General features: G+C 44.5%; 54 protein-coding genes (1 of these 54 only partly in view). 44 read left to right on the top strand and 10 right to left on the bottom strand.

Going from position 1 to position 57,671, the window contains the following annotated elements; all coding sequences use genetic code 11:
* The 9 genes from AS888_RS23035 to AS888_RS22995 form a co-directional block, all read left to right on the top strand.
* Positions 1–325 carry the 3' portion of a polyprenyl synthetase family protein gene (locus tag AS888_RS23035; protein ID WP_061144403.1) on the top strand. It extends 569 nt beyond the left edge of the window, so only the last 325 of its 894 coding nucleotides appear in the window; its start codon lies beyond the left edge, outside the window; it ends in the stop codon at positions 323–325.
* Positions 326–571: 246 nt separating this feature from the next.
* A complete protein-coding gene (gene dxs / locus AS888_RS23030; RefSeq protein ID WP_061144442.1) occupies positions 572–2,464 on the top strand; it encodes a 1-deoxy-D-xylulose-5-phosphate synthase in 1,893 nt (630 codons plus the stop codon).
* Between the two features lie 5 nt (positions 2,465–2,469).
* A complete protein-coding gene (locus AS888_RS23025; protein ID WP_061144402.1) occupies positions 2,470–3,297 on the top strand; it encodes a TlyA family RNA methyltransferase in 828 nt (275 codons plus the stop codon).
* Positions 3,298–3,604: 307 nt separating this feature from the next.
* On the top strand, positions 3,605–4,054 hold the full coding sequence (gene ahrC / locus AS888_RS23020) for a transcriptional regulator AhrC/ArgR (protein WP_061144401.1): 450 nt from the start codon (positions 3,605–3,607) through the stop codon (positions 4,052–4,054).
* 21 nt (positions 4,055–4,075) lie between these two features.
* On the top strand, positions 4,076–5,791 hold the full coding sequence (gene recN / locus AS888_RS23015) for a DNA repair protein RecN (protein WP_061144400.1): 1,716 nt from the start codon (positions 4,076–4,078) through the stop codon (positions 5,789–5,791).
* Positions 5,792–5,961: 170 nt separating this feature from the next.
* On the top strand, positions 5,962–7,254 hold the full coding sequence (spoIVB, locus tag AS888_RS23010; protein WP_061144399.1) for a SpoIVB peptidase: 1,293 nt from the start codon (positions 5,962–5,964) through the stop codon (positions 7,252–7,254).
* A 340-nt stretch (positions 7,255–7,594) separates the two neighbouring features.
* The gene (gene spo0A, locus AS888_RS23005; RefSeq protein ID WP_061144398.1) at positions 7,595–8,386 is read left to right on the top strand and encodes a sporulation transcription factor Spo0A; all 792 of its coding nucleotides are present in this window, start codon (positions 7,595–7,597) and stop codon (positions 8,384–8,386) included.
* A gap of 342 nt (positions 8,387–8,728) precedes the next feature.
* Positions 8,729–10,306, top strand: a complete 1,578-nt coding sequence (locus AS888_RS23000; RefSeq protein WP_260320341.1) for a DUF342 domain-containing protein — start codon at positions 8,729–8,731, stop codon at positions 10,304–10,306.
* 92 nt (positions 10,307–10,398) lie between these two features.
* Complete coding sequence (locus AS888_RS22995) at positions 10,399–11,130, top strand: glycerophosphodiester phosphodiesterase (protein WP_061144396.1); 732 nt, start codon at positions 10,399–10,401, stop codon at positions 11,128–11,130.
* 245 nt (positions 11,131–11,375) lie between these two features.
* Here AS888_RS22995 and AS888_RS22990 read toward each other — a convergent pair whose 3' ends face one another.
* Positions 11,376–11,612 carry a DUF2627 domain-containing protein gene (locus AS888_RS22990; RefSeq protein ID WP_061144395.1) on the bottom strand — a complete coding sequence of 79 codons (237 nt, stop codon included), beginning with the start codon at positions 11,610–11,612 and terminating at the stop codon, positions 11,376–11,378.
* A 210-nt stretch (positions 11,613–11,822) separates the two neighbouring features.
* Between AS888_RS22990 and AS888_RS22985 the strand changes: the two genes are divergently transcribed.
* From AS888_RS22985 to AS888_RS22915, 15 genes are all read left to right on the top strand, one after another.
* Complete coding sequence (locus tag AS888_RS22985) at positions 11,823–13,883, top strand: sigma-54 interaction domain-containing protein (protein ID WP_061144394.1); 2,061 nt, start codon at positions 11,823–11,825, stop codon at positions 13,881–13,883.
* Between the two features lie 402 nt (positions 13,884–14,285).
* On the top strand, positions 14,286–15,383 hold the full coding sequence (gene bcd / locus AS888_RS22980) for a branched-chain amino acid dehydrogenase (protein WP_061144393.1): 1,098 nt from the start codon (positions 14,286–14,288) through the stop codon (positions 15,381–15,383).
* Between the two features lie 129 nt (positions 15,384–15,512).
* A complete protein-coding gene (gene lpdA / locus AS888_RS22975; RefSeq protein ID WP_061144392.1) occupies positions 15,513–16,934 on the top strand; it encodes a dihydrolipoyl dehydrogenase in 1,422 nt (473 codons plus the stop codon).
* 24 nt (positions 16,935–16,958) lie between these two features.
* Positions 16,959–17,954: a thiamine pyrophosphate-dependent dehydrogenase E1 component subunit alpha gene (locus AS888_RS22970; RefSeq protein ID WP_061144391.1), complete on the top strand. Its 996-nt coding sequence runs from the start codon at positions 16,959–16,961 to the stop codon at positions 17,952–17,954.
* Between the two features lie 12 nt (positions 17,955–17,966).
* Positions 17,967–18,950: an alpha-ketoacid dehydrogenase subunit beta gene (locus AS888_RS22965; protein ID WP_061144390.1), complete on the top strand. Its 984-nt coding sequence runs from the start codon at positions 17,967–17,969 to the stop codon at positions 18,948–18,950.
* Between the two features lie 26 nt (positions 18,951–18,976).
* On the top strand, positions 18,977–20,272 hold the full coding sequence (locus tag AS888_RS22960) for a dihydrolipoamide acetyltransferase family protein (protein WP_061144389.1): 1,296 nt from the start codon (positions 18,977–18,979) through the stop codon (positions 20,270–20,272).
* 327 nt (positions 20,273–20,599) lie between these two features.
* Complete coding sequence (locus AS888_RS22955; RefSeq protein ID WP_061144388.1) at positions 20,600–22,471, top strand: methylmalonyl-CoA mutase family protein; 1,872 nt, start codon at positions 20,600–20,602, stop codon at positions 22,469–22,471.
* 1 nt (position 22,472) lies between these two features.
* Positions 22,473–24,665 (top strand): methylmalonyl-CoA mutase, encoded by a 2,193-nt coding sequence (gene scpA, locus AS888_RS22950; RefSeq protein ID WP_061144387.1) that lies wholly within the window; start codon positions 22,473–22,475, stop codon positions 24,663–24,665.
* The gene (gene meaB / locus AS888_RS22945; RefSeq protein WP_061144386.1) at positions 24,665–25,786 is read left to right on the top strand and encodes a methylmalonyl Co-A mutase-associated GTPase MeaB; all 1,122 of its coding nucleotides are present in this window, start codon (positions 24,665–24,667) and stop codon (positions 25,784–25,786) included. The genes scpA and meaB overlap by 1 nt, the downstream gene beginning before the upstream one ends.
* Before the next feature lie 210 nt (positions 25,787–25,996).
* On the top strand, positions 25,997–26,434 hold the full coding sequence (locus AS888_RS22940) for a BrxA/BrxB family bacilliredoxin (RefSeq protein ID WP_061144385.1): 438 nt from the start codon (positions 25,997–25,999) through the stop codon (positions 26,432–26,434).
* Positions 26,435–27,113: 679 nt separating this feature from the next.
* The gene (locus tag AS888_RS22935) at positions 27,114–27,917 is read left to right on the top strand and encodes a transporter substrate-binding domain-containing protein (protein ID WP_185113156.1); all 804 of its coding nucleotides are present in this window, start codon (positions 27,114–27,116) and stop codon (positions 27,915–27,917) included.
* 127 nt (positions 27,918–28,044) lie between these two features.
* Positions 28,045–28,704 (top strand): amino acid ABC transporter permease, encoded by a 660-nt coding sequence (locus AS888_RS22930; protein WP_061144441.1) that lies wholly within the window; start codon positions 28,045–28,047, stop codon positions 28,702–28,704.
* Positions 28,697–29,419, top strand: a complete 723-nt coding sequence (locus tag AS888_RS22925) for an amino acid ABC transporter ATP-binding protein (protein WP_061144383.1) — start codon at positions 28,697–28,699, stop codon at positions 29,417–29,419. The genes AS888_RS22930 and AS888_RS22925 overlap by 8 nt, the downstream gene beginning before the upstream one ends.
* Positions 29,420–29,610: 191 nt before the next feature.
* Positions 29,611–30,600 (top strand): aromatic acid exporter family protein, encoded by a 990-nt coding sequence (locus tag AS888_RS22920; RefSeq protein WP_061144382.1) that lies wholly within the window; start codon positions 29,611–29,613, stop codon positions 30,598–30,600.
* A gap of 31 nt (positions 30,601–30,631) precedes the next feature.
* Positions 30,632–31,147 (top strand): L,D-transpeptidase, encoded by a 516-nt coding sequence (locus AS888_RS22915; protein ID WP_061144381.1) that lies wholly within the window; start codon positions 30,632–30,634, stop codon positions 31,145–31,147.
* Between the two features lie 40 nt (positions 31,148–31,187).
* On the opposite strand, the gene prli42 is transcribed toward AS888_RS22915, so the two are convergent.
* The gene (gene prli42, locus AS888_RS26040; RefSeq protein WP_155645590.1) at positions 31,188–31,283 is read right to left on the bottom strand and encodes a stressosome-associated protein Prli42; all 96 of its coding nucleotides are present in this window, start codon (positions 31,281–31,283) and stop codon (positions 31,188–31,190) included.
* Between the two features lie 157 nt (positions 31,284–31,440).
* Between prli42 and mce the strand changes: the two genes are divergently transcribed.
* The 5 genes from mce (at position 31,441) to gndA (ending at position 37,943) form a co-directional block, all read left to right on the top strand.
* Positions 31,441–31,866 carry a methylmalonyl-CoA epimerase gene (gene mce, locus AS888_RS22910; protein ID WP_155645589.1) on the top strand — a complete coding sequence of 142 codons (426 nt, stop codon included), beginning with the start codon at positions 31,441–31,443 and terminating at the stop codon, positions 31,864–31,866.
* A complete protein-coding gene (locus AS888_RS22905; RefSeq protein ID WP_061144379.1) occupies positions 31,863–33,416 on the top strand; it encodes an acyl-CoA carboxylase subunit beta in 1,554 nt (517 codons plus the stop codon). The genes mce and AS888_RS22905 overlap by 4 nt, the downstream gene beginning before the upstream one ends.
* A gap of 197 nt (positions 33,417–33,613) precedes the next feature.
* The gene (locus AS888_RS22900; protein ID WP_061144378.1) at positions 33,614–34,732 is read left to right on the top strand and encodes a tripeptidase T; all 1,119 of its coding nucleotides are present in this window, start codon (positions 33,614–33,616) and stop codon (positions 34,730–34,732) included.
* Positions 34,733–35,214: 482 nt separating this feature from the next.
* Positions 35,215–36,489 (top strand): DNA polymerase IV, encoded by a 1,275-nt coding sequence (locus AS888_RS22890; protein WP_061144440.1) that lies wholly within the window; start codon positions 35,215–35,217, stop codon positions 36,487–36,489.
* A 41-nt stretch (positions 36,490–36,530) separates the two neighbouring features.
* Positions 36,531–37,943 (top strand): NADP-dependent phosphogluconate dehydrogenase, encoded by a 1,413-nt coding sequence (gene gndA, locus AS888_RS22885; protein WP_061144439.1) that lies wholly within the window; start codon positions 36,531–36,533, stop codon positions 37,941–37,943.
* A 67-nt stretch (positions 37,944–38,010) separates the two neighbouring features.
* Here the strand turns inward: gndA and AS888_RS22880 are convergent, their stop codons facing one another.
* Positions 38,011–38,184 (bottom strand): hypothetical protein, encoded by a 174-nt coding sequence (locus AS888_RS22880; RefSeq protein ID WP_034308217.1) that lies wholly within the window; start codon positions 38,182–38,184, stop codon positions 38,011–38,013.
* A gap of 572 nt (positions 38,185–38,756) precedes the next feature.
* On the opposite strand from AS888_RS22880, the gene AS888_RS22875 reads away from it, so the two are divergent.
* Complete coding sequence (locus AS888_RS22875; protein ID WP_061144376.1) at positions 38,757–38,981, top strand: hypothetical protein; 225 nt, start codon at positions 38,757–38,759, stop codon at positions 38,979–38,981.
* 45 nt (positions 38,982–39,026) lie between these two features.
* On the opposite strand, the gene zwf is transcribed toward AS888_RS22875, so the two are convergent.
* Entirely contained in the window at positions 39,027–40,526 is a 1,500-nt protein-coding gene (gene zwf, locus AS888_RS22870; RefSeq protein ID WP_061144375.1) for a glucose-6-phosphate dehydrogenase, read from the bottom strand.
* Between the two features lie 229 nt (positions 40,527–40,755).
* Here zwf and rnz point away from each other — a divergent pair, with 229 nt between their 5' ends.
* From rnz to AS888_RS22845, 5 genes are all read left to right on the top strand, one after another.
* Positions 40,756–41,697, top strand: coding sequence for a ribonuclease Z (rnz, locus tag AS888_RS22865; RefSeq protein WP_061144374.1), 942 nt, complete (start codon positions 40,756–40,758; stop codon positions 41,695–41,697).
* A gap of 64 nt (positions 41,698–41,761) precedes the next feature.
* Positions 41,762–42,580 carry a squalene/phytoene synthase family protein gene (locus AS888_RS22860; RefSeq protein WP_061144373.1) on the top strand — a complete coding sequence of 273 codons (819 nt, stop codon included), beginning with the start codon at positions 41,762–41,764 and terminating at the stop codon, positions 42,578–42,580.
* Positions 42,581–42,792: 212 nt separating this feature from the next.
* The gene (locus tag AS888_RS22855) at positions 42,793–43,788 is read left to right on the top strand and encodes an ABC transporter substrate-binding protein (protein WP_061144372.1); all 996 of its coding nucleotides are present in this window, start codon (positions 42,793–42,795) and stop codon (positions 43,786–43,788) included.
* A gap of 32 nt (positions 43,789–43,820) precedes the next feature.
* Entirely contained in the window at positions 43,821–44,852 is a 1,032-nt protein-coding gene (locus AS888_RS22850; protein WP_061144371.1) for an ABC transporter permease, read from the top strand.
* Complete coding sequence (locus AS888_RS22845) at positions 44,827–45,621, top strand: ABC transporter ATP-binding protein (protein ID WP_061144370.1); 795 nt, start codon at positions 44,827–44,829, stop codon at positions 45,619–45,621. The genes AS888_RS22850 and AS888_RS22845 overlap by 26 nt, the downstream gene beginning before the upstream one ends.
* 98 nt (positions 45,622–45,719) lie before the next feature.
* On the opposite strand, the gene AS888_RS22840 is transcribed toward AS888_RS22845, so the two are convergent.
* Positions 45,720–46,274, bottom strand: coding sequence for a MerR family transcriptional regulator (locus AS888_RS22840; protein ID WP_061144369.1), 555 nt, complete (start codon positions 46,272–46,274; stop codon positions 45,720–45,722).
* Between the two features lie 232 nt (positions 46,275–46,506).
* Between AS888_RS22840 and AS888_RS22835 the strand changes: the two genes are divergently transcribed.
* The gene (locus AS888_RS22835; RefSeq protein ID WP_061144368.1) at positions 46,507–46,938 is read left to right on the top strand and encodes a VOC family protein; all 432 of its coding nucleotides are present in this window, start codon (positions 46,507–46,509) and stop codon (positions 46,936–46,938) included.
* Between the two features lie 108 nt (positions 46,939–47,046).
* Here AS888_RS22835 and proC read toward each other — a convergent pair whose 3' ends face one another.
* Positions 47,047–47,892 carry a pyrroline-5-carboxylate reductase gene (gene proC, locus AS888_RS22830; RefSeq protein ID WP_061144438.1) on the bottom strand — a complete coding sequence of 282 codons (846 nt, stop codon included), beginning with the start codon at positions 47,890–47,892 and terminating at the stop codon, positions 47,047–47,049.
* 498 nt (positions 47,893–48,390) lie between these two features.
* Between proC and AS888_RS22825 the strand changes: the two genes are divergently transcribed.
* Positions 48,391–49,359: an MBL fold metallo-hydrolase gene (locus AS888_RS22825; RefSeq protein WP_061144367.1), complete on the top strand. Its 969-nt coding sequence runs from the start codon at positions 48,391–48,393 to the stop codon at positions 49,357–49,359.
* Between the two features lie 23 nt (positions 49,360–49,382).
* Complete coding sequence (locus AS888_RS22820) at positions 49,383–50,174, top strand: SDR family NAD(P)-dependent oxidoreductase (protein WP_061144366.1); 792 nt, start codon at positions 49,383–49,385, stop codon at positions 50,172–50,174.
* Positions 50,175–50,491: 317 nt separating this feature from the next.
* Here AS888_RS22820 and AS888_RS22815 read toward each other — a convergent pair whose 3' ends face one another.
* On the bottom strand, positions 50,492–50,890 hold the full coding sequence (locus AS888_RS22815; protein WP_061144365.1) for a GyrI-like domain-containing protein: 399 nt from the start codon (positions 50,888–50,890) through the stop codon (positions 50,492–50,494).
* 210 nt (positions 50,891–51,100) lie between these two features.
* Between AS888_RS22815 and AS888_RS22810 the strand changes: the two genes are divergently transcribed.
* Positions 51,101–51,628 (top strand): hypothetical protein, encoded by a 528-nt coding sequence (locus AS888_RS22810; protein WP_061144364.1) that lies wholly within the window; start codon positions 51,101–51,103, stop codon positions 51,626–51,628.
* A gap of 213 nt (positions 51,629–51,841) precedes the next feature.
* Here the strand turns inward: AS888_RS22810 and AS888_RS22805 are convergent, their stop codons facing one another.
* Positions 51,842–52,501, bottom strand: coding sequence for a C40 family peptidase (locus AS888_RS22805; protein ID WP_061144363.1), 660 nt, complete (start codon positions 52,499–52,501; stop codon positions 51,842–51,844).
* Between the two features lie 423 nt (positions 52,502–52,924).
* Here AS888_RS22805 and AS888_RS22800 point away from each other — a divergent pair, with 423 nt between their 5' ends.
* The 3 genes from AS888_RS22800 to AS888_RS22790 all read left to right on the top strand — a co-directional run bounded on the left by AS888_RS22800 (position 52,925) and on the right by AS888_RS22790 (position 55,029).
* The gene (locus AS888_RS22800; protein ID WP_061144362.1) at positions 52,925–54,187 is read left to right on the top strand and encodes a Y-family DNA polymerase; all 1,263 of its coding nucleotides are present in this window, start codon (positions 52,925–52,927) and stop codon (positions 54,185–54,187) included.
* Positions 54,188–54,216: 29 nt separating this feature from the next.
* A complete protein-coding gene (locus AS888_RS22795) occupies positions 54,217–54,552 on the top strand; it encodes a YolD-like family protein (protein ID WP_061144361.1) in 336 nt (111 codons plus the stop codon).
* A gap of 153 nt (positions 54,553–54,705) precedes the next feature.
* Entirely contained in the window at positions 54,706–55,029 is a 324-nt protein-coding gene (locus AS888_RS22790) for an iron-sulfur cluster biosynthesis family protein (protein WP_061144360.1), read from the top strand.
* Between the two features lie 19 nt (positions 55,030–55,048).
* Here AS888_RS22790 and AS888_RS22785 read toward each other — a convergent pair whose 3' ends face one another.
* A complete protein-coding gene (locus AS888_RS22785) occupies positions 55,049–55,978 on the bottom strand; it encodes an alpha/beta hydrolase (RefSeq protein WP_061144359.1) in 930 nt (309 codons plus the stop codon).
* 132 nt (positions 55,979–56,110) lie between these two features.
* On the opposite strand from AS888_RS22785, the gene AS888_RS22780 reads away from it, so the two are divergent.
* Positions 56,111–56,368, top strand: coding sequence for a YqkE family protein (locus AS888_RS22780; protein WP_061144358.1), 258 nt, complete (start codon positions 56,111–56,113; stop codon positions 56,366–56,368).
* A 164-nt stretch (positions 56,369–56,532) separates the two neighbouring features.
* Positions 56,533–56,973 carry a MarR family winged helix-turn-helix transcriptional regulator gene (locus AS888_RS22775; RefSeq protein WP_397252421.1) on the top strand — a complete coding sequence of 147 codons (441 nt, stop codon included), beginning with the start codon at positions 56,533–56,535 and terminating at the stop codon, positions 56,971–56,973.
* 59 nt (positions 56,974–57,032) lie between these two features.
* Here the strand turns inward: AS888_RS22775 and AS888_RS22770 are convergent, their stop codons facing one another.
* Entirely contained in the window at positions 57,033–57,458 is a 426-nt protein-coding gene (locus AS888_RS22770) for an Ohr family peroxiredoxin (RefSeq protein WP_061144356.1), read from the bottom strand.
* Positions 57,459–57,671: the final 213 nt, after the last annotated feature.

Below are 57,671 nucleotides of genomic sequence, written 5' to 3'. Positions count from 1 at the left end.
AAGTGTTCTCTCCGGAGCCATATTATCAGGAGCGAATGGAGAGCAGCTTCAGCATTTACGTAACTTTGGCTATCACCTAGGGCTTGCTTTTCAGATACGGGATGATATTCTGGATATTGAAGGATCTGTTGAGTTGATTGGCAAGCCGGTTGGCAGTGATGAAGGAAACCATAAAAGCACATATCCTTCACTGCTTTCGCTCCAAGGGGCGAAGGAGAAGCTTGAACAGCATATTGGCCTTGCCCATGCCTCTTTAGCAAAAACGGCCCTGGAAACCGATTTGCTGAATGAGCTGACGGATTTAATAGCCACCCGAAATCATTGATTGTGGCTAAATTTGTTATCAATTAAGGTTTTATGGTATACTCATTGTGCAAAAATATGTGAAAAACAAGATCGCTTTTTAATGGAGTTACGTGATTAAATAGGTAATGAAGCCGCCGAAATCACCTGGGTGTTGGCGGCTATTTTTAACTTAAAACCAATTTTTCGGTCAAGTCTTCAATATATCCCTCTTGATGAGGATTTGTTTTGCTTCCAACCGAAAATGACAGAAAGTGAGTGGTCCTATTTGGATCTTCTATCTATAAAAGACCCTTCTTTTTTGAAGAAGATGAATAATGAAGAACTAGTCGAGTTAAGTGTGGATATTCGTAAATTCCTTGTAGAAAAACTATCGGTCACCGGCGGGCACATCGGCCCCAATTTAGGAGTCGTGGAATTGACCATTGCTTTGCATAAAGAGTTTGACAGTCCCAATGATAAAATCCTGTGGGATGTCGGACATCAATCATATGTCCACAAAATCCTGACAGGCAGGGCTGGGGAGTTCGATTCCTTAAAGAAATACAAAGGGCTGTGCGGCTTTCCGAAAATGATTGAAAGCCCCCATGATGTATGGGAAACCGGCCACAGTTCAACTTCCCTTTCGGCTGCCATGGGAATGGCTGCTGCCCGTGATATCAAGGGTGAAAAAAGTTTCATTTTACCTGTAATCGGTGATGGAGCCCTTACAGGCGGCATGGCACTTGAAGCCTTGAATCATATCGGGGACGAAAAAAAGGACATGATCGTCATTCTTAATGATAATGAAATGTCGATCGCCCCTAACGTTGGAGCATTGCACACCATATTGGGAAGATTGCGTACGGCAGGTAAATATAACTGGGCAAAAGATGAATTGGAGCTGCTATTGAAAAAAATTCCTGCCGTCGGAGGAAAGCTTGCAGCTACTGCCGAACGCTTGAAAGATAGCATGAAGTATTTATTGGTTTCAGGAATTTTCTTCGAAGAACTCGGTTTCACATACCTTGGCCCTGTAGATGGCCATAATTATGAAGAACTGCTGGAGAATTTAAGATATGCGAAGAAAACGAAGGGACCGGTCCTGCTGCATGTCATCACGAAAAAAGGCAAGGGCTATTCCCCAGCCGAGTTGGACACTACAGGAAATTGGCATGGGACAGGCCCATACAAGATCGAAACAGGCGATTTCGTCAAATCCCCTACAAAAGGGCCTGCGTGGAGTGCGCTTGTGAGCGATACGGTCAGCAGGCTTGCTCGTGAAGACGAACGGATAGTCGCCATAACGCCTGCCATGCCGGTCGGTTCGAAATTGGTGGGGTTTGCTCAAGAATTCCCTGAGCGTTTCTATGATGTAGGGATTGCCGAGCAGCATGCTGCCACTTTTGCAGCTGGCTTGGCTACGCAAAACATGAAACCATTCCTGGCCATTTATTCGACCTTTCTCCAAAGGGCCTATGACCAAGTGGTCCATGATATATGCCGCCAGAATTTGAACGTATTCATAGGCATCGATCGTGCCGGGTTGGTTGGCTCCGATGGGGAAACGCACCAAGGCGTTTTCGATATTGCTTTCTTACGGCACGTTCCGAATATGGTATTGATGATGCCTAAGGACGAAAACGAAGGTCAGCATATGGTCAATACGGCCATAAGCTATAATGATGGCCCCATCGCTATGCGTTTCCCGCGCGGAAATGGCTGGGGCGTTGCGATGGATAGCGAATTGAAGCAGATACCAATCGGATCATGGGAAGTTCTGAAAGAAGGAACGGATGCTGCCATCTTGACGTTCGGCACAACGATTCCGATGGCCCTTGAGGCTGCAGAACGGCTGGAGAAAGAGGATTATTCCGTTAAGGTGATCAATGCCAGGTTCATAAAACCTTTGGATGAGAAGATGCTAAGCAGCCTACTCGGTGAAAAAATGCCGATCCTGACGATAGAAGAAGCTGTGCTGCAGGGCGGTTTTGGAAGTTCTGTACTGGAATATGCACATGATCAGGGCTTTTATGGAGCCATCATCGATCGAATGGGCATTCCGGATTATTTCATTGAACATGGAAGTGTCGATGAATTGCTGGAAGAAATTGGCTTAACGACCGAAATTGCCATTAAAAAGATAAAAATGATAACACCCAAAAAAGAAAAAAGGGCCTGACAATTATGAAAGTAATGAAAGAAAGAGTAGATGTATTGCTTGTAGAACAGGGCTTGGCCGATACACGTGAAAAAGCTAAGCGGATGGTTATGGCCGGTCTTGTCTACGCGAATGAAGAGAGGTACGAAAAGCCGGGGGAAAAGGTGCCAGTCGATCTCGAATTTACGATCAAAGGTAAAGTCATGCCTTATGTGTCAAGAGGCGGGCTGAAACTGGAGAAAGCCTTAAACGAATTCGACTTGCAAATGGACGGAAAGATCCTCCTGGATATCGGATCATCAACTGGCGGGTTCACCGATTGCGCTTTGCAAAATGGTGCGACGATGTCTTATGCACTGGATGTCGGCTATAATCAACTTGCCTGGAAGCTTAGGCAGGATGAACGGGTAAAAGTGATGGAACGGACCAACTTCCGTTATGTTACACCGGCAGATCTGGATGGGGAGATGCCGAACTTTGCAAGCATCGATGTTTCTTTCATCTCGCTCACCTTAATTTTACCTGTGTTAAAGACCCTGCTCGTTCCTAACAGTGACGTCGTTGCCTTAGTGAAACCGCAATTCGAAGCTGGAAAGGATCAAGTGGGAAAAAAGGGAATTGTTCGTGATCCTAAAATTCACAAGCTAGTGCTGGATAAAATCATTTCTTTTGCAAAAAAAGAAGGCTACGATATTTTGGATGCCTCCTTCTCGCCGATTACAGGCGGCGATGGAAATATTGAATTCCTGCTTCATTTACATTGGCAAGGATCCAAAGAAGATGGAGAATTCAAGCTATCCAAAACGGTTGATGAGATCGTTTCGGAAGCACATGCCCAGTTTAAAAAAGAATAGCTTGAACTTTAGAGGGCTCCTTTGGCTGAATGGTTGGCTAAAAGGAGCTTTTTACCTTCTGGGGAATCTTTTGAAGGAGCCTTGGCAGCATAGAAACAATTAATGAAAGCGCAACGCATGCCATTTAGAGAAAAAATTGTACAATTGCATAAAAATCCGCTACCATTAATATTAACCACCGTAAGGGCGGCTATTTGCACACAGTGAAGATTGCGAAGCCTTACTAAACCGGAAGCTTTATCCATGATATGAAAGTGATGCGCATGACCAATAGATGAACAACAGTTGAGAAGAGGTGCTTCTGCTTATGAATAAAGGGCAACGACATATAAAAATTAGGGACATTATCACCAATAACGATATCGAGACGCAAGATGAGTTGGTTGAAGAACTGAAATTGGCTGGATACAACGTGACTCAGGCCACGGTATCGCGGGATATCAAAGAGCTCCATCTTGTAAAGGTCCCGTTAACGGATGGCAGGTATAAATACAGCCTGCCTGCCGATCAACGTTTCAACCCGCTTCAAAAATTAAAGAGAATCCTTGTTGATGCTTTTGTACGAATCGATGCAGCGAACAATTTACTCGTCATGAAAATGCTTCCGGGTAATGCCCAGGCAATCTGTGCATTGATTGATAATTTGAATTGGCAAGAAATACTCGGAACGATCGGCGGCGATGATACGTGCTTGATCATTTGCCGCTCTGAGGAAGATGCAAAGATCATTTCCGGCAAATTCTTGGACATGCTCTAATAATTTTGTGAGGTGACCCGTTTGTTAACAGAACTATCGATTAGGAATTTTGCGATCATAGACAGCCTGTCCGTTTCGTTCGAGAAAGGCTTGACTGTCTTGACCGGTGAAACAGGGGCAGGTAAATCAATTATTATAGATGCCGTCCATCTTTTGGTTGGGGGGCGTGGTTCCTCCGAGTTTATTCGTCATGGAGAGTCAAAGGCGGAAATAGAAGGGCTGTTTCAAATAGATGATGAAAAACATCCGGTCTTTGCCAAGGCGGAAGAATTCGGCTTGGACATGAATGATGGGATGGCCATTCTTCGAAGAGACATCTCGCTTAGCGGAAAAAGCGTATGCCGGGTAAATGGAAAACTTGTGACGATTGCCATTTTACGTGAGATAGGGCGGACTCTGATTGATATCCATGGCCAGCATGAACATCAGGAATTAATGGATGAACGACTCCATTTGCCGTTGCTGGATCAATTTGGCGGTGAAAACATCGCGTCTGCACTTACCGAATACCAAAAGCTATATAAACAATATGAATCCGCTTCGAAGCAATTGAATGATTTAAGTCAGAATGAGCAGCAAATGGTGCACCGTCTTGACTTGATCCAATTTCAATTCGATGAAATCCAAAAGGCCGACTTGAAACTTCAGGAAGATGAAGAATTGATGGAAGAGCGGAAAAAAATTAATAATTTCGAGAAAATCCATGAAGCGCTGCAAACGAGCTATAATGCATTAAACGGTGAGCAGCATGCAATTGATTGGCTGTCGGTAGCCATGAATAACATGGAAGAGGCGGCAGGGCTGGATGAGGGGCTACAAGCCAGCTCAGAAATCGTCTCCAATAGTTACTTCCTGCTCGAGGAAGCCGTATCGAACATCCGAGATCAATTGGATTCCTTGGATTATGATACGGAACGTGTTGAATTCATCGAGGGACGCCTAAATGAAATAAATCAATTGAAACGGAAATACGGACGGTCCATCGAGGAAATCCTCGAATATGGCGCAGGCATTGAAGAGGAAGTCGAAAAGCTGCTTAATAGGGAAACGCATATCGCTAAGCTTGAAAAGGAAATGAAATCGATTAAGGCCGATTTAATTGTTGAAGCAAAGAACCTGTCTGAATTACGCCAGGGGTTCGCTCAACAGCTTACAAAAAAAATTCATCAGGAATTAAAAGATTTATACATGGAAAAAACAATTTTCGAACCTCATTTCCATCAAACGGCTTATACGTTCGATGAGTTGTCAGATAAGGGAATCAATCAGTCCGGGCTGGACTCCATGGAATTTTATATTTCCACGAATCCCGGCGAACCATTAAAACCCCTTTCCAAAATTGCCTCGGGGGGAGAGCTGTCGCGGATCATGCTCGCGCTGAAAAGCATTTTTTCCAAGCATCAAGGCATTACTTCGATTATATTCGATGAAGTGGACACTGGTGTCAGCGGGCGGGTTGCACAATCCATTGCCGAGAAGATTTATAAAGTGGCCACGGGGTCTCAGGTTTTGTGCATATCTCATTTGCCACAGGTCGCAGCCATGGCGGATACCCATTTATTCATTGCGAAAAATGTCAGGGCAGGACGGACGAATACCTCCGTGAAGCCTTTGATTGAAACGGAAAAAATAAAAGAAATCGGCAGGATGATTTCGGGGGTCGAGATTACCGACTTGACGAAGCAGCATGCCAATGAGTTAATACAGCTGGCCAAAAGGCTGAAGATCACTTCTTGATGGGCGCGTAAGAAGATTATGAACATTTATTAACTTCCTCATAAGCATTCATTGTAAAGCTATCCAAAAACGGATAGCTTTTATTTTTTGCTCCTGTTATAAATGATTGTCATGAGGGCTAAATTAAAGGTGTAGCCATAAAGTTTCAGAGAGCGAGGAGAGTGAATGGATTGAAATTTGTATGGATAAACAGGATCATCGGTGGAATTCTCCTTGTTTCGCTATTAACATTAGGGTTATACCAGCCATCTCGTGAATATTTTTTAATTCCAAATCATCTTGTACTATTTGAAGGAAGTCAATATAGTATTTCCAAATCATTGCCTGTTTCTGCAAAAGCTTCGGGATCCAGTGACGGGATTTCGCTTCATGATGAGCAAGCTTCAATTACGCTTGGTGCCGAGAAACCAGGAACGAACGAAGTGTTACTTGATGTGGCGGGATTGCCTGCCAAAAAGGTCGACATTCGGGTGTTGAAGGACTTTAAAGTCATGCCCGGGGGCCAATCCATCGGGGTGAAACTTAATACTCTTGGGGTGCTCGTTGTAGGTCATCATCTCATTGATACTGCGCAGGGGAAAAAATCACCAGGAGAAAAAGCGAAGATTGAAATCGGCGATATTATTACAGAAATCAATGGTCAGACGATAAAGAAGATGGGGGATGTAACCCCTTTTGTTCAGCAGGCAGGTGAGAAGGGGGAAGCGTTGAAACTTGTCATCAATCGTGATAACGAAGTGCTTCATAGTACCCTTTTACCTTTGAAAGATAAGAATGAAGGAACATACAAATTGGGTTTATATATCCGTGATTCAGCAGCTGGCATAGGAACGATGACCTTTTATCACCCGGATTCGAAAAAATATGGGGCATTGGGACATGTTATTTCTGATATGGACACGAAAAAACCGATTGTTGTAAAGGATGGACAAATTGTTCAATCGACGGTCACTTCCATTGAAAAGGGAAGTAATGGTGACCCGGGAGAAAAATTGGCACGCTTTTCATCCAATAAAGAAAAAATAGGCAATATCAATCGAAATAGTCCCTTTGGAATCTTTGGAAAATTAAATCAGGATTTCAAAAACGGAATCAGTGACAAAGCACTTCCCATCACCCTTTCCCATGAGGTAAAGGAAGGACCAGCAAAAATCCTGACTGTGGTGGATGGCTCCAAAGTAGAAGAATTCGATGTGGAAATCGTCAGTTCCATCCCTCAAAAATTTCCTGCCATCAAAGGAATGGTCTTGAAAGTGACGGATAAAGAATTGCTTCAAAAAACGGGCGGGATCGTTCAAGGTATGAGCGGCAGTCCTATCATACAAAATGGGAAATTAATCGGTGCAGTCACCCATGTATTTGTCAATGATCCTACAAGTGGGTATGGAGTCCATATTGAATGGATGTTAAACGAAGCCGGTATCAATATATACGACAAAGATAATTATGAAAAGGCAAGTTGAAGACCGGGTATCCTTTAGGATGCCCTTTTTTTGATTGAGCCACGGAGAGAATAGCGGCAAATAAGGAGAAGCGAAGGATTTACAGCTGTTTTATTTAAAAAGTAGGAGGTTTTTTTGAAACGATGTGATAAAATGATAACGATGTGAAGATTTTTCGACAATCGATTTATTCGAATAGCAAACGAAGTCGAAAACTAGAGATATCGGGAGAATAATATTGAATTCCTTATATTTTTTCAAAAATAAAAGGAATTTAGTTTCCATTGTCGAAAAGTTCAATTACAATAGAATTTAGTCATATAGAAAAAAAGACCAATTGTAGTTGAGGAGGAAATCAAGCGTGAAAAAAATTAAGGTGTGCGTTGTAGATGATAATAGAGAACTTGTTGGCCTTCTGGAAGAATACATTTCTGCACAGGAAGATATGGAGGTAATCGGGGTAGCCCATAACGGTCAAGATTGCCTGGGGATGCTGGAAAACGTTGATCCCGATATATTGATCCTCGATATTATCATGCCTCATTTAGATGGGTTAGGTGTATTGGAGAAGCTTCGTGAAGTAAAACGGGGTGCCATGCCTAACGTAATTATGCTTACTGCCTTTGGTCAAGAAGATGTCACGAAAAAAGCCGTTGATTTGGGCGCGTCCTACTTCATCCTGAAGCCTTTTGATATGGAGAATTTGGCCAATCATATTCGTCAGGTGAGCAATAAAGGGCAGGCAGTATTGAAAAATCATAGCCAATTCAGTTATCGTCCCCAAAATGAATCCAAGCCCAAGAACCTGGATGCCAGCATTACAAGCATTATCCATGAGATTGGTGTGCCTGCACATATTAAGGGTTATTTGTATTTAAGGGAAGCCATATCCATGGTGTACAACGATATTGAACTGTTGGGGTCGATCACCAAAGTGTTGTATCCGGATATTGCCAAAAAATACAATACAACCGCCAGCCGTGTTGAGCGTGCCATCCGCCATGCGATTGAAGTGGCCTGGAGCCGCGGTAACATCGAATCCATTTCATCCCTATTCGGTTATACCGTCAGCATGACTAAGGCAAAGCCTACGAATTCCGAATTCATCGCGATGGTCGCCGACAAGCTCCGTCTTGAACATAAAGCTTCTTGACAGGGATACGGGGAACCTGTTGATAAGATTCGTATGTAATCCATTGATCAGATAAAGGCTAGAGCCGCTAAAGATAAATAAGAATCCCCTTGCTGGTGGCACTAGACAGGAAGAAGATGCTTGTGGTTTTGCAACTTCGACTTTTTACATGCCGGCTAAAAATTAAACGCCTTTTATTTATTGGATTTTGCAGGAAGAATCCAATAAATAAAAGGCGTTTTTGTTTGTTGTATTATCAGAATATTCAGTTTTCTTACAAAGGTGGTTCCTTTTGTGGCTTTTATCTTAATTTTTAGATTATAATCATAGGTATATATAATCGTACGATGAGGGGGGATGTACTTGATCTTTGAAGAAAATGAGCATTTTGTATTAGAATCGGCGTCAGGATTGGTATATATAACCGTTTTTCTGAAGGGCTTTTCCATTTTGGGTTTTAACCCAGTCCTGCTCAAGTTCCCACAAATCATGCTGGAGCATGTAAAAGACTTAAAACAAGCCCTGACGGAGGCTACCGGGGAGAGAATTCCGGTGGGCCGGCTGAAACCCATAATCGAGTTGGACATGGCTGAGGATAAAATGTCTGCACGTGTAAAACTCAATTGTTCAGAAGCTCACCTTAAAGAAAATCATTCAGCCATCGTGGGAAATATTCTCGAGAGCCTTCAAAAGGAACATATTACAGACGGCATATTGATGAATGTTTTGCAAAACGAACTGACCATCAACGATCGTAAGGTCATTGCGATTGGGAAAGAACCAGTCCATGGCAAGGATGCCGTCGTTACCTATTTTAAACGATCGGAACGAAAACCTGCGGTCAGGGAAGATGGTAAAGCTGATTATTATGATATGAGTTTTCTTGATGAGGTGAAGAAGGGCGATTGGCTCGGTGAAAGGATACCGCCTTCCTCAGGAGAAATGGGGCAGTTGATTACAGGGGAGCTTGCGTTGCCTAGAAAAGGAAAAGACAAACACCTTGTTTATGACAAAAAAACGGTTGAGCCATATGAGGAAGACGGTAAGATCGTACTCAGGGCGTTGATTGACGGGGTAGTGGACTTCAGGGATGGGAAGATCACGGTAGGCCCCCACTTATCGATTGATGGAGATGTAGGGATTGAAACCGGGCATATCGAATTTGATGGAAGCGTTACGGTTAAAGGGACAGTCGTGGACCATTTTTCCGTGACGGCTACAAAGGATATTTCCATACTAAGTGAGCTCGGTATAAGCAATGTGAAAGAAATCAAATCAAAAGAGGGAGACGTTTTCATTAAAGGCGGCATATTCGGTAAAGGCCTATCAAAGGTTTCTGCAGAAAGGAACATTTTTGTGAAACACGCCAATGAATGCCACTTGACGGCAGGGGAAAATATACATATCGGATCATATTCACTAGGCAGCTTCCTTAAAGCAAAGAATATTTTCACTGATGAAAAAAAGGGGAAATTGATTGGCGGCGTTATCGAAGCTCAAGCAAAGGTGAGGGCGGCAGTGATCGGTAACCGTATGCAACGGAAAACGGTCATTAATGTTAAGGGGTTTAACCGTAATCTTATCAAGGATGAATTGAACCAGATCTTGCTTTTATATAAATCAAAGCTTGAACAATTGGAATTGATCAAGGAAAAGCTTGAAGTGTATGAGATGTTTCTTGGTGAATGGACTGAAGTGCAGCATTTCCAATATGAACAAACCAGAAAGCGGTTGGAAAGTATGCTCGCCCAAATTTTTCAAATTGATGAGGAACGGAAATCGATCATGGATATGCTTGAATCTAAAGGGGAAGGGGAAATCATGATTGGACAAATGGCGTTTCCCGATACACGGTTGCAAATCAAAAGTCTGGAAAGGAAATTGAATGTTATGACGAAAGGAACCTTTTATGCCGAAAATAATCACCTGCATTTTGATTGAATTCCGCTGAAGGCTTGATATTGATGTAAATATTTTTGCTTTGCTTTTCATAAATTGGGATATGACGGTTTATGAGAGGTGGGGGCGTTAACATGACCTTAATCTTTGCTCATCGAGGCTCGGCAGGAACACATCCGGAAAATACGATGTCCGCATTCAATGAAGCGGTACGCGTCGGAGCGGATGGAATTGAAACGGACGTCCAGCTCTCGAAAGACGGGGAAGTGGTCATCATCCATGACGAGAAGCTCGACCGAACGACAAATGCATCGGGATATGTGAAGGATCGGACACTGCGGGAGTTGAAAACCCTCAATGCATCCTTCGGTACAAAGGGGAAATGGGGAAGAGAAAAAATACCGACCCTCGTGGAATTATTGATTTGGCTAAGCCATAATCAGTTGTTGTGCAATATTGAATTGAAAAACACGCTTTTTCTGTATCCAGGCTTGGAAGCGAAGGTCATACAACTCGTCCGTGCCTACAAAATGGAGGATAGGATCATTCTTTCTTCCTTCAATCATTATAGTTTGGTGACTTGTCACCAATTAGCGCCTGAACTGGAAACCGCACCGCTTTATCGGGATGGTCTTTACATGCCGTGGGTTTATGCAAAGGCAATTGGCGGAAGCGCCATCCACCCGAATATTCGTGCTGCCCCCGATGTCATCATTCAAGCCTGTTTGAGCATGGGTATGCCTGTACGCCCCTATACCATCAATAAAGCAGCCGAAATGAGGCGATTATTCGACTTGGGATGCAGCGCCTTCATCACCGATTTTCCGGAAGAAGCGGTTCGGATCAGGGAAGGACATCATAGGTAGTATAGAAAAGGCTCTTTTCGTAATGATTGTTGTTTTTTAATTTTAGGGCAGGGGAGCAGATTCCTGCAGGTGCAGCGGGACAGGTGCGGCTAAAACGGGCGTTCAAGCCGGGGAGGCTCACCGTTTAGCCCTCTGTCATGCTGAAACCAACCACACTGCATGACTTGGCGAATAACAATAAAGTATGAAAATGGCCAATAAAAAGAAGGTGCCCATATTTTGAGAGGGCACCTTCTTTTTAAGAATCAAAACTTATTGAACCTGCTTTGGACTTTGTTTTGTTTTCGATCCCGATGAAGGATGAACCCTGCAATAAAGGCAATCCCGCCAATGGTAATGATCAGGCCGATCAAGAATTGCATCCAAAGGAGTGGATAGGGAGGCTGTAAAATACCGAACACCATGTCCCTCATTATTTTTATGCCATAGGCGGCAAAGGCCCCGGGTATAAAAAGAATCATAAAAGCGAGTAAGCGTTTCATGCGGTCAAATCCCTTCCGATAATTCCGTCTTAAAAAAATGATAAAGGATATAAAAAATTTGTCAAGTTTCGGGAATGCAGAAAAGGACTGGAAGCTGCAAGCTGAATGACTGTTTTTCAAGGGATTTCAATATGGTAAAATGAGGGGAGAGCACGAAAAGGATTGTAGGGAGATTTTCTCATTGGGGATTAGTTGGAAGGGAGATGGCTCATGCAAAAGGTCATGATAGTAGGAGGGGGCGTCGGGGGCACAACCGTGTTGAAACTCCTTTCGGAAAGTGAAGTATTCTCGATTGTTTGTATGGCTGATACGAATGGATTAGCAGAAGGGATGCTGGTTGCAAAAGAACGAAGGATTCCTACAGTGACTAGCTGGAGCGAGGGGATGAACGAGGATCTGGACATCATCGTCGATACCACGGGAGATCCATCAGTCTATAAAGAGATCAAAAGGGAGATGGGCGAAAAAACGATCCTCATTCCTGGCAGCGTAGCCCTCATCATGTCCAAGCTATTTGAAGAAAAAAATCGGTTGATCAATAAATTGGAGAACGCTTCGGCAAAAATGGACTTGATCCTTAATACGACCAGTGAAGGAATGGTCGTGATCGACCATGACGGATTGGTCGTCATGTTCAATGATAGTGCCGAACGAGCAGCGAATGCAAAACGTAAGGATGTCATTGGCAGGCACATTACAGATCTCGTCCCTTCAACGGGGTTATTGCGTGTCATGGAAACGAACCGGAAAGAAGTAAATCAACGAATCATCCTGGATAATGGATTGGAGCTCATTGCGACAAGAATTCCTCTCGTAAATGCCGAAAAGCAAGTAATCGGTGCGTTTTCCATGTTCAGGAACAAGACGGAAGCGGTACAATTGGCGGAGCAAATCACGGATTTGAAAGAAATTCAGACGATGCTGCAAGCGATCATTCAATCCAGTGATGAAGCCATTTCAGTCGTTGATGAGAAGGGTAGGGGACTTTTGATCAATCCTGCGTATACACGAATCACTGGCTTGACAAAGACCCAAGTGATTGGGAAGCCGGCCTCCATTGACATTTACGAGGGCGAGAGCATGCATATGAAAGTGCTCCAGACAAAAAAGCCTGTAAGGGGTGTCAATATGCGTGTCGGGCCGAAGCATAAGGAAGTCATTGTGAATGTTGCTCCGATCATTGTCGATGGACACCTGAAAGGAAGTGTGGGCGTCATTCATGATGTTTCGGAAATTCAAAACCTGACGCATGAATTGAACCGGGCACGACAGATCATCAGGACGCTACAGGCCAAATATTCCTTTGATGATATAATAGGGGCTTCCGAAGAGATGAAGCTTCCCGTTGAACAGGCGAAATTATCGGCAAGGACACCGGCGACTGTCTTATTGAGGGGCGAATCAGGGACAGGCAAGGAGCTTTTTGCCCATGCCATCCATAATGCGAGCGATAGGAAATTCAATAAATTCGTTCGAGTCAATTGTGCAGCCATCTCTGAATCATTACTGGAAAGTGAACTGTTCGGATATGAAGAGGGAGCCTTTACAGGAGCAATCAGGGGCGGAAAGGTCGGTTTTTTTGAAGAGGCCAATCAAGGGAGTATCTTTTTGGACGAAATTGGCGAATTGCCAGCCAATATCCAAGCTAAATTGCTTCGGGTTTTACAAGAGCGGGAAATCATCAGAGTAGGCGGAACAAAGCCAATTGCCATCAATGTCAGGGTCATAGCCGCCACGAATATCAATCTTGAAAAAGCGATAAGAAATGGAACTTTCAGGGAAGACTTATATTTCAGGCTGAACCGCATGCCCATTTTCATCGCTCCCCTTCGAAAGCGAAAGGAAGATTTGAGGGAACTGGCGGAACATTTAATCCATAAAATCAATCAGGAGTATGGCAGGAGCATAGAGGGAATCACCGATGCTGCCATAGAGAAGATGCAAAACTATGACTGGCCGGGGAATGTCAGGGAACTGGAGAACATTTTAGGACGGGCGATCATTTTCATGAAATTGAATGAGACAACCATTGATATCCAGCATATTCCGGATTTTATCGAAACGATATCATTCAAACATGATAAAGAAGCGACGACGAAGCCGCCTTCATACGTATCAGGTAAAAAGCTATCGGAGATAATAGACCAGTATGAAGCAGAAATCATCGAGCAGGCGGTACATACCTTTAATGGAAATAAAACGCTTACGGCAAAAGCGCTGGGGATTTCAGTCAGAAATCTATATTATAAAATGGAAAAATTAGAACTATGATAATTATTGCACGCAAGATATTGCGCAGTGTGCAAGATGTTGCATGGAATTTTCTGATTTATTTTAATTTAGGTGAGAATTCACTTCCGGCATGAAATTTTTTTAATTTTGGTATAGGCTATAATGGGTAAACTTTTCAACAGGCATCCACATTCTGTTGTGACCGGGGCTTTTGGCATCCTTTTATTGGCATGTTATTTGCATATTTATTGAAGTGTACGCAATGAGTTAAGGCGTACGATAGGCGGCAAAGTTTCATGTTACGAGCGCACTTTTTCCAGTGGGGAAAATATCATGTAAGCAGCAAATTTAAATCCAAATGAACGTAGTAACCGGTAAGGCTGAACCTTTTCATCCTTGCATAAACTGTCACGCATTAAAACACCTAGGGAGGATTTCTTTATGGAAATTTTTAAATATCTTGAGAAGTATGATTACGAACAATTGCTATTCTGTCAGGATAAACAATCAGGATTGAAAGCGATCATAGCCATTCATGATACGACGTTGGGACCAGCGCTTGGCGGTACGAGGATGTGGACGTATGCTTCCGAGGAGGATGCAATCGAAGATGCCTTGAGGCTCTCAAAAGGAATGACCTATAAGAACGCGGCTGCCGGGTTGAATTTAGGCGGAGGGAAAACCGTCATCATCGGCGATCCGCGTAAAGATAAAAATGAAGAAATGTTCCGTGCCTTCGGAAGGTATATCCAAGGGTTGAACGGACGTTATATAACAGCTGAAGATGTAGGGACAACGGTGGAGGATATGGATCTTATACATGAAGAAACGGATTTTGTAACCGGGATTTCCCCTGCATTCGGTTCTTCAGGCAACCCGTCCCCTGTAACGGCTTATGGCGTTTATCGCGGAATGAAGGCCGCGGCAAAAGAAGCTTTCGGCACGGATTCATTGGAAGGGAAGGTCGTTGCCGTTCAAGGCGTCGGGAATGTAGCCTATAACTTATGCCGTCATCTTCATGAGGAGGGAGCTAAGCTCATCGTTACGGATATCAATAAAGATAGCGTGGCCCGTGCGGTTGAAGCGTTTGGCGCAACTGCCGTGAATACGGATGAGATTTATGGAGTCGAATGCGATATCTATGCACCTTGTGCATTAGGTGCCGTCATCAATGATCAAACCATCAACCAAATCAAGGCGAAGGTCATTGCAGGAGCAGCCAATAATCAATTGAAGGAAGCTGTTCATGGTGACCAAATCCATGAGAAGGGCATTATCTATGCTCCTGATTATGTCATTAATGCAGGCGGAGTCATAAATGTCGCCGATGAGCTTTTAGGGTATAATCGGGAAAGAGCCCTTAAGAAGGTGGAAATGGTTTATGACACCATTGAACGAGTGATCGAGATTGCAAAACGTGATCAAATTCCAACTTATAAAGCGGCGGACCGGATGGCAGAGGAACGAATTGCAAGAATGAGGAATTCAAGAAGCCAATTTCTGCAAAATGAAAAGCATATCTTGAATGGACGTAAATGATTTCAATGATGCAACATCAAGATTCCTGTGATTATTTTCAAGTGAACACAGGAATCTTTAACATGGATAACGTAATAAATAGGGACAGGGAAATCAGGACCCATTGTTTAATAGTGAGGAGGAGTCATTTTGGCTGAAGAATTTGACCTCGTTATCCTCGGAGGAGGAACTGGCGGGTATGTGGCTGCAATAAGGGCTGCTCAATTAGGTTTGAAAACGGCTGTCGTGGAGAAAGGAAAACTCGGCGGTACGTGTCTACATAATGGATGTATCCCTTCAAAAGCACTTTTAAGAAGTGCGGAGGTGTATCAGACTGCCGTGAAAAGTGAGGAATTCGGTATTGTTACCGGAGATGTCCAGGTGGATTTCTCAAAGGTGCAGGACAGGAAAAATAAAGTCGTCGAACAACTTTATAAGGGTGTCCAGCACTTGATGAAACAAGGGAAGATAACGGTGTATGAAGGATTGGGGCGTATCCTTGGTCCATCGATCTTTTCGCCGATGCCAGGAACGATTTCCGTGGAAATGAACAATGGCACTGAAAATGAAATGCTGATTCCCCAGAATATCATCATCGCTACCGGTTCACGTCCAAGGACACTTCCAGGATTGCAAATCGATGGCGAGTTGGTGCTTACTTCGGATGAAGCTCTTAAGCTTGAGAGCCTGCCAGGTTCGATCATAATTGTAGGTGGCGGAGTCATCGGGATTGAATGGGCATCGATGCTGAATGATTTTGGTGTGGACGTAACGGTACTGGAATATGCGGATAGGATCATCCCGACCGAGGACAATGATATTTCAAGTGAAATGAAGCGTCTCCTCAGCAAGAAAGGCGTCAAAATCGTCACGGGAGCCAAGGTGCTGCCGGAAACCCTGAAAAAGGATGGTTCAGTAGCCATTTCTGCAGAAGTAAATGGAGTGACACAGGAATTCACGGCTGAAAAAATGCTAGTTTCCGTAGGCCGATCGGCAAATGTTGAAGGAATCGGCCTTGAAAATACGGATATCGTGAAAGAAAAGGGCTTCATTGAAACCAATGAGTTCTTCCAAACGAAGGAAACGCATATCTACGCGATCGGGGACTGTATCGGCGGTTTGCAATTGGCTCACGTCGCTTCACATGAAGGGATTACAGCCGTTGAACATATGGCTGGTCAAAAACCGGAACGATTGGATTATTCACTTATATCTAAATGTGTATATTCAAGTCCTGAAGCGGCCAGCGTCGGCTTGACAGAAGAGCAGGCGAAAAAGGAAGGGTACGAGCTTAAAATTGGTAAATTCCCATTCCGGGCCGTCGGTAAGGCACTTGTTTTCGGGGAAGCGGATGGCTTCGTCAAAATCATTGCAGACAAGAAAACGGATGATATCCTGGGGGTTCATATGATAGGACCGCATGTCACGGATATGATTTCCGAAGCTGGTCTTGCCAGTGTGCTTGATGCGACGCCTTGGGAGATAGCAAAGACCATTCATCCGCACCCAAGTCTTTCCGAAGCAATCGGCGAGGCTGCGCTTGCTGTCGATGGACTTGCCATTCATTCATAAAGAATAAGGTCAGGAGGTTTTATGATGTCAGAAAAACGTCATGAACAATTAGGCTTAAATGAAGAAACGGTTCTGGATATGTACCGGACCATGCTATTATCCCGGAGGATAGATGAGCGGATGTGGCTGTTGAACCGATCCGGGAAAATCCCCTTCGTGATTTCCTGTCAGGGGCAAGAAGCTGCACAGGTCGGGGCAGCGTTTGCGCTTGATCGGCAAAAGGATTATGTATTGCCATATTATCGGGATGTAGGTGTAGTGCTGACCTTTGGAATGACTGCAAAAGACTTGATGCTATCAGGCTTCGCGAAAGAGGAAGATCCCAATTCCGGCGGCCGTCAAATGCCTGGCCATTTTGGTCAAAAGAAAAATAGGATCGTCACTGGTTCATCACCTGTTACGACACAGGTCCCGCATGCAGTCGGGATTGCCCTTGCAGGGAAGATGGAAGGGCAGGATTTGGTAACCTTCGTAACGTTCGGGGAAGGCTCATCAAATCAGGGTGATTTTCATGAAGGTGCAAACTTCGCAGGTGTACATAAGCTACCGGTGATTTTCATGTGTGAAAATAATAAGTATGCGATATCGGTTCCTATTTCGAAACAGCTTTCGTGTGAAAATGTTTCCGATAGGGCAATAGGCTATGGCATGCCCGGCATAACAGTGGATGGAAATGATCCATTGGAGGTATATGCGGCAGTGAAAGAAGCGGCAGACCGTGCGCGAAGGGGAGAGGGACCTACCCTGGTGGAAACCGTTTCCTATCGGCTAACCCCACATTCCAGTGATGATGATGACCGGAGCTACCGGACTGCCGACGAAGTGGCCGAAGCAAAAACAAAGGATTCCATCAAAACGTTCGGAGCCTATTTGAAGGAAGTGGGCATCTTGGACGATGAGTCTGAAAAACTAATGAATGATGAAGTCATGAAGATAGTCAATGAAGCGACTGATTATGCTGAAAATGCTCCATATCCGAAGGCTGAAAGTGCGATGAACCATGTGTATGCACAAAAGTAAGGGGGTAATAGAATGCCAGTGATTTCTTATATAGATGCCGTAACGATGGCAATGAGGGAAGAGATGGAAAGGGATTCCCGTGTATTCGTACTAGGGGAAGATGTTGGTAAAAAAGGCGGCGTCTTCAAAGCCACCAATGGTTTATACGAGCAATTCGGTGAAGACAGGGTCATTGATACCCCGCTGGCCGAATCTGCCATTGCAGGGGTGGGAATTGGGGCGGCCATGTATGGGCTACGGCCAATTGCGGAAATGCAATTTGCCGATTTCATCATGCCTGCCATTAACCAAATTGTTTCGGAGGCAGCGAAAATTAGATATCGCTCTAATAATGACTGGAGTTGCCCCATGGTAATTCGTGCTCCATATGGCGGAGGAATCCATGGAGCCCTGTATCACTCCCAATCGGTGGAAGCCATTTTTGCCAATCAGCCTGGATTGAAAATTGTGATGCCATCCACGCCATATGATGTCAAGGGCCTGCTCAAAGCAGCCATTCGCGATGAAGATCCCGTGCTTTTCTTTGAACATAAACGCGCCTACCGCTTGATCAAGGGAGAGGTGCCAACCGAAGATTATGTACTGCCCATCGGTAAGGCGGATGTGAAAAGGGAAGGAGAAGACATAACGGTCATTTCTTATGGACTATGCGTGCATTTTGCCCTCCAGGCTGCAGAAAAATTGGCAGCAGATGGGATTTCCGCACACGTTCTGGATTTGCGGACGGTCTATCCTTTAGACAAGGAAGCCATCATCGAAGCAGCCTCGAAAACGGGGAAAGTGCTTCTGGTTACCGAGGATAATAAGGAAGGGAGCATCATGAGTGAGGTGGCAGCCATCATCGCCGAAAATTGCCTGTTCGATTTGGATGCTCCTGTAAGGAGATTGGCCGGACCTGATGTACCTGCCATGCCTTATGCCCCTACGATGGAAAAACATTTTATGGTCAATCCCGATAAAGTGGAAAAAGCGATGAGGGAATTGGCAGAGTATTAATGACTGTTAAGAAGGAGGAACGATTTATGGCTATGGAATTAATGAAGATGCCTCAACTAGGCGAAAGCGTCACAGAAGGAACCATCAGTAAATGGCTTGTTAAGCCTGGCGATCATGTCACGAAATACGACCCGTTGGCTGAAGTGATGACGGATAAAGTAAATGCTGAGGTTCCTTCTTCCTTTACCGGCATCATCAAGGAACTGAAGGCGGATGAGAACCAAACGTTGGCCGTCGGGGAAGTCATTTGCTCGATTGAAGTTGAATCGGCAAACACGGATAACGAAAATCAAGGACAAGCAGCTACTCAAACGGAAGAAAAAGCTGGAGCGCCCGTTACAAAAGAAGTACAGCAAACAGCCGACCAATCAAGGAAGGCTCGGTATTCACCTGCCGTATTGAAGCTTTCCCAGGAGCATGGAATCGATCTTTCCAAAGTGAAGGGTACGGGGAGTGAAGGGCGAATCACCCGCAAGGATTTACTTAAGCTTGTAGAGTCCGGGAACGTTCCTGGCGCTGATGAACCATCCCAATCAACAGAGGCTGCCCCGGTGGAAGAAGCCCCTGCAATGACTCGGCGCCCAGCAATAGAAGGTACCGTGCCACAGGTTCCGACTGCTGCTGGCGATAAGGAAATTGCCGTTACCGGCGTGCGTAAAGCAATCGCCTCCAATATGTTAAAAAGCAAGCACGAAATACCGCATGCTTGGACGATGGTGGAAGTGGACGCAACCAATATGGTAAAACTGCGTGATAATCTTAAATCCGGCTTTAAACAAAAAGAAGGATATAATTTGACGTACTTTGCCTTTTTCGTAAAAGCAATCGCTCAAGCATTAACGGAATTTCCCGAGCTTAATTCAATGTGGGCAGGAGATAAAATCATCCAAAAGAAAGAGATCAATATATCGATTGCCGTTGCGACGGAGGATGCCTTATTTGTGCCTGTCATCAAAAATGCAGATGAAAAATCAATTAAAGGAATTGCAAGGGAAATTCAAGAGCTTGCCTCAAAAGTGAAGGCCGGAAGGTTAAAAGCGGAGGATATGCAGGGCGGCACCTTCACGGTGAATAACACGGGGTCATTCGGTTCCGTGCAGTCCATGGGAATCATCAATTATCCACAGGCGGCCATCCTCCAAGTCGAAACGATCGTAAAACGTCCAGTTGTGATTAATGACATGATTGCGGTACGGGATATGGTGAATCTCTGCCTGTCTCTTGACCACCGTGTTTTGGACGGTCTTGTATGCGGCCGGTTCCTTGCCAGGGTCAAAGAAATCATCGAAAATATTTCCAAAGATAACACTTCAATATACTAAAAGAATGAAAAAGGAAGGCCGGTTTAAATAGGTCCTTCCTTTTTTTGTCCGCCGTTTTCCTTAGAAAAACATCGACAAAAATTTTATTTTTGCTATTATTTGAATATAGAGCTGTTCTAATACAGGTATTAGATACTGTACTTCACCTTTCGTAGGTAAAAAAGTTCCATTACCTTAAATTGCAAGAAAATTATGATAGAATGTTAGTATGATCCAGATCATATCGATGGGAGGGTGGCTTTCTTATCTAAACTGACTGAGCGTTCGTTCTCCGCAAAAAAAAGGATAGGACGTTCGAGCTGACTCACGATAAGAAAGCGATTACAAGTGGAGCTTAAAGATGTAAAAAACATAACCTTTCCGAAGCCTTCTTTTGCGGAATGGAAAGAAGCTGTGGAAGTCACTTTAAAAGGAAAAACGATTGAACAATTAAAAACGCATACATATGAAGGCATCACCCTTGATCCCCTCTATACGGCGGATTCAAGAGCAAAAAAACCGGAATTACCAGGATTCTTTCCTTTCACGCGCGGAACATCTCCCATGGGTTATCATGAAAAACCTTGGCTAGTCGTCCAGCCTGTAAGCGGTAACACGGCGGAAGAGGCAAATGAAAAAATGCTGGCAGCATTCAAGCGCGGCCAAAATTCCGTCGCATTCCCGGCTCGAATGCTTGCTGAGGGGGCAAGGTTTGTAAATTTGACCAAGAACATTCCGCTAAAGGACATACCGGTTTTCATTGATTTAAAGGGGGGCCAAAAGGAATTCCTGCCACAATTCAAAGCTGCGGCCGAATCCCAAAATGCCCAATTGACAGGCGTGCTTGCTGAAGACCCGATCGGCCAATGGCTCATAGGCGGCCAGATGCCGGTAGATACGGATGGTTACTTTGCAAAATGGCTGAAAACGATTGAAGAGTATCAAAAGATAGGTCAAGATTTAAAAACCGTCCTGATCAATACGGCGATATACCATAACGGCGGAGCCAATGCCCTGCAAGAAATCGCGTACGGGTTATCGGCTGCTGTCCAATATTTATCGGAAGGGCAAAAACAAGGCATGTCTATCGCTTCCTTGGCCGAAAAATTCGTCTTTTCTTTTGCAGTGGACTCCAATTACTTCATGAACATCGCTAAATTAAGGGCTGCGAGGCGGCTTTGGGCCTGTCTTGCAGAAGCCTTCGAGACAGCCCCGGAACATTTTAAAATGGCGATACATGCCGTTACGTCCGAATTGACGGAAACGCTGTATGATGAGCATGTCAATATCCTTCGGACCACCAACCAAGCCTTTGCGGCTGCCATTGGGGGCATTGAGTATCTTCAAATCCACCCATTCAATCATGCTAGTGTCGGAACGGATGATTTTTCGGAAAGGATCGCCCGTAACACACACTTGATACTAAAAGAAGAAACGAATATAACGACCGTCGTCGATCCTGCAGGCGGTTCTTGGTATGTAGAGCAATTAACGGATGAATTGGCTGAAAAAGCTTGGGGAAAATTTCTTGAAATCGACGAAGCAGGCGGGATATTGGCGATAATCAAGCAAGGAACCCTTCAGAAGGAACTAACGGATGTCTTCCAAAAAAGAATCCAAAATGCAGCTTATAGAAAAGAAAGCATGATCGGGACGAATGTATATCCCAATCCAGCAGATCGGATCAAAGCACCTGCACATGCTGACCGTGAATCATATATGAAGACAGGGAAACCGATGGATATTATGCCGATTACCTTGGAGCGGTTATCTGTCCAGTTCGAACGGATCAGACTGAGCAGTGAAAGGCATAAGGTCAATGGCGGTGCGTCACCGAAAATCGGATTGATTAATTTGAAAGACATCAAATGCTATAAGCCGCGTGCCGATTTCATAAAAGGACTTGCTGCGGCAGGAGGCATCGAAACGCTGGAAAGTGAAGGATGTCAAACCATTGAGGAAGCAGTCGAATACGTGGCTTCGACCAATCTTGCCATCTATTGTGTTTGTGCCAGCGAAGCCGACTGCAGCGATTTTGCGGCACCTGTCATTAGTATAATTAAAAAGCAATTCCCACATATCCTGATTTATTGCGCCGGCAAGCAGCAAAAGGAAACGGAAATCGCACTAAGCGAAGCTGGTGTCAAAGATTTTATCCATATAAAAACGAATGCCATAACCATTTTAGAGGAATTATTGCATGAGCTAGGGGTGAAATGAAATGAAAAAACCGAATTTTTCAACGATAAACCCACTCAGGACTGAAGGAAAAGGGACGCTTGAGGCTTGGAAAAAAGAAGCTGAAAAAGCCGTTGGAGAGAAAATTGATGATTTATTGTTTGAGACGAATGAACAAATAAAGGTCAAACCGCTTTATGTAAAAGCGGATAATAACGATTTGGAGCATATGGATAGTATGCCGGGCATCGCTCCATTTACAAGGGGACCCTATCCTTCGATGTACGTCAACCGTCCTTGGACGGTACGCCAATATGCGGGTTTTTCGACTGCGGAGGAATCCAATGCGTTTTACAGGCGTAACCTGGCGATGGGGCAAAAGGGACTTTCCGTTGCTTTTGATTTAGCCACACACCGTGGATATGACTCCGATCATCCCCGTGTTGTCGGTGATGTGGGGAAGGCGGGTGTTGCCATTGATTCCATTCTTGATATGAAAATCCTTTTCGACGGGATTCCGCTCGATCAGATGTCTGTTTCAATGACCATGAACGGTGCCGTTTTACCCATTCTGGCTTTTTACATCGTGACAGCTGAGGAGCAAGGCGTCACACAGGATAAACTATCAGGTACGATCCAGAATGACATCCTAAAGGAATATATGGTTCGGAATACGTATATTTATCCCCCCGAAATGTCGATGAAAATCATCGCCGACATTTTCGAGTATACATCCAAATATATGCCGAAATTCAATTCCATCTCCATCTCCGGTTATCATCTGCAAGAAGCTGGCGCACCGGCGGATATCGAGCTTGCCTATACGCTGGCAGATGGCCTGGAGTATGCGCGTACGGGCATGAAAGCAGGCATAGCAATCGATAAGTTCGCTCCGCGGCTATCATTCTTCTGGGCTGTAGGGCTGAACTACTTCATGGAAGTGGCGAAAATGAGGGCGGCTCGTTTCATCTGGTCGAAACTGATGAAACAATTCGAACCGAAAAACAAAAAAGCGATGGCATTGAGGACCCATTCCCAAACCTCTGGCTGGAGTCTCTCCGAGCAAGATCCGTTTAACAATGTCGCGCGGACGTTGATCGAAGCACATGCCGCTGCCCTTGGACATACACAGTCCCTGCATACGAATGCTTTGGATGAGGCCATTGCCCTGCCTACCGATTTTTCGGCACGGATTGCGCGTAACACACAACTATATTTGCAGGAGGAGACGGGAATTACTAAGGTCATCGATCCGTGGGCAGGTTCATACTATGTGGAAGCACTTACGGAAGAACTGATCGAGCGTGCCTGGTCCCATATCGAAGAAATCGAAGAGCTTGGAGGAATGGCTAAGGCGATTGAAACCGGACTGCCAAAAATGAGAATCGAGGAGGCAGCGGCAAAACGGCAGGCTAAAATCGATTCTCAAGATGAAACGATCGTGGGCGTCAATAAATATCGTTTGAAAAAAGAAGATGCCATTGAAATACTGGAGATCGATAATACCGCCGTGCGCGAAAGCCAGCTTAAGCGTTTACGTGAATTGAAGGGGAAACGCGATCAAGCAAAGGTGGATGAAGCCCTTCAGGCGTTATCCGTGGCTGCCGGAACCGGCGTGGGGAACCTGCTTGAATTGGCTGTGCAGGCTGCTAGGGTAAGGGCCTCGTTAGGTGAAATCTCGGATGCGATCGAAGAGATTGCCGGCCGCCACAAGGCCACGATCCGTTCCATCAGCGGCGTTTATAGCGCTGCATACTCCAGAGAAGCGGAGATAGAGGAAGTTGTCCGCATGACGGAGGAATTCCTTGAAAATGAAGGAAGAAGACCGCGTTTGCTCATGGCGAAAATGGGTCAGGATGGTCATGATCGCGGAGCAAAAGTGGTGGGAACCGGGTTTGCAGATTTGGGCTATGATGTCGATATCGGTCCATTATTCCAAACACCGGAAGAAACGGCGCTGCAGGCCGTCGAAAATGATGTGCACGTAGTGGGCATGAGCTCACTGGCTGCCGGGCATAAGACCCTGTTGCCGCAGCTTATGGCTGAACTGAAAAAGCTTGGACGTGAAGACATCATCGTGATCGTTGGCGGTGTCATCCCTGCACAGGATTACGAGTACTTAATGGAAAATGGTGCTTCTGCCATTTTCGGACCTGGAACGGTCATTCCCCAGGCAGCGAAAAAGGTGCTCTTCGAAATATACAGACGCCTGGGATATGAAGAAGTGGGCCAATAATGAGTGATCACAAGAAGCCGGAATGGTTTGATCCTAACAATCAGGAGGGTTTTGCTTCATCATTAAAACCAGGTGTGGAATTGGCCGCCGACCGCAACAAAGGATCAACAAGCAAATTCGTTAAAAAGCAGGATGCCTCCGTATCGGTCCAAGAATTGAAAAAGGGAATTTTATCAGGGGACCGGGCAAGGCTCGCTAAAGGAATTACATTGATTGAAAGCAACGCTGCCCATCATTTTGATTTTGCACAGGAATTGCTGCATTCCGTCCTCCCCCATACAGGCCGGTCGATAAGAATCGGGATTTCAGGAGTGCCAGGTGCGGGGAAAAGCACATTCATCGAAACGTTTGGAAGCTATTTATGTGACAGGGGCCATAAGGTTGCGGTCCTTGCGGTCGATCCGAGCTCGTCCATTAACGGGGGGAGTATCCTTGGCGATAAGACGAGGATGGAGGAGCTGGCAAGGAATCCCCGCGCCTTCATCAGGCCCTCGCCTTCAGAAGGTACTTTGGGCGGCGTTCATCGCAAAACAAGGGAAACGATGCTGCTTTGTGAAGCGGCAGGATTTGATGTCATTCTTATTGAAACGGTCGGTGTGGGTCAAAGTGAAGCGATCGTCCGAAGCATGGTGGATTTCTTCATGCTCCTTGTCCTGACAGGCGCAGGCGATGAATTACAGGGAATGAAAAAAGGGATCATGGAGCTTGTGGATGGAATTGTGGTCAATAAAGCCGATGGTGATAATGTCCCGCTTGCGACTAGAACGAAGTCCGAATATAACAGAATACTGCACTTTCTCCAGCCAGCAACGAAAGGGTGGGCAGGGAAAGCCTATACATGTTCTGCCATAACCGGAAAAGGAATACCCGAGCTTTGGGATGTATTGACGGATTTTTCCGATACGACAAAGAAATCTGGTGTTTTCCAAGAACGGAGAAGGATGCAAGCCAGGGAATGGCTTTATTCGTTAATGGATCATCAGCTTAAAAGGATGTTCTATAAAAATGAAGCCATCAAGGAGCTGCTCCCCATCCTCGAAAATGAGGTGATGTCGGGTAATAAAACGGTCACCGCTGCCGTTAAGCAGGCATTTCAAGCTTTTATGGACACACTTAAGTGAAAAAAGGAGGGGGCACGCATGGTTTATGCATACCTCCTCCTTTTGTGTGAAGTGAAGCTTTCTCGCTGTTACCCATATGTTTCCCAGTTCCATTTCTTTTTAAACTTGTTTGTCTGAACCTTTAGGAGAAATAGCAGGTAAATTTATTGAATCAGGATGTGGCAATTGTTATGATAGGATGGAAGAGAAAACTTGGAAGGGGCATAAACCATGAATATGGATTTTAATTTTTTGATGAACGATGTGGTCAAACAGGCTCGCGATGAGATTAAGACTGCTGGATATACAGAATTGACGACTCCCGAGGAAGTGGAAGAAGTATTCGCACAAAAAGGAACCACGCTTGTCATGGTCAATTCCGTTTGTGGCTGTGCCGGGGGAATAGCGAGACCGGCTGCAGCACATGCAATCCATAATGATAAACGCCCGGACCAGCTTGTAACCGTTTTTGCAGGGCAAGATAAAGCGGCAACGGAGAAGGCGCGCGATTACTTCGAAGGTTATCCGCCATCCTCCCCATCATTCGCATTGCTTAAGGATGGAAAGATCATCACGATGATAGAGCGCCATGAAATAGAAGGGCATCACCCGATGTCAGTGGTTGAAAAATTACAAGACTACTTCGATCAATATTGCGAAGAAGTGTAAGTCCTATACTTATGAAGCGAAAGGACCCGCCGAGTTGCGGGTTCATTTTGTTAGGGAAAGGGGTTCGGGATTCCGGACCCCTTTTGCTGTTCTTCGAAAGAACCCATCTTTTATGCGAGGAAGTGCATAGGGTGATCCTTGTATTATTTCCCTGGCAGGCACCGGTTTCTTTAAGAAAGTCCCCGTACAAATTTTACATAGCTGCAAAAACTTTGACCGTTTCGCGTATGTTGTTGCTATTCACCAAGTCATGCGGTGTGGTTGATTTCCCTCGGGTGCTGAGCCCACATGGAGACTCACCTACGCTCCAATCAAGCTTCCATCATTTCTTTGTAAAAATCCGAAAAGAGCTTTAACCTAAGTCGAAGGTCTGGACCCAGCCACGATCGGCGGGTTTTTCCATTCATGAATCTGCATAAAAAAGAAACATTTAGGAAAAAAGATAAACAAGGGTGCCAGATAGGCAATGATAGTGGAAATATAATGGTCGCTGCAACGGAAATTATATTAATATTCTGAAAAATGAATCTATTATTTACGTTATTGAATAATTTTTAGAGTGTGTTAAAATACAAAATAGTGTATGAATATTAGTTATTTAAATTAATTGATATTTCAACTAAAACCAAATTTTATAACAAAAAATTGAAAATATCATTTTGGAGGAATAATTATGAAGTTGAAAAAACAGTTAGCGTTGTTGCTTGCTACCGTATTATTGGTTGGCATTTTAGCGGCATGCGGGACATCAGAGAAAGAAGATAAGAGCACAGCTGGCAATGGGGACAAAAAGGTACTGGTAATGGGTACATCTGCGGATTATCCGCCATTTGAATATGTTGAAACTTCCAAAAGTGATGAAATAAAAGGGTTTGACATTGATATCGCCAAAGCGATCGGAAAAAAATTAGGATATGAAGTCCAAGTGAAGGATATTGATTTTAACAGTCTTGTTCCTGCGCTTGAAAACAAATCCATCGATTTTGTCATTTCTGGAATGACTCCTACAGAAAAACGTGAACAATCCGTCGATTTCAGTGATATTTACTATACGGCTAAAAACATGATCATTACGACACAGGATAGTAAAATCAAAACGGCTGAAGATTTAAAAGGAAAAACGGTAGGCGTACAGCTTGCATCCATTCAGGAGACATTGGCGACAGACTTGAATAAAGACAAGAGTCTTGGGATGAAAATCGAAAAACGGAATCGGATTCCAGAGGTTGTTCAGGAAATGTCGACAGGTCGTTTTGACGCCGTCATCATGGAAGATACTGTGGCAAAAGGCTATCTAAAAGACAATAAAGATTTGGTTGGCTACTTAATCAAGTCTGATGAACAAGATGCCGGTTCAGCCATCGCCTTCCAAAAAGGAAGCAAGCTGACTGACCAGTTCAATGCTGAATTGAAGAAAATGGAAGATAATGGTGAGATGGAAAAATTAATCCTGAAATGGTTCGGTGGCAGCGAAACTGAATAATACAGAGAGAGAGGAAAAGCGTTCAGAAGTATAGAGTATGCCTTCTGAGCGTTTTTCCGCGCTTTGTTGCCGTTTAAATGAAGCAAGGAAGGTCAACGGAGACCGTCTTTTAGAGAGGATGAATGGAGTGAATCTGGAATTTGATAGGATCATGCCCTCCCTTCCATATATTATGGAGGGAATACCGACCACATTAAAGGTAGTGGCGGTTGCGGCAGTAATCGGATTTGTTTTGGGAATACTATTATCTATACTTAAAATCAGTAGAATTAAGCCATTGAATTGGATTGCGGACTTTTATACATCCATTTTCCGCGGTACACCTTTAGTGCTGCAATTGATGTTAATCTATTTTGGTTCACCGCAAATACTTGGAATTCAAATCGAAGCATTCCAAGCTGCATTTTTAGCATTCGGACTTAATTCTGCCGCATACATCTCTGAAATCATCAGGGGAGGCATTTTAGCTGTCGATAAAGGGCAGCGAGAGGCTGCATTGGCACTTGGGGTTCCTTACTCTGGGATGATGCTCAACATTATCCTGCCGCAAGCCATCAAGAATATCCTGCCATCCCTTGTGAACGAACTGATTTCCTTAACGAAGGAATCGGCTGTCGTCACGATCATTGGGTTAGGGGATATCATGCGCCGTTCTTATATTGTCGGCGGTGAGACCTATAAATTCTTTGAACCGATTTTATTTGCCGGTCTCATTTATTATGTGATGGTCATGATTCTTACCATCTTAGGCAAAGTGATTGAAAGGAGAATGAGACGCAGTGATTAAAATAGATGGACTCAAAAAAAATTATGGTAAGCTTGAGGTGTTGAAAGGAATCAGCACCGAGATTGCCCAGGGTGAAGTGTTGGCCATTATTGGACCATCAGGATCAGGGAAATCAACGTTCTTGCGCTGCATTAATATGCTGGAAACCCCTACGGATGGTCGAATTTCGTTCAAAGATCAAGTGATCACCGATAAAAAGACCAATATCATGAAGGTGCGCGAGAATGTCGGTATGGTATTTCAGCACTTCCATTTATTCCCCCACAAGACCGTGCTCGAAAATCTGACATATGCACCGATGAAAGTGAAAAAGCTATCAAAGGGCGAGGCAGTAAGGCAAGCACGTGAGCTCTTGACCAAAGTGGGCTTGGCCGAAAAAGAATCTTCCTATCCGAATCGCCTATCAGGGGGGCAAAAACAAAGGGTTGCCATTGCACGGGCATTGGCCATGAATCCGGAGGTCATGCTTTTCGATGAGCCGACTTCAGCTCTTGATCCCGAGATGGTGAAGGAAGTGCTTGAGGTCATGAAGTCATTGGCACATACAGGAATGACCATGCTGATCGTGACACATGAAATGGGATTCGCCAAAGAAGTGGCCGATCGCGTTCTATTCTTGGATGAGGGCCTGCTCGTTGAGGAAAGTGCGCCGAATGAATTCTTTTCGAATCCGAAAAGCCAGCGAGCAAAAGACTTCTTGGAAAAAGTTTTATAAGTGGAGAAAATAGGATATAATCAAGAAAAAAGGTGACAGGTAGGTTGCCTTTTTTTATTTTATTCCTATAACGTATTCTTGATGGAATGTATTTAGAAATATCGGAAAATTCCAGGTCAAAGGACTGTGAAAAATTCTGTAATCCTGATAGTATTATAATAGATAGCGAAAGAGCCAGGTGATACATAACAATGTTTAAAATCGGATACAGAACGATTAAAACTGCTTTAGGGGCTACCTTGGCAATCATTATTTCACAAATGCTTAATCTGGAAAATTTCGCGTCTGCGGGAATCATCACGATTTTATGTATCCAGGTTACGAAAAAGAAGTCGGTGTATGCTTCCTGGCACCGGTTTTTAGCTTGTTTAATCGCCATGACCTATTCTTTCCTTATGTTTCAATTCATCGCCTTTCATCCGCTGATCATAGGACTGATCCTTTTGATTTTCATTCCGACGACCGTTGCCTTGAAGATTAATGAGGGGATCGTTACGAGCTGTGTCATCATCTTACATCTATATGGATCGGGACACATCACTTTTTCCTTGGTGATGAATGAAACGATATTGATTGCCGTCGGGATCGGGGTAGCGCTTGTCATGAATCTGTACATGCCTAGTGTGGATGATAAGCTGCTGGACTATCAGGAGCGGATCGAAACGAACTTCAGTGAAATTCTGATGGGGATCGTCCGTTATCTCCGGGATAATGATCACACATGGGGGGGAAAGGAAATCACTGAAACGGCCGATCTTCTTAATGAAGCCAAAAGCCTTGCTTTCCGGGACGTGGAGAATCACTTTCTAAGGGAAGAGGATCTGTATTACCATTATTTCAAAATGCGTGAAAAGCAATTTGAAATAATTGAACGTATTCTTCCTCTAGTCACGAATATTCCGTTGGTCGTCAAGCAAAGCGGCATCGTGGCGAATTTCATACAAGACCTGTCCGAAAACGTCCATCCCCAAAATACGGCCATCATTTATCTGAACAAGCTTGAAGAGCTGGAGATCTTTTTTAGGGGGATGGCCCTTCCGCAGACAAGGGAAGAGTTTGAATCCAGGGCCGCATTATTGCAGCTCATGAAGGAAATGGAGCGCTATTTATTGCTGAAGCATTCCTTCAAGGGATTGCCCAAACTTAGCAATCACCGAATGAAGAAGAGGCACTTGGCTTAAACTAAGCAAAAAAGTAAAGGAATTGATACAAATGAGATGGATCCTTTCTTTCATGCTTATGTTTTCGTTGTGGCCGCTATCTGTACATGCCGAACCTCACTCGGTTAAGCCTGGCGATCCTTTCATCATCATTAATAAAGCCAGCAACAAATTGGCGTTCATCGATGAAAATGAGGTCAAGGAGATTTTGCCCGTCGGTACCGGGAAGAGTCAGGAGCTGACACCCGAAGGGATATTCACCATTAGGGTCAAAGCCGTCAATCCTTATTATCGAAAAAAGAATATCCCCGGCGGCGATCCAAGGAATCCATTGGGGTCGAGGTGGATTGGATTTGACGCAAGGAACACCGATGGGAGGATCTATGGCATCCATGGTACGAACCAACCGTCCTCGATTGGTAAATTCATTTCAAACGGCTGTGTACGCATGCATAAATCCGATGTGGAACGCTTGTACGAAAAAGTGAATGCCGGCACAAAGGTGTTGATCACCCATTCATCCGAGGATTTCAAAACATTGGCAATGAAGAGTGGCGCGATTAAATAAAGAGAGGGAAGCCTAGGCTCCCCTCTTCATTTGATATCTATTACAAAAGAAATGCAATACCCGACAATAACGTTGTTAATATCATTGAGATAAGCATTAAATATACAACGATTTTTCTCATTTTTTTGTTTCCCATATGCTCTCTCCCTCATAACAGTTTAATTGATTTCATTTTAACGTGTACGTTTAGCAGAAACAAGTAAAAGTGTAATGTTCCTATTATTTCGAATCTTAGGTCATTGGAATGATAGTCATATTTTAATAGAATCAACCAATATTGGTTAGGGGGATGGATGATGATTAAAAATATCGATCATATCGGCATTGCCGTCAAGTCACTGGATGAGTCGTTGCCGCTTTACACGGAAACGCTGAAGTTGGAACTCGAAGGGATCGAGACTGTCGAAAGCCAAGGTGTGAAAGTGGCCTTTATTATGGCAGGCAATACCCGTTTGGAATTATTGGAAGCGTTATCACCGGAAAGCCCGATCGCGAAATTCATTGAAAAGCGTGGTGAGGGTATCCATCATGTCGCCCTTGGCGTAGACGATATCGAAGCCCGAATCGAAGAATTGAAACAATCAGGATTACGGATGATCGATGATACATCGCGGAAGGGAGCGCACGCAGCGGATGTTGCTTTCGTTCACCCAAAATCTACTGCAGGTGTATTATACGAGCTCTGTGAACAAGCATTATCGAAGGAGGAGCAGGGATGACAGACGATATCTATGGAGCGATCAATGATTTATATGACAGACGCCGTAAAGTCGAAATGGGCGGCGGTGAAGAAAGAATCGATAAGCAGCATGAAAAGGGAAAACTTACGGCAAGGGAAAGGATCGATCTTTTAGTGGATCCGGGATCGTTCATCGAACTTAATCCCTTCATCAAACATCGTAACACCAATTTTGGCATGGAAAAGGAAGAAGGGCCGGGAGAAGGGGTCGTTACGGGCTACGGAAAAGTAAACGGACGTGACATCTATTTGTTTTCACAGGATTTCACTGTATTTGGCGGTGCACTGGGAGAAATGCATGCTCTGAAAATTGCCAATGTCATGGATTTGGCAGCGGAAAATGGAGCGCCTTTCATCGGATTGAATGATTCTGGCGGGGCGCGCATTCAAGAAGGTGTAGTTTCTCTTGACGGATATGGTCAAATCTTTTACCGTAACTCGATTTATTCAGGCGTCATCCCGCAAATTTCCGTTATTATGGGCCCTTGTGCAGGAGGAGCCGTATATTCCCCAGCGATAACCGACTTCGTTTTCATGGTGGAAAAAACGAGCCAAATGTTCATTACTGGACCAAAAGTGATTGAGACGGTTACAGGGGAAAAGATATCATCAGAAGGATTGGGCGGAGCGACTGTACATAATACCATTAGCGGTAATGCCCATTTCAAAGGCGCATCTGAAGAACAAGTTCTGGCTGACGTTAGACGTCTCCTGAGCTATTTACCACAAAACAATGAAGAAAAGCCGCCGGTTCTGGAAAGTGACGATGGAGATGACTATCGTCCGGATTTAACGGATGTTGTCCCCTTTGAAGGAATCCGCCCATATGATGTTCGGAAAGTGTTGGAGCAAGTCGTAGATGAGGGGTCCTTCATGGAAGTGCAAGAGGGCTTCGCGAAAAATATCGTGATTGGCTTGGCCCGAATCAAGGGGAAATCGGTGGGGCTTGTTTGTAACCAGCCAAAAGTGTTGGCTGGCGGACTGGATATTGATTCATCCGATAAGGCTGCCCGCTTCATTCGTTTTTGTGACTCATTCAACATTCCCTTGATTACATTTGAAGATGTTTCAGGATTCTTCCCGGGCGTCAAGCAGGAGCATGGCGGGATTATCCGCCACGGAGCAAAGCTTCTCTATGCATACTCCGAAGCAACCGTGCCAAAATTGACGATCATCCTGCGTAAAGCATACGGCGGAGCGTATGTGGCCCTAAATAGTAAGTCCATTGGGGCGGATCTTACGTTTGCTTGGCCGAATGCCGAAATTGCGGTTATGGGCTCTGCTGGAGCGGCAAATATCATCTTTGCCCGTGATATACAAAACAGTCAAGATCCAGAAGCTACTCGTGCGGCTAAAATTGAAGAATACCGGGAGAAATTCGCTAATCCATATGTCGCTGCCAGCCTTGGTATGGTGGATGATGTCATTGATCCCCGGGAAACCAGGATCAAGATCATCCAATCGCTTGAAATGCTCCGCAACAAAAAAGAAAAGCGTCCATGGAAAAAACACGGCAATATTCCGTTGTAATCCGTACGAGAAAGAACCTGAACGATATCTGTTCGGGCTCTTTCTGCTATGGAGGGAGAGAGCGATAAGTACGTTCGCTCACGATTTTTTTGGAACTGAAAAGCAAGGGAAGGCGCGATGGACTGTCACATTATTTGCCGGAGCGCCGCTTTTAGAAGTATAATTAAAGTGGAAAACTTTTTTGGAGGTTTTATTTTATGATTAATGAAGAACGTATCGTAAGTGAATTTATGGAATTGGTACAAATTGATTCCGAAACGAAAAATGAAGCAGCCATCGCCAAAGTCCTGAAAGAAAAATTCACGGCATTAGGTGTAGAGGTTTTTGAAGATGATACAACAGCTGTTACCGGTCATGGTGCAGGCAATTTAATATGTACGCTTAAAGGAACGAAGAAAAACGTAGATACCATCTATTTCACTTCCCATATGGACACGGTCGTTCCTGGTCAGGGCATCAAGCCTTCCATTAAGGATGGATACATAGTGTCAGACGGTACGACCATTTTGGGAGCGGATGACAAAGCGGGATTAGCGGTCATGTTAGAAACGCTTAAAGTGTTGAAGGAACAGAATATTGAGCATGGAACAATCGAATTCATCATCACGGTCGGGGAAGAATCCGGCTTGGTTGGAGCCAAGGCGATGGATCGCTCCCTTGTAACCGCTAAATTCGGTTTTGCGCTTGATAGTGACGGAAAAGTGGGAAATGTGGTGGTCGCTGCACCTACTCAGGCGAAAGTGTCTGCAACCATTTTAGGCAAGACCGCCCATGCTGGTGTGGCTCCTGAAAAAGGAGTTTCGGCGATAACGATTGCGTCCAAAGCGATTTCAAGAATGCCATTGGGCCGCATCGACGAAGAAACGACAGCTAACATCGGCCGTTTTCAGGGAGGACAGCAAACGAATATCGTTTGTGACCATGTAGAAATCCTTGCAGAAGCAAGATCATTAATTCCTGAAAAGATGGAAAAACAGGTAGCAAGAATGAAAGAAGCATTCGAGACGGCAGCCATTGAAATGGGCGGACGGGCTGAAGTGGAAGTTACCGTCATGTATCCAGGGTTCAAATATGGTGCTGGTGATCATGTCGTCGAAGTCGCAAGAAAAGCAGCGGAAAAAATCGGCCGTCCATGCGAGCTAGTCAAAAGCGGCGGCGGAAGCGATGCGAATGTCATTGCCGGTTTTGGGATTCCTACTGTAAATCTTGCCGTCGGCTATGAAGATATCCATACAACGAATGAAAGAATTCCGGTTGAAGAATTGACGAAACTTGCTGAAATGGTCGTCAGCATTATTCAGGAAGTATCCGCGTAATAGCGAAAAATGGTGAGGGGATGTGGGGCTTTTCTTTTCCATCGAGAAGATACTTACCCCATAAGCATCCCCTGTTTTCTTCGGAAATGTCTTTTTAAGGGACGGATGAACGGACTTGATTTGAAGATAGAGATTGAGTGGATCGGATTAAGGCGGGTAACCGGTTTTATTGCGATGGGCGTTCAAGTATTGAGGGAAGACATGTACAGTCATCAATGAAATGATGGCTGTTTTTCTTGAAGCGACAAGCACCAACTAGGGATAGGTTAATATGTTTATATTTTTGGCTCTTTTCGTATTTTTATATCGAAACGATTTAAGGGGGATTGGAGCAGCGGGACAGGTGTTCCCGCCGAGGAGGCCAAGCGCCCGCCCTTTGGATAAGCCAGCTTTCGAGGGGAAATCAACCACACCGCATGGCTTGGTGGATAGCATGAATTATGCGAAAACAGCCTTATTTTTTCAAGGATGTGACGGTCAATATGAAGGATATGTACCCAAAAAATGGCAGGGTTATTCTCCATGTAGACATGAATAGTTTCTATGCTTCGGTGGAGATGTCCTATGATGTTTCTTTGAAAGGTAAGCCGCTTGCCATCGCCGGTAATGTCGAAGAGAGAAGGGGCATAATCGTCACCTGCAGCTATGAAGCGAGGAAGTTTGGGGTCAAAACGACGATGCCGATATGGCAGGCGAAAAAACTCTGTCCCCAATTGATCATTCAGAAGCCTAATTTTGAGCGTTATCGGAAGGCGTCACTGGCCATTTTTGATTTATTAAGGCAATATACAGAGATGGTTGAACCGGTTTCAATCGATGAAGGGTATCTGGATATTAGCGAATGCGCCAAATTGGGTTCACCTTTGGAAATAGCAAAAAGCATTCAGGAACGGATTTATAACACGATGGATCTCCCGTGCAGCATAGGGATTGCACCTAATAAATTCCTGGCCAAAACGGCCTCGGATATGCAGAAGCCAATGGGTATCACCGTTTTAAGGAAGAGGGACATTCCCGAGAAGCTTTGGCCACTGCAAGTCGGCGAAATGCATGGCATCGGCCAAAAAACCTCCGAAAAACTTCATGCGATCGGCATCATTACGATCAAAGATCTTGCCCAATCCCGGGACAGTCAGCTTAAACAATTGCTTGGGATAAATGGAATCCGTTTGAAAGACAGGGCAAATGGCATTGATTCGAGGATCGTGGATCCTGAATCGATTTTTGATCATAAGAGCATAGGAAACTCGACCACACTCCCGCATGACTCCACCAACCAAAAAGAACTGCTCGGTGTCCTGGAAAAGCTTTCGGGGAAGGTGGCTGCCCGTTTGAAAAATAAACGTCTCCTTGGCCAAAAAATAGGGGTGACGATCCGTTACAAAGATCGCCGCACCATTACGAGAAGCCGGACCGTCTCCAACCCGGTGTTTGAAAAAAAGGACATATTGGCTGGAGCGACCGATCTTTTCATGAAAAATTGGAATGGCGAAGGAATCAGGCTTCTCGGTGTAACCGCCCATGATGTCATCGAGAAAGAGTCTGCCTTCATGCAACTGGATATTTTTTCCTTCCAAAAGGAGGCAGAAAAGGAACCGTTGTATGAAGCGATGGAACACTTGCAAAATAAGTACGGAGAAAATATTATTAAAAAGGGAATACCCTTGAAGCACGGTTCGATCGGAACAGACACGAGCTTCAGTAAAGACTTCTTCGAGCAATCAAGGAGGAAGGATCCTCCAGGTGGCAAAGAATAGCTTCTGGGCTGTGAAAAGATATAAAGAAGGGAAAGATGATCATGACAAAACAACAGATTGGCGTTATCGGACTCGCAGTAATGGGTAAGAATCTTGCATTCAATATCGAGAGCAGAGGCTATTCCATATCCGTTTATAATCGCTCAGGTTCAAAAACGGATGATATGATGAAGGAAGCGGAAGGCAAAAATGTCAAAGCGGCGTATACGCTTGAAGAATTCGTCGATTCATTGGAAACGCCACGCAAAATTTTATTGATGGTTAAAGCCGGCGCGGCCACGGATGCAACCATCGAGCAATTAAAACCGTTACTTGAAAAAGGTGACATCGTCATTGATGGCGGTAATACGTTCTTCAAGGACACTCAACGCCGCAATGAGGAGCTTAGCCAGCTCGGCATCCATTTCATCGGTACAGGCGTCTCGGGCGGGGAAGAAGGAGCGCTAACGGGTCCCTCCATCATGCCTGGCGGTCAAAAAGAAGCATATGAACTGGTTGCACCGATCTTGAAGGATATTTCAGCTAAAGTCGATGGTGATGCTTGCTGTACGTATATCGGGCCGGATGGAGCAGGTCATTATGTGAAAATGGTACATAACGGGATCGAGTATGGCGACATGCAGCTAATTTCCGAATCTTATTTCCTTATGAAAAATCTTCTTGGACTTTCTGCTGAGGAATTCCATGAAGTATTCACCGAATGGAATGAAGGGGAACTTGATAGCTATCTGATTGAAATCACCGCTGATATCTTCAAAAAATATGATGAAGAAACAGGGAAACCGATGGTTGATGTCATTTTGGATAAAGCCGGCCAAAAGGGAACCGGGAAATGGACAAGCCAAAGTGCCCTTGATCTTGGTGTACCGCTGCCAATCATTACCGAATCCGTATTCGCCCGGTTCATTTCGGCCATCAAGGACGAACGTGTCGAAGCGAGCAAAATCCTGCGCGGTCCAAATGCCGAAAGCTTTACAGGCGATAAGAAGGCTTTGATCGAAAGCATTCGTAAAGCACTTTATATGAGCAAAATCTGTTCCTACGCGCAAGGCTTCGCTCAAATGAAAGCAGCGTCGGAAGAAAATGACTGGAACTTGCAATATGGTGATATCGCGATGATTTTCCGTGGCGGCTGCATCATCCGTGCGCAATTCCTGCAAAAAATCAAGGATGCCTACGATCGTGAAGCGAACCTGAACAACCTCCTGCTGGATCCTTACTTCCAAGGAATCGTTGAAAGCTACCAAGGGGCGTTACGTGAGGTCGTATCAACGGCGGTAATGAACGGGATACCGGTTCCTTGCCTATCATCTGCCCTTGCTTATTTCGACAGCTATCGCACAGAAACGCTGCCAGCCAATTTAATTCAAGCGCAACGTGATTATTTCGGAGCTCATACGTACCAACGTATCGATAAAGAAGGTACATTCCATACTGAATGGATGGAAAAATAAATCAATATTGCCGGCTTTTGTCTAGGCATGTAAAAAAGAGAGGGCGCAAGGGCGCCCTCTCTTTTCGTTATCTCCGATGCTCCACAAGGTCAATGACCCCTAACACAACATGTGCCAAACCGAAACCAAAGACGGTATTGGCGACCATTTTGTTTGATCCGCGAGTCTGCTTCATGGCATAACCCGCTGCTGTTACGGCTGTCCCTAACGCTGTTGGAATTAATCCTTCACGAATGTCCATCGTTTAATCCCTCCACATCGAAGTTGGTGCATCTCATCATGAAGCACCTTTCTTAGTGTAACCTCGGCAAGACCATACCATTCCTGTCCATTAAACAGGTTCATGGCTTCATTGTAAGCATACCGGGAGCATTTACATGAGCCTGCACAGTTCGTCACCTAGTTTTCATTAGAAGGAACAGATTAACAACTCCAGTTGGCTGTCACCATTTAATGATCTTCCGGCTAAGCATGAATTCTACTTCGATGGGGGCTCCGAGGAATTTTAGTAACGCTAAAAACTACGAATTTTCACCAAAGTTATTTCTACGGCGGGATCAATTGCTAGGATAACACGAACTAATGAGGGAAGAACAGAAGAGGTAGTAGTCAATAATAAGACGATCCCCTGTAACTTACAATGAATAGTGGGCTGGGGTACACCCTGGCCAGGGATGGAGGCACAGCATAGAAGACGGAAATGGAATGGGTAAGAAAAGAAATCCCTCCCTTTTTACTGGAAAATATAGTATGATATTTTCATGCTTTATTTCCAATAAGGTTTAAACACCATCGTAACAAGGAATATAAACCATGAAAGCTAAGGACGCAATCCATGATACAGTCGGCAGTCAAGAGAGAAGGAGCGGGATGACCATGTTTATCATCTGGTTGGCTATTGCCATTTTTTTATTTTTTATTGCTTTAGAACTTGGTGTTTCTTATTGGCTCAATTCCGAAATGGATGAAAAACTGTCTAAACCTCAGGTAATGCTTCATAATATCCGGGAGAAATTAGTCAGGAAGCGTGTTTCATGAATGAAGAAGGGGATGCAGAGTTCACTCTGCATCCCCTTCGTTCAATCAATTGCTCTCGGTTGTATCTTTCTTGATTTGCCACCAAACATGTCCGTCACCGGCTAAAAGATCATCGGATGCAAGCGGACCTGTAGACCCTGCAGCGTAGTTCGGGAAAGACTCTTCTTTCGTATGCTCCCATGCATCGGAAATCGTGTCGACAAACTTCCATGAAAGGGCAACCTCGTCCCAATGCGTGAAGTTTGTAGCATCTCCGCGCATGCTATCAAACAAGAGCTTCTCATACGCCTCTGGGGAATTGATATGCTCGATCCCTTTGTTGGATACTGTCAGCTTCATTGGCTTCGTATTCGAAGTCGTTCCGGATTTCTTGACATTTAAGTATAGTGTGATGCCCTCATCAGGCTGGATATTGATAACGAGCAAGTTCGGGTTCAAGGTTTCTTCCGTTTTGTAATACAAATTCATCGGAATATCTTTGAATTGGACAACGATATTCGTTGATTTTACATCCATCCTCTTACCGGTGCGGATATAAAAAGGAACACCTGCCCAGCGGAAGTTATCAATCAGCAATTTCCCTGCAACATAAGTTTCCGTATTGGAATCAGGATTTACGTTATGTTCGTTGCGGTAACCCGGCAGTGTTTTTTCATCCACCGTTCCTTCCCCATATTGGCCGCGGATGAAGTATTTATCGACTTCGTCGACCTTCATCGGCCGCAGCGAACGCAATGCCCGCACCTTTTCGCTGCGGATCTCTTCCGTCGTCAAGGCGATCGGAGGCTCCATGGCAAGCAAGGCTACCATCTGAAGAAGATGATTTTGGACCATATCCCGTAGTGCGCCGCTCGTTTCATAATAACGTCCGCGTTCTTCAACGCCTAGCGTCTCACTGGAAGTAACCTGGATGTTGGAGATATATCGATTATTCCAAAGCGGTTCGAATAGCGCATTCGAAAAACGGATGACTTCGATATTTTGAACCATCTCTTTACCTAAATAATGATCGATACGGTAAATTTCGTCTTCGGCGAAGGCCGTGCGGATCTGCTCATTCAATTTTTGGGCTGTATCGAAACTATGTCCAAATGGTTTTTCAATGACCAGGCGCTTATACCCTTTCGATTCAGTCAGGCCTTGCGCCTTGATTTGTTCGGCAATCGTCCCGAAAAACTCAGGTGCCATCGCTAAATAGAAAATGCGGTTTCCCTCTAATTGATATTGACCATCCAATTCCTCGGCAATCCCTTTTAATTGCTGATATGACTCCGAGCTCGAAACGTCATGGGAATGATAATGGAAATGGGAAATGAATTCATCGACTTTTTCTTCCGCGTGACCGAACGTAAGAATGGAGTCTTTGACACTTGATTGAAACTCCTCGTTCGTCAAGGATCTCCTTGCTACACCCACTACCGCGAATTTGTTGATTTTATCTTTTTGAAACAGCCGATATATGGAAGGAAACAATTTCCTTTTTGCCAAATCTCCAGTAGCACCAAAGATCATGATCAATGCCGTTGGTTTATTATTTTCTGTCATGTTAAAACCTCAACTTTCCGTTAATTCTATCTCTAAAGTTGGAATTCCCGTATGTGTACCAATTTCTAATTTTACGATTAGCTTTCCCTCAAAGCAATCAATTTGCGCATTTTTTCTTATATTTCATAAAAAGTTTAATCTGATCGCGGTTTTAGTCGGTCATAAATGAAAGAACCTCCATGGTTATGCTATAGTTAAGCTATTAACGTTGGCAACGGAGGTAGGATCAGTGGATTTTGTTTTATTGGGTACAGGCGCCGGTGTACCGGCCAAGGCGCGCAATGTGACGTCAATCGCCCTGCAATTACTGGAAGAGCGGGGGACCGTTTGGTTATTCGATTGTGGTGAAGCGACACAACATCAAATTTTAAAAACGGCAGTCAAACCGCGAAAGATCGAAAAGATATTCATCACCCACTTACATGGCGATCACATCTTCGGCCTCCCTGGGCTGTTAAGCAGCAGATCTTTTCAGGGCGGAGTGGAAAAATTGACCGTATATGGTCCAAAAGGGATCGATGCTTATATTAAGACAAGTATACTTGTGAGTGGCACTCATTTGAAATATCCATTGGAAATTGTCGAAATCGAAGAAGGCATCGTGTTTGATGATGACCAATTCACCGTGACGGCCATGCCGCTGGATCATGGCATATTCAGTGTCGGTTACCGGATTAAAGAGAAGGACCGTCCAGGAAGTCTGCGTGTGGACCTGCTGCATCAAGCTGGCGTTAAACCAGGTCCGCTTTATAAAGCATTGAAGGATGGGCAAACGGTCCGACTCGAGGATGGCCGTGTCTTGAACGGGAAAGATTATTTGGGGGCTCCGCAAAAGGGACGGATCATCACGATCTTAGGAGACACAAGAGTGTGCGCTAATGCCCTGGTACTTGCTGATTCGGCAGATTACCTGGTTCATGAAGCTACATTTTCTGCAGAAGAAACGGAAATGGCCTCTAGTTATTACCATTCGACAACCGTTCAGGCTGCAACAACGGCCTTGAAAGCAGGAGCCAAGCATTTAATCCTTACCCATATCAGCTCACGGTATAGCATCGAGGATTCGGAGAGGTTAAAGGATCAAAGCAAGGCAATCTTCGCAAATACGATCATGGCAGAAGATTTGATGACGATCAAGATTCCTTTATATGCTGAGAAAGAGGGAAGCTGAAATCAACTCGAATGTTTGATATAATGATACAACTGTTCATTGGATATTTAAAGGAGTGTAACCTATGACTGATCAAAGCAACTTACATACTAAAGCAATGGATTTCCTTTTAAAGACAAGCCGTACTTTTTTCATTCCGATCAGCTATCTCCCAAAAGGATTACAAGAGGCGATCGGAGCTGCCTATCTGTGCATGCGTGCCATTGATGAGATCGAGGATCATCCAGGCCTCCCGGCAGACAATAAGATTTCCCTGTTACAGGCGCTAAGCGGGCTGCTTAAGGTGGATTACCGTGAAGAAGAACTTCAATCGTTATTCAAGCCATATAAGGACGATTTGCCCGAGGTGACCTTGCTTTTGGCTGATTGGATTCAGTATTGTCCTCAAGGAGCGAGAGCCAAAGTTTTGGAGTCCACACGGGAAATGGCCGAAGGCATGGCGAAATGGGTGAAGAAGGACTGGCAAATACATGATGAAGCAGAGCTTGATGATTACACCTATTATGTTGCAGGTTTAGTGGGGGTCATGCTTTCTGATATGTGGAACTGGTTTGATGGAACCGAAACGGATCGTGAACTTGCCATCGCATTCGGCCGTGGGCTCCAAACGGTCAATATTCTGCGTAACCGGGAGGAAGATGCAGAACGCGGGGTGAATTTTTATCCGGATGGCTGGGGCTTCGAAGAGATGCTATCGCATACGGAACATAATTTAGCACTAGCGGATTCTTATATTGCGGAGATAGAAACGAAGGAAATCATCCATTTCTGTAAAATCCCTTTGGAATTAGCAAAAGCTACATTGAAGGCATTAAAAGAGGGCAAAGAAAAAATTGATCGTGCCACTGTAACCGAGATCGTGAATCAAGTTGTCGAACATTGACCATTCCAAAAAAAGCTGCCGTGAAAAGGTGATATTGCCTTTCGCGGCAGCTTTTTTTGAATTCTATCATCCGATAACTCGAAATATTCTAAAAAGTTAAAAAATATATTGGAATAATTGGGACTAAACGATTATAATTTAACACATATACGCGAAAAAACTGGCGTGAGTGGAAAGTGCTGATCTTAATAAGTAAAAAGCGGGGGGAAAATATGAAAAAGAAATTATATTCGACATTAGCAATGACTTTAGTAGCAGGATTAACATTGGCTGGGTGCGGGAGTGACAAGGAAAAAGATACGGCGAAGGATGGAAACAAAACGGAAACGTACGATATCGGAGTGACCCAATTCGTTCAGCATGACTCACTGGATCAGGCATATAAAGGGTTCAAGGCGGCATTGAAGGACAGTGATGTCAAGGTCAAGTATGATCTCCAAAATGCGCAGGGCGATCAAAACAACAATCAGACGATTGCCACTAACTTTGTTGGCGATAAAGTCGATTTGATTTTTGCCAATTCGACTCCAAGTGCCCTAAGTGCTTTAAATGCGACAAAGGATATACCGATCGTATTTACATCGGTCACAGACCCAGTGGCGACGGAGCTGGTTACCTCTTTGGACAAACCAGGCGGGAATGTGACAGGTACGACCGATTCACATCCGGAAGCGATTGCCAAATCCATGAAATTCCTGGCGGAAGAACTGGGCGCCAAGACAGTTGGAACCGTTTATAATACAGGGGAGCAAAATTCCGTCGTTCAAATCAAAAACGTGAAAGCGGAAGCGAAAAAAGCGGGATTGAAAGTCGTGGAAGCATCCGTTTCCACTTCAGCCGACGTTAAACAGGCAACGGAATCATTAATCGGGAAAGCGGATGCTTTTTATATCATTACCGATAATACTGTAGTCTCGGCATTGGAATCGGTCATTTCGGTTGCGAATGACGAAGATATCCCGCTGTTCGTTGGCGAGCTTGATTCCGTGAATGCCGGCGGCTTCGCAGCCTATGGCTTCAGCTACTTCGATATTGGCTATGAAGCTGGGCAAAAAGCGGTTGAAATCTTGAAGGATGGCAAAAAACCTGGAGATATCCCGGTTCAATATCCACAAAAACTGAAGTTGGTCATCAATGAAAAGGCAGCAAAAGAAATGGGTGTTGAAATAAAAGAGGAATGGAAAGCAGATGCTGAGTTTGTAAAATAAACGCTGCTTTTGTTCGGGGAAGGAAGAAGAATATGCCTACAGCCTTATTCAATTCTTTTGAGTCGGGAATGATTTACGCGATTATGGCACTTGGTGTCTATTTAACATTCAGGATCCTCGACTTCCCGGATCTGACGGTCGAAGGAAGTTTTGTGACCGGTGCCTCCGTATCCGCCATTATGATCGTTAACGGATACTCGCCGATCGTGGCCACCTTATGTGCGCTGCTGGCCGGATTCATCGCTGGGGCCATAACGGGGCTCCTTCATACCAAGGGGAAGATCAATCCGCTCCTGGCAGGTATCTTGATCATGATCGCCCTCTACTCCATCAATTTAAGGATCATGGGGGCCTCCAACATCCCTTTGCTGTCCCAGACTACCATCATCACGAAAATCCAGGATGCCTTTGCCGGCACTGGGTTGGACAATATGTTGAATGGTCTTTTATCGATCGTTGGCCTCGGTGACAGCCTGCCGAAAACGTGGTCGGTTTTGATCGTCATGCTGATCATGGCGTTAATCATTCAAGTGGGGATGTCCGCTTTTTTAAAAACGGAGATAGGTCTTGCGTTACGGGCGACGGGGGATAATGAAGCGATGGTCAACAGTTTTTCCGCCCATACCGGCAACATGAAGATTCTGGGGCTGGCAATCGGCAATGCACTTGTCGCTTTCTCGGGATCTCTTGTTGCCCAATATAACGGCTTTAGCGATATTGGCATGGGGATTGGTATCATCGTCATCGGATTGGCCTCCGTCATCATTGGCGAAGCGTTGTTTGGTGCAAAAACGATTGCCCGTGCGACGCTTGCGGTGATCGGTGGAGCGATCATTTACCGCATCGTCGTGACCTTGGCCCTTCGGGTGAAATTCCTTGATACAGGTGATGTTAAATTAATTACGGCACTAATTGTGATCGGGGCACTTGTCATTCCGAAAATTTCCGATAAACAGAAGGAAAAGAGCCGGAAGAAAAAGCGCCTCAAGGAAATTCAGTTACGCCATGGAGGCACTCTATCGAAAGGCGGGGAAGGATATGCTTCGGTTAAATCAGATTTATAAGGTCTTCAATGAAGGGACACCGGACGAGAAGCTTGCCCTTGGGAATCTTGAACTGCAGATGACAAAAGGAGAGTTCGTAACGGTCATCGGAAGTAACGGTGCCGGGAAATCGACATTGATGAATATGATTTCCGGTAAAATCCTTCCTGATGCCGGTGAAGTGTTCATTGATGGACAGAACGTTTCTGCGATCGAGGAGCATGCCCGTGCCAAAATGATCGGCCGTGTGTTTCAGGATCCGATGCTCGGTACGGCCCCGCATATGACAATCGAAGAAAATATGGCCATTGCCTATGGCAGGACCAATAGCAGAGGCCTCGGCTTCGGCGTGACCAAAAAACGGAAGGAGCTATTTAAAGAAAGCTTGGCTACTCTCCATTTAGGATTGGAAAATCGCATGACTGCCAAGGTCGGATTATTATCAGGCGGGGAGCGTCAGGCCTTATCCTTGTTGATGGCCACCTTCACCGATCCGAAAATCCTGCTTCTTGATGAACATACAGCCGCTCTCGACCCGTCCAGGGCAGAGCTTGTAACAAATCTGACGAAGGAAATCGTCGAAAAAAACCGGTTGACGACCTTGATGGTCACTCATAATATGCAGCAGGCAATCGATCTTGGATATTCCTTGATCATGATGGATAAAGGGCAGATCATCTTTGAGGCAAGAGGGGCTGATAAGCAGAAGCTTACGGTTGAAAAACTGCTTAACGAATTCCAGCGGATTAAAGGCGAGAAAATGATCAATGACCGTGCCGTTTTAATCTAAGATGAAAAGGCCTGACCCAAAGGTGAAGCGAACCTTGGGTCAGGCCTTTTCAATGTATGGACCGGTAAGGAAATGGCGTCATTGTGCCAATCATGAATTTAATCGCTGTCTGCCGTGCTCCATGAAGCCGAATCACTCTTTCGGCCATTGCCGAAAATCATTTTCATGAACGGTCTTTTTTTCGTTTTTTTGGTGGCGGCGGTTTCTTCAGCAGCAAGGAAGTAATCAAATGGCGGGACTGTTGGCGTTTCTAGCGCTTCGATTCGGGCTTCGAGCTTTTTTACGAGTTTGTGCATTTCTTCCATTTCACTTCTGTGCTGTAAAAGCTGATAGGATACCACATCATCCGCTTTTGTTTTCAAACCATTTTCAAGCCGGATGACCCGTTCCATCAGCTGTTCATGTTCTTTTGACATTTCAGGGTGTTTCTGGACGGTTGCTTTTCTGATTTTACTCTCTGATATGCTGACCTTCTGGAGAATGATGCCCTCGTTCAGCTGATTTTGGATTTTTCTTAACAAGGCAATGTCTTCCTCTGAAAACTGGTAGTGGCCAAGCTGATTCCGTTCTACTTCCATGTTCAATTGGCTAACCCAACGTTGGATTGTACTATGGGAAACATTCAGTAACCGGGCAACTGCACTTGTATTCATCGAAATTCCCCCTTTATGGTTGTTGAATTCGATAAGGAAGAAGCAATTCCTTTACAGTTGACAAAACTTGTATCCATTCGGCAAAGAAAGTGGATTTCCTACGTAATTTGCATGAAGGATCAATCAATGAGGCAATTTCCTAAGGAGAGTTTGCTGGCTGGCTCATTCTGAAAAAGGATATTTGCTTTTGATGTCGAATACCCCTTGCATAACCAAAAAAAGGAGGAATACCATGAACAGGATTAACCTTATTACGTTAGGTGTAAAGGATATGAGTAAATCTTTAACATTTTATCGGGATGGATTAGGGTTTCAGACATCGATTAAAGAGGATGCGCCTTCCATTGTTTTTTTCAATAATGCGGGAACGAAACTTGCTTTGTACCCTTTAGAGGAGTTAACGAAAGATATCAGCGAGCTGGAGCCACCGAAGCGGGGTGGATTTTCGGGCATCACGCTTGCTTACAATGCCAAATCGGTTGAAGAAGTGAATGAGGTGATGGCAAAGGCCGAAAAGGCAGGAGGGATAATCGAGAAAACACCTCAAGAGGTGTTTTGGGGAGGATACAGTGGCTACTTTTCCGATCTTGATGGGTACTATTGGGAGGTGGCGTATTCGAAGGATTGGCGTTTTGATGACCAAGATATGCTGATCATAGAGTGAGCGTTTAAATGGTTGCACCCGCAGGTATTCCTTCATCCTGAAAAAAGCTGTTGCCTCGCCACTCCAAGCAAGATAGGGGGGCGAGACAACAGTTCATCCTCATCGGCCCTACTGGGGGACGACATATTTAGCAAGTTCTTTGCTTATTTGATCACCCATTCGCTTCGATTGCTCAGTCGCTTCCTGTACACAGGCAATGAAGGCTTCCTGTACTTGGTGAGCTTGCAGCTGTTTCAAACCTGCTTCAGTCGTGCCGCCTGGTGAGGTTACTTCCTTCCTGAGCACGGCAGGCGTTTTAGGGGACTTCTGCAACATATCGGCCGCACCCAGCAATGTTTGAAGAATCAATTGTTTCGCCGTTTTGGAATCGAGACCAATCGTTTCGGCTGATCGTTCCAATGCCTCGACCAGGTAATAAATATAAGCCGGACCGCTGCCTGATAAGCCCGTTACCGCATCGAGCTGACTTTCTTCAACGATTGCGACCGTTCCTACCGTTTCAAACAGGGTGATGGCCGTTTGTAATTGCGCCTCTTTCGTATGGCCATTAGCGGCAAGTGCCGTTGCTGACTTTCCTACGGTTGCCGATGTATTGGGCATGGCTCGGACGATGGAGAATTGCTTGTTGGCGATTCCCTCCAAGCTAGATGTGTGAACGCCGGCCACTACGGAAATGAACAGCATTTCTTCACGAATGTAATCTTTTATTGATTGCATCGTTTCTAACATATCTTTCGGTTTCACTGCGAGGACGACAAGGTCCGCGTCCTGCAATAATGCCTGCAGCGATCTTGTAGTGGTCACCCCATACTGTTCCTTTAAATAATTGAATCTGTCATCATTTGTTTTATTCGTTACGAAAATATTTGCAGGCTGTATTACCTGTTGCGTCACCAGCCCCGAAATGATTGCTTCTGCCATCGATCCAGCGCCGATGAATGCGATTTTCTTCATGATTTCCGCTCCTTTTCTTCTTTCTAAAAACAAAAAGACCCCTCATCCAATAAAGGACGAAAGGTCTCGCTTCCGTGGTACCACCTTTGTTCAGCTTCCTAATAAACAGGAATGCTGCACTCGCATCCTCTAACGCGGGATTTACGTCAGGTTTTCCTGAAGGCTCATAAGGTAGGTTCAATCATGAGAGGGCGATGAAGCCTTTCAGCACATTCCGGGCTTCATTCTCTTTACGCCATCAATAAATTTACTTGGCCTTACTCAAAGCCATGCCGTCTTTAATTACTTGTGATTATGAAGGATATATCGTTACTCTGTCAATGATAATATATGTATCGGCGTCAAAAAATAGACATGAATTATGTGAAAATAATGACAGTATTAAAAAATATATGTAAAATAGTGATTATACATTGATTTACTTGTTATGTGTACTAAGAATTTGGTTTGATGAAAAAAATTTTTTATATAAATATAATTTCTAAGGTGGAAATGATTATGGTGAACTGGAATGGAGATATTGCAAAAATTGCTTTGCCCACACCGTTTGCAGTGGGTGATGTAAATGTTTATGTAGTGAAGGGGGATGCATTAACCCTCATTGACACGGGCGTTAAAACGAAACGATCAAAGGAAGCGTTGACTCAAGGACTTGCGGATTTGGGCCTGGAGTTGACCGATATCGAACAAATCATCTTGACACATCATCACCCCGATCATGCCGGCGCACTCGACTTCTTTGCAAAGGAAATCCCGGTCTATGGACATAAAAACAATCAGCGCTGGCTCGCCATAAGTGATGATTTCCTTGAAAACCATAATCGTTTCTTCCTTGATTATGCCTCGAAGTTTGGAGTCGCCGAAGAGTTGAAAAATAAATTGATCCATCATCGCGACGAAATCCGTTTCCTTAGTGAACGAAAGCTGCAGGGGTATTTGGCCGAGGGCGATGAACTGCCTGGACTTCCAGGCTGGAAAGCGATTGAGACTCCAGGGCACGCCCAAAGTCATTTATCCTTTTATCGCGAAAGTGACGGTGTCATGATTGCCGGTGATCACTTGCTTGCCAAGATTTCACCTAATCCGCTGATGGAACCGCCTATCCTTCCGGGGGGGATAAGGCCGCGGCCATTACTGCAATATAATGCTTCACTTCAGAAAATATTGGGCTTTTCCATATCGATGGTCTACTCGGGACATGGTGATGAAGTGAAAGGCGATGCGGTGGCCGACCTGATTCAATATAGATTCGAGCGGCAGCATAATCGGGCGATGCAGGTGAAAAGCATGCTTTCCGATAAGCCGTTGTCGGTCTTTGAGGTGTGTAAGCAGTTGTTTCCGAAAGTATATCTTCAGGAAGTGGGCCTTACACTTTCGGAAACGATCGGTCAGCTGGACTATTTGGAAAATCTGGGTGAAGTCGAAACGGAAATCCAAGCTGGGGTCATTCTTTATTCAATCGCTTAATGGTCTAAAAGGAGGGAAACTTTTTGAAAAACTTGCAAGGGAAAGTAATCGTGATCACCGGTTCTTCCGGAGGGATTGGCAAGGAAGTGGCTATCGAAGCGGCAAAGCAAGGCGGCCGTCTTGTGCTTTTGGCGAGAAGCCTGGATAAATTACAACAGGTAAAGAATGAGCTAATCACTCGTTATGGGATCGATGCATACGCCTTTAAGCTTGACGTGTCAGATACCGAGCAAATCACATCGGTATTTCATGACATTCATACGCAAATAGGTGAAGTGGACGTATTGGTCAATAACGCTGGCTTCGGGACATTTAAAGAAGCGCAGGATACGGGAATAGACGAAACGAAAGCGATGTTTGCCGTCAATGTGATAGGATTAATGGCCTGTACAAAGCAAGTCCTTCCCTATATGAAGCAGAGGAAATCAGGGCATATCATCAATATTGCTTCACAGGCAGCTAAAATTGCCACTCCTAAATCAACTTTGTATTCTTCGACTAAATTCGCCGTACTCGGCTATTCAAATGCTCTTCGGCTCGAGCTGATGGAAGATCATGTTTATGTAACCACCGTCAACCCAGGGCCGATAGAAACGAATTTCTTCGGCATTGCCGATGAATCGGGTACATATGTAAAGAATGTTGAAAAATTCATGCTTAAACCTGAGCGTGTCGCGACTAAAATCGTCGCGGCGATGCTGACGAACAAGAGGGAAATCAATCTCCCAGGCTGGATGGATTTTGCTGGGAAATGGTATACCTTGTTTCCGGGAATCACCGAATTTTTAGGAAAAAAAGCATTTTTTAAAAAATAATTCATGTACGGATCCATATCCAAGCGTTCAGACAGAAGGGTTTTGAAATGGAAACATTTCGAAGCCTTTTTTTTGAAGCCTGTATAAGAAAGTCCTCATACATATTGCAGGGGAAAACGAACGGTCAAAGTACAAACCTCCAAATCTGTAAGCAATTGGGACGTCACTTTCGTTTTAAAGCAAAGTGGGGAGTGTAACGGTCAAATTGTAAAAATGAAAAAACAGCAGACAAGCTCCATTTTGATCGGAGTTTGTCTGCTATATCGAAGACCTTATTTTGGTGTGATCGTTTTTCGTCATTCATCCATGCATGCACACTATCTTAATGCTATGTAAACTTCAATTTCTCCATTAGGGTAATATTTTTCGAAATCAAATGAATATGCCCTTTCCAATGTACCCGCATCCTCACGAGCCCATATTTCTTTCCAGGTGTTGATGACTCCATGTTCTACCTTTGTATCCACGATGAAGATTTCATATTTTACGTTATTCGGAATTTCCAGTGAAGGTTCCCCATCATCATCTTCAACAGTTATACTTAATGAATAATCACCTTTATAGTCACTTTCATACTTATGATATACAGCGTGGGTAATTCCCTGGTGATCAGCCAGACGATCGGAAGCCTTCTGCCATAATTCCGTAATCCTTTGCATCAAACGTTCGTCATTAAAATTATTGGTTCGTATGCTGTTTATGACTTTTAATTTCATGTGTTTTCTTCCTTTCAAAAGTTATTATGTACTAATTCTATAAAAACACGTGAATTCCCTTCCTAAGATGACTGAATCATCAGGTATCGAGATCCCATTTTCCTTACAAAAAACGAGGTACGGATCCTATTTTTGCGATGGGATATTTATTTTTAATCGATTGGTAACCAAATCATGGTGAATTGCGTCTATTTCTTAGGAGGGATTTTCATGAAGAAGATGGTGAACCTTTATATGTTTTTGCTTGTCGTCTGCATGCTGGGGGGCTGTCAAACCTCCGATTGGAACAAGGAGGACATTGATAAGGGAGAAGAAGGCTTCATTACGGATCTTGATGATAGAAGGCTCCTGATTAAAGGAACGTACTATAAGGTGACCAATGATACATATATTCAAGATCAACATGGAAAGAACCTCGATTATTCCGAGTTGGAGGTTGGGATGAAAGTGAAGCCGTGGCACAGGGGCGGGGTCACGAAAAAAACATTTCCTGGGAAAGCGAAAGCAGAACTGATTCTTGTTTTGACGGATGAGAAAAGCGCAGCCGAGCAGCGGGCGGTCACTGCTGCCCTCGAGCATGTCAGCGAAGCCGACAGTCAGCGATTCATCATTCTTGAAGTCACTCATCTGCCGTCAGAGCATGTGTACACGATCGAAATGATGAATCGTTCCAATATGGATTCTTCCTTCATGGTGACTGTAGAGGATGTAACGGATGAAATCTTATATTTAAAATAGTGTAGGAGCAACCGGGGCAGGTTCCTTTGACAATGAGGTGATGAAGATCACGGATTGTGGATTCACGGTTTCTTAGTTCATTGTCATTCACTGCGGTCCACACCTAAAAGTACCCTTCAAGGGTCTTTTTTTGTTCGGGCTCAAACAATGAAATGGCCTAAACAAAATAAAGAGCCGGACAGAAGATCTATCCGGTTCTTTGACGTATGGGGTTTATAAAGTTTTTGCACCTAAATACCTTGGTTTCCAATAAGAATTATCCATATCCGTGATGGTTACTCCTTTTGAAGTCGAAGCCTGAATGAATTGGCCATTCCCGATATAGATGCCAACGTGTGATACACCTGTTCTTCCGGAAGAAGTATCAAAGAATACAAGATCCCCCTTAGAAGGTGACGAAACTTTTAAACCTGTATTGGAATAGAGCAAGGATGTGGTACGCGGAAGGGTGATTCCTTGTGACTTCTGGAACACGTAATAGATGAAGCCGGAACAATCGAATCCAGCCGGAGTCGTTCCGCCCCATTTGTACGGTTTGCCCATCAAGGTTTTTGCATAGTTGATCATGCTTGTATTATTGACTTTATAAACGCCAAGTGCATTGAATGTGGCTCGGCCGGCGATTCCGTCGGCTGTTAGGCCTTTAGCTTTTTGGAATTTTTTTACTGATGATGTGGAATAGGTTCCATAATATGTAGTCAGTGAACCTGAATATGTGAAATAACCTTTGGTTTTTAAAAGTTGTTGTAGTTGTTTGACATCGCTATGTGTCATTCCGGGTCTGAGGGTTTGGTCTCCAATATTAGCAAAGGCTTGCAGTGGGGTTAGCATCATGGCAGAAGCAACAGCAGCTGAAGCGATCCATTTCTTCATTATTTTCATTTCCTCTCTATCTATCTCACGATTGTTCTTAACAATATTATCCTACAATACCATTATGACAATTAGACATATTTTTAGTTACAATTACATTACAAAAATCAGATATAAAGACCTAGATAAATGTCAGGCGAAAGCCTATTGAAATTAACTGTAATATAGAAGAGTCAGTAAGCATTTGGATTCATTTCCAATAATTCAAGTTACGAATTGTTTGATTATAAAAAAACTATATGGGTATACAGAGAAATATTGGATATTCATCCATTGTTAGGATGAATATATTTTCTTGAGGAAATTGCAATAAAAAGTAGAAAATTGGCTGAAAACTTCCATTGAACAAGAACGTATATTCGGTTAAAGTAATGAGTATAATATAAGCGAACATATATTCTTGTTAGAGCGGATGGATGATGGATGATGGATTATGGGACGATGCCGAACCACTCAATTATGTGTATCGATATGAAGAGCTTTTATGCAAGCTGTTCAGCGGTCATGCTTGGTTTGAATCCGCTTGAGTGTTATCTGGCGGTGGTTGGTGATTTGCAAAGGACGGGGAGCATCGTGCTTGCTGCTTCCCCAAAGATGAAGAAGGAATTTGGCATCAAAACGGGTTCGCGGATGTTTGAGATTCCGAATGATCCAAGGATTGTCGTCGTTGAACCGAAAATGGCAACCTATTTAAGGGTCTCGACGGAAATCACCCGGCTGTTCAACCGTTATGTGCCCAAAGAAGCGATTCATGTATATAGCGTGGATGAAAGTTTTGTGAAAGTCGATGGGGCGGCTTCTTTATGGGGAGATGCCCGGATGATAGCTGGAAAAATAAGAGATGAAATCGAAAGGGAATTACAGCTTCCCTGCGCCATTGGAATTGGTCCGAACATGCTTATGGCTAAGCTTTGCTTGGATTTAGAAGCCAAGCATGAAGGGATTGCCGAATGGAAGTATGAGGATGTGCCAAACAAGCTTTGGCCGATTTCCCCGCTTCGTGAAATGTGGGGCATCGGCAGGCGTTTGGAAAAAACCCTTCATGGAATGGGGATATTTACGGTTGGGCAGCTGGCCAATTATGATCTTGAATTACTTGAAGCGAAGTTTGGCATTATGGGCAATCAGCTTTACCACCATGCGTGGGGAATAGATTTATCGGATATGGGGGCACCGATTATCGAGGGACAGGTGAGCTTTGGCAAAAGCCAGATTCTGCTGCGGGATTACAAGGAAGAGCATGAAATCAAGCAGGTGATGCTGGAGATTTGCGAAGAAGTCGGAAGAAGGGCACGCACCCATCACAAGGCAGGCAGGACGGTCAGCCTGGGCATTGGTTACAGCAAGGATGAATTTGGCGGGGGGTTCCAGCGCTCCCGTTCAATAAGTGAACCGACCAACATTACGATGGAGCTGTATAAAGTTTGCCTGGAGCTTTTCCGTGAAAACTATACCAAGCAAAAAACGGTTCGGAGTATAGCGGTCACACTCTCGAATATTGTCGACGATAACGAGATGCAGCTGACTTTATTTGATATGTCGCGCTGGAAAAAGCGGGAGCTTAGTTACACGGTCGATCGAATTCGCCATAAATATGGGTCGAAAGCGTTATTGCGTGCCGTTTCGTATACAGAAGCGGGTACAGCCGTTTACCGAAGCAGGCTGCTTGGCGGACATAAAGCGTGAGGCTGGAATTTTGAAGGGAGAGGAAAAGGATGATTCGTGATCGAGGCCGTATCAAATGGACATCGATGATGCTGCCGGAGCATGTGAAAATGCTGCGGGATTGGGCGGGGGAGGATGGTTATGAAGCGAAGCGCACCCTTGATGAGCAGCAGCTGGAGGAAATGAATGCCGTGATGGGGGAGGCGATGGAGGGGAGAAAGGATGTCACGATTGCTCATTATGAAGGAAGCCGGTATCAGCTGTTAATTGGCCGGATCCATTATTATAATGAACTCAGTCAAAAACTCCATATCGTCGATCATTTCCAGCAGGCCCACTATATCAAGCTTTCTGATATAGCGGATGTGAGGATAATGGAAGGCTGAGGCGGAGGGACCACCTCTTTTAGAAGGAGGCAAATCGCTTGAAACAAAACAAATCGGCAATCCAAGAACATCAGTGGAGCAGGCAGATTCGTTAACAGCGGCGTTTTTATCGTTTATAATGGGGGCAGGCAAAGACATCGGGAGGCATGTAACATGTATATTGAATGGACGGAAAGAGCGGCAGGGAAAATAGCCGATAAGCTAGAGGGACAAAAAGGACATTTACAGTTGAAATATGACACGGATGGCTGCGGCTGCGTTGTAAGCGGTGTGACGGCGTTATGGCTAGTCAACGAAGCGGAGGAAGGGACCGAAAAGGTGGAAACGAACGGTATCCCTCTATTCGTGGAAACATCAAAAATGATTTTTCTCGATGAAAGCATGAAAATAGACTTTGTACCGGAAGCGAACAGTTTTCAGTTGAAAAGTCCGAATCAAATCTTGAATCCTAGAATGAGCTTTTTTAACAAAATGTAAATGAAGAAAAGAGGGAGGATTAGATCCCCTCTGTTTCCTTTCTCTTTTTCAGACAAGTTTCTAGAAACTGATCGATTTGAGCTTCATATTCTTGCGGATTCTCATTATAAGATTGAGCATGGGCCCCTTTTTTAGCGATGTACAGCTGCTTTGGGCCCTCTTTTGCTGCATATAATTCCATCGTCATCGAAACGGGAATGAAGGTGTCCTTTTCACTGTGAATGAAGAGCACTGGGCTGCGGATGTTTTTAATATACTTGATCGGGGACACTTCATTGGTCCAATATCCGTCCCGGAGTTTGATGAACATACGTCCAAGCGGAAATACGGTCCATGAAGGAATGGGGATTTCCGCCTTGAGCTGATGATGAATCTGATCCTCGAAAGTTGAAAATGGACAGTCGGCAATGTAAAAGTCAGCGCCATCTTCCAGCATCCCGGCATATAACAGCAAGGTTGCGGCCCCCATGGACTCCCCGTGAATGCCGATGGTAAGGTCACGGCCTTTACGCCGCTTCAATTCATCGATTACGGCCTTCAGGTCGAGCTTTTCATAATGTCCATAGCTGCTCGTCTTGCCGCCGGAATCCCCGTGGCGACGGTGATCATAAATGATGGCATTAAAGCCCCGCTTAAGAAAAATATTCATATACTTAATCGAATTGACTTTATTTTCCGTCACACCGTGGGAAATGACAACCCACTGATTGGTTTCATGCGGTTCGACAAACAAGCATTTCAATGCATAGCCCGAGGGTGAGGATACCCAGATTTCCGTTTTAGGCAGATTATCAAAATCCTCCCTGATCAGGCGTTTGGCCAGGATTTCCCGGTTTTGGATAAAAGCATCTTCCTTTTTTTTCATGTACATGATCCGATTGGAGAAATAAAGGCCTACGCCGATGATATAAGTTAGAATTCCAACTAATGCAAGCCACCATTTTTTCATGAAGGATCCCCCTCGTTTGATTTTCTTTATTTTACCATGAGGGAAATGGGAAAACACGGTTTGAAAACCGTAACGGGAAAAACGGCAATCATGATATAATCAGGTCATAATAAGGGCTAGGAGGTTTTAAGGATGAAAAAGAAACAGCCACGTAAGCAAAATCCGAGTAAAAACCAAGAGAAAGATTCATCATTGAAACTTGGCGATATGCTCAATCAGGATATCATGTCCCAGCTTCGTCAAAAGCAAAAAGAACTGAACGAGGCGGAAGTTGAGAAAAAGGCCGCTGAAGAAGAAAAGAAACGCGCAGAAAGAAAGCAGCGGGAGAAAAATAAATCATTCGAAGAGCTATTGGGTGAAAGCAATTTGAACTGGAAGAATTATAAATAAAGAACAAAACGGAGTGAAGGATGGGGCTGTTCCTATTTTCGGGATTATTTATAACGGAGAGCTGCCTTTCATCCATCCGGATATTCCTTTATTTTATACAGCAGAACGATTATAGTAAAGATAAGTTCCGATGAAGATCGGACTGACTAAGACTAGCTGGTGATATGATGCAAAACAAACTGGAAAATGTGCTTGAAAATCAATTATGTTTCCTGCTTTATGCAAGCTCAAGGGAAATGACGAAAAAATATAAACCGCTGCTGGATAAACTTGATGTGACGTATCCTCAATATCTCGTCCTTCTCCTGCTGTGGGAACAGGATACACTCACGGTCAAAAAATTAGGGGAACTGCTTGCCCTTGATTCAGGAACGCTTACCCCGATGTTGAAACGAATGGAGCAGAATGATTTGATTGTCCGTGAACGTTCCACCCAAGATGAGCGTTCCGTGATGATTTTGCTGACGGAAAAGGGACGCGGCTTGCAGGCAGAGGCCTGCTTCATTCCCGATCGCATTTCAGCTATATCAGGCGAAGATAAGCGGGTGGTCGAAGATTTGAAAGCTTCGTTGCTGCATCTGCTGAAAACTTTACAGCAATTTTAAAGAAAAAACGCTTTGGGTGAGATTTCACCCGAAGCGTTTTTGTTGTTGGTGGATATTCATTAATCTACATCGATCTCAATGGCGACGTCGACATTGCCATTGATTGCTTTTGAATAAGGACACATTTGATGTGCTTTATGAACAAGGGCTTCGAACGTCTCTTTATCGATGCCCGACCCTTTCACAGCCAAAGTGACAGCCAAGCTGTACTGATGCATCTCACCCATCAATAAACTGACGCTCGCAGTGACCTTTGAAGCGAATGAAACACGTTCGACTTTCCCGACTGATTGCAACGCACTATCGAAGCATGCTGCATACCCAGCAGCAAAAAGCTGCTCCGGATTGGATGCTTCAGGCATCTGTTTGGCCCTCGGTGTTCCCGGCATCGCGATATCAACCGTAAAGTTACCATCCGCAGAAATGGCCGTTCCTTCTCTTCCGCCGTCAACCGTTACAGATGTAGTGAATAAGGTTTTAGTCATTGTCATTCTCCTTGATTTTTGTATTTTAAATTGTGTACAACTGAATTGTACAACATATATTTGGGGATGGCAACAAAAAAGATTGATTCAATGACTGGGCGTGACCCCATCGTTTCCGGACAGGTTAGAAAAAAATAATATTGTTGAAACTGCAGGGCGGGCAATCCGAAAGCAAACGGAAACAGGCTGCCCCCTCCCGCTGGTTAAACGTGG

This window comes from Peribacillus simplex, from assembly GCF_001542915.1.
Lineage (GTDB): Bacteria > Bacillota > Bacilli > Bacillales > DSM-1321 > Peribacillus > Peribacillus simplex_B.
This window is presented reverse-complemented; position numbering and strand designations above follow the sequence as displayed.

Coding starts and splice junctions, on each gene's coding strand:
- AS888_RS23025 (WP_061144402.1), top strand. CDS start 2,470: ATGAAAGTAATGAAAGAAAGAGTAGATGTATTGCTTGTAGAACAGGGC.
- ahrC (WP_061144401.1), top strand. CDS start 3,605: ATGAATAAAGGGCAACGACATATAAAAATTAGGGACATTATCACCAAT.
- AS888_RS22995 (WP_061144396.1), top strand. CDS start 10,399: ATGACCTTAATCTTTGCTCATCGAGGCTCGGCAGGAACACATCCGGAA.
- AS888_RS22990 (WP_061144395.1), bottom strand. CDS start 11,612: ATGAAACGCTTACTCGCTTTTATGATTCTTTTTATACCCGGGGCCTTT.
- AS888_RS22985 (WP_061144394.1), top strand. CDS start 11,823: ATGCAAAAGGTCATGATAGTAGGAGGGGGCGTCGGGGGCACAACCGTG.
- bcd (WP_061144393.1), top strand. CDS start 14,286: ATGGAAATTTTTAAATATCTTGAGAAGTATGATTACGAACAATTGCTA.
- AS888_RS22970 (WP_061144391.1), top strand. CDS start 16,959: ATGTCAGAAAAACGTCATGAACAATTAGGCTTAAATGAAGAAACGGTT.
- AS888_RS22965 (WP_061144390.1), top strand. CDS start 17,967: ATGCCAGTGATTTCTTATATAGATGCCGTAACGATGGCAATGAGGGAA.
- AS888_RS22960 (WP_061144389.1), top strand. CDS start 18,977: ATGGCTATGGAATTAATGAAGATGCCTCAACTAGGCGAAAGCGTCACA.
- scpA (WP_061144387.1), top strand. CDS start 22,473: ATGAAAAAACCGAATTTTTCAACGATAAACCCACTCAGGACTGAAGGA.
- meaB (WP_061144386.1), top strand. CDS start 24,665: ATGAGTGATCACAAGAAGCCGGAATGGTTTGATCCTAACAATCAGGAG.
- AS888_RS22940 (WP_061144385.1), top strand. CDS start 25,997: ATGAATATGGATTTTAATTTTTTGATGAACGATGTGGTCAAACAGGCT.
- AS888_RS22920 (WP_061144382.1), top strand. CDS start 29,611: ATGTTTAAAATCGGATACAGAACGATTAAAACTGCTTTAGGGGCTACC.
- AS888_RS22915 (WP_061144381.1), top strand. CDS start 30,632: ATGAGATGGATCCTTTCTTTCATGCTTATGTTTTCGTTGTGGCCGCTA.
- prli42 (WP_155645590.1), bottom strand. CDS start 31,283: ATGGGAAACAAAAAAATGAGAAAAATCGTTGTATATTTAATGCTTATC.
- mce (WP_155645589.1), top strand. CDS start 31,441: ATGATGATTAAAAATATCGATCATATCGGCATTGCCGTCAAGTCACTG.
- AS888_RS22905 (WP_061144379.1), top strand. CDS start 31,863: ATGACAGACGATATCTATGGAGCGATCAATGATTTATATGACAGACGC.
- AS888_RS22900 (WP_061144378.1), top strand. CDS start 33,614: ATGATTAATGAAGAACGTATCGTAAGTGAATTTATGGAATTGGTACAA.
- AS888_RS22890 (WP_061144440.1), top strand. CDS start 35,215: ATGAAGGATATGTACCCAAAAAATGGCAGGGTTATTCTCCATGTAGAC.
- gndA (WP_061144439.1), top strand. CDS start 36,531: ATGACAAAACAACAGATTGGCGTTATCGGACTCGCAGTAATGGGTAAG.
- AS888_RS22880 (WP_034308217.1), bottom strand. CDS start 38,184: ATGGACATTCGTGAAGGATTAATTCCAACAGCGTTAGGGACAGCCGTA.
- AS888_RS22875 (WP_061144376.1), top strand. CDS start 38,757: ATGAAAGCTAAGGACGCAATCCATGATACAGTCGGCAGTCAAGAGAGA.
- zwf (WP_061144375.1), bottom strand. CDS start 40,526: ATGACAGAAAATAATAAACCAACGGCATTGATCATGATCTTTGGTGCT.
- AS888_RS22860 (WP_061144373.1), top strand. CDS start 41,762: ATGACTGATCAAAGCAACTTACATACTAAAGCAATGGATTTCCTTTTA.
- AS888_RS22855 (WP_061144372.1), top strand. CDS start 42,793: ATGAAAAAGAAATTATATTCGACATTAGCAATGACTTTAGTAGCAGGA.
- AS888_RS22850 (WP_061144371.1), top strand. CDS start 43,821: ATGCCTACAGCCTTATTCAATTCTTTTGAGTCGGGAATGATTTACGCG.
- AS888_RS22845 (WP_061144370.1), top strand. CDS start 44,827: ATGCTTCGGTTAAATCAGATTTATAAGGTCTTCAATGAAGGGACACCG.
- AS888_RS22840 (WP_061144369.1), bottom strand. CDS start 46,274: ATGAATACAAGTGCAGTTGCCCGGTTACTGAATGTTTCCCATAGTACA.
- AS888_RS22835 (WP_061144368.1), top strand. CDS start 46,507: ATGAACAGGATTAACCTTATTACGTTAGGTGTAAAGGATATGAGTAAA.
- proC (WP_061144438.1), bottom strand. CDS start 47,892: ATGAAGAAAATCGCATTCATCGGCGCTGGATCGATGGCAGAAGCAATC.
- AS888_RS22825 (WP_061144367.1), top strand. CDS start 48,391: ATGGTGAACTGGAATGGAGATATTGCAAAAATTGCTTTGCCCACACCG.
- AS888_RS22815 (WP_061144365.1), bottom strand. CDS start 50,890: ATGAAATTAAAAGTCATAAACAGCATACGAACCAATAATTTTAATGAC.
- AS888_RS22810 (WP_061144364.1), top strand. CDS start 51,101: ATGAAGAAGATGGTGAACCTTTATATGTTTTTGCTTGTCGTCTGCATG.
- AS888_RS22805 (WP_061144363.1), bottom strand. CDS start 52,501: ATGAAGAAATGGATCGCTTCAGCTGCTGTTGCTTCTGCCATGATGCTA.
- AS888_RS22800 (WP_061144362.1), top strand. CDS start 52,925: ATGATGGATTATGGGACGATGCCGAACCACTCAATTATGTGTATCGAT.
- AS888_RS22795 (WP_061144361.1), top strand. CDS start 54,217: ATGATTCGTGATCGAGGCCGTATCAAATGGACATCGATGATGCTGCCG.
- AS888_RS22790 (WP_061144360.1), top strand. CDS start 54,706: ATGTATATTGAATGGACGGAAAGAGCGGCAGGGAAAATAGCCGATAAG.
- AS888_RS22785 (WP_061144359.1), bottom strand. CDS start 55,978: ATGAAAAAATGGTGGCTTGCATTAGTTGGAATTCTAACTTATATCATC.
- AS888_RS22780 (WP_061144358.1), top strand. CDS start 56,111: ATGAAAAAGAAACAGCCACGTAAGCAAAATCCGAGTAAAAACCAAGAG.
- AS888_RS22775 (WP_397252421.1), top strand. CDS start 56,533: ATGATGCAAAACAAACTGGAAAATGTGCTTGAAAATCAATTATGTTTC.
- AS888_RS22770 (WP_061144356.1), bottom strand. CDS start 57,458: ATGACTAAAACCTTATTCACTACATCTGTAACGGTTGACGGCGGAAGA.